Origin of the sequence: Kitasatospora cheerisanensis KCTC 2395 (assembly GCF_000696185.1) — a bacterium.
Lineage (GTDB): Bacteria > Actinomycetota > Actinomycetes > Streptomycetales > Streptomycetaceae > Kitasatospora > Kitasatospora cheerisanensis.
Map to the genome: position 1 here is coordinate 5,342,755 of NZ_KK853997.1, position 56,301 is coordinate 5,399,055.

Annotated in this window: 50 protein-coding genes, 5 tRNA genes and 3 pseudogenes (2 of these 58 cut by a window edge); 43 read left to right on the top strand and 15 right to left on the bottom strand. The window is 73.0% G+C overall.

Translation table 11 applies throughout. The annotated features are described in order from the left end of the window. From KCH_RS24330 to KCH_RS24350, 6 genes are all read right to left on the bottom strand, one after another. Positions 1-284: the start of a nitrate- and nitrite sensing domain-containing protein gene (locus KCH_RS24330; RefSeq protein WP_051653408.1), read on the bottom strand. 3,211 nt of this gene lie to the left of the window's left edge; 284 of the gene's 3,495 nt are visible here — the first part of the coding sequence; the start codon lies at positions 282-284; the stop codon falls past the left edge of the window. 321 nt (positions 285-605) lie between these two features. After that, a complete protein-coding gene (locus KCH_RS24335) occupies positions 606-1,190 on the bottom strand; it encodes a GTP-binding protein (protein ID WP_035866431.1) in 585 nt (194 codons plus the stop codon). Beyond that, entirely contained in the window at positions 1,171-1,617 is a 447-nt protein-coding gene (locus tag KCH_RS24340) for a DUF742 domain-containing protein (RefSeq protein WP_035866434.1), read from the bottom strand. The genes KCH_RS24335 and KCH_RS24340 overlap by 20 nt, the downstream gene beginning before the upstream one ends. A 170-nt stretch (positions 1,618-1,787) precedes the next feature. After that, entirely contained in the window at positions 1,788-2,201 is a 414-nt protein-coding gene (locus KCH_RS24345; protein WP_035873530.1) for a roadblock/LC7 domain-containing protein, read from the bottom strand. Between the two features lie 13 nt (positions 2,202-2,214). Continuing rightward, a complete protein-coding gene (locus tag KCH_RS46155) occupies positions 2,215-2,982 on the bottom strand; it encodes a hypothetical protein (RefSeq protein WP_279635903.1) in 768 nt (255 codons plus the stop codon). Then, a complete protein-coding gene (locus KCH_RS24350) occupies positions 2,930-5,860 on the bottom strand; it encodes a nitrate- and nitrite sensing domain-containing protein (RefSeq protein ID WP_279635904.1) in 2,931 nt (976 codons plus the stop codon). Before KCH_RS24350 ends, KCH_RS46155 begins: the two co-directional genes overlap by 53 nt. Before the next feature lie 719 nt (positions 5,861-6,579). On the opposite strand from KCH_RS24350, the gene KCH_RS24355 reads away from it, so the two are divergent. From KCH_RS24355 to KCH_RS24390, 8 genes are all read left to right on the top strand, one after another. Beyond that, complete coding sequence (locus KCH_RS24355) at positions 6,580-6,780, top strand: hypothetical protein (RefSeq protein ID WP_035866436.1); 201 nt, start codon at positions 6,580-6,582, stop codon at positions 6,778-6,780. A 103-nt stretch (positions 6,781-6,883) separates the two neighbouring features. After that, positions 6,884-7,681 carry a fumarylacetoacetate hydrolase family protein gene (locus KCH_RS24360; RefSeq protein WP_035866440.1) on the top strand — a complete coding sequence of 266 codons (798 nt, stop codon included), beginning with the start codon at positions 6,884-6,886 and terminating at the stop codon, positions 7,679-7,681. Further along, complete coding sequence (gene gltX, locus KCH_RS24365) at positions 7,678-9,195, top strand: glutamate--tRNA ligase (protein ID WP_035866443.1); 1,518 nt, start codon at positions 7,678-7,680, stop codon at positions 9,193-9,195. The genes KCH_RS24360 and gltX overlap by 4 nt, the downstream gene beginning before the upstream one ends. A gap of 197 nt (positions 9,196-9,392) precedes the next feature. Further along, positions 9,393-9,464: transfer RNA gene (locus tag KCH_RS24370), tRNA-Gln, on the top strand. Between the two features lie 22 nt (positions 9,465-9,486). Beyond that, positions 9,487-9,559, top strand: a tRNA-Glu gene (locus KCH_RS24375). Positions 9,560-9,594: 35 nt separating this feature from the next. Further along, positions 9,595-9,667 (top strand) — tRNA-Glu (locus KCH_RS24380). Between the two features lie 15 nt (positions 9,668-9,682). Beyond that, positions 9,683-9,755 (top strand) — tRNA-Glu (locus KCH_RS24385). Between the two features lie 4 nt (positions 9,756-9,759). After that, positions 9,760-9,834, top strand: a tRNA-Gln gene (locus tag KCH_RS24390). Between the two features lie 168 nt (positions 9,835-10,002). Here KCH_RS24390 and KCH_RS24395 read toward each other — a convergent pair. Next, positions 10,003-10,716, bottom strand: a complete 714-nt coding sequence (locus KCH_RS24395) for an IclR family transcriptional regulator (RefSeq protein WP_035866446.1) — start codon at positions 10,714-10,716, stop codon at positions 10,003-10,005. Positions 10,717-10,949: 233 nt separating this feature from the next. Between KCH_RS24395 and leuC the strand changes: the two genes are divergently transcribed. The 4 genes from leuC (at position 10,950) to KCH_RS24415 (ending at position 14,174) form a co-directional block, all read left to right on the top strand. After that, a complete protein-coding gene (leuC, locus tag KCH_RS24400) occupies positions 10,950-12,374 on the top strand; it encodes a 3-isopropylmalate dehydratase large subunit (protein WP_035866449.1) in 1,425 nt (474 codons plus the stop codon). A gap of 3 nt (positions 12,375-12,377) precedes the next feature. Further along, entirely contained in the window at positions 12,378-12,974 is a 597-nt protein-coding gene (leuD, locus tag KCH_RS24405; RefSeq protein WP_035866453.1) for a 3-isopropylmalate dehydratase small subunit, read from the top strand. A 134-nt stretch (positions 12,975-13,108) separates the two neighbouring features. Continuing rightward, entirely contained in the window at positions 13,109-13,399 is a 291-nt protein-coding gene (locus KCH_RS24410) for an SCO5555 family protein (protein WP_425268812.1), read from the top strand. A 133-nt stretch (positions 13,400-13,532) separates the two neighbouring features. Further along, positions 13,533-14,174, top strand: coding sequence for an HU family DNA-binding protein (locus KCH_RS24415; protein ID WP_035866456.1), 642 nt, complete (start codon positions 13,533-13,535; stop codon positions 14,172-14,174). 262 nt (positions 14,175-14,436) lie between these two features. Here KCH_RS24415 and KCH_RS24420 read toward each other — a convergent pair whose 3' ends face one another. Next, on the bottom strand, positions 14,437-15,177 hold the full coding sequence (locus KCH_RS24420; protein WP_035866459.1) for a GntR family transcriptional regulator: 741 nt from the start codon (positions 15,175-15,177) through the stop codon (positions 14,437-14,439). Positions 15,178-15,317: 140 nt separating this feature from the next. On the opposite strand from KCH_RS24420, the gene KCH_RS24425 reads away from it, so the two are divergent. Both KCH_RS24425 and KCH_RS24430 read left to right on the top strand, forming a co-directional pair. After that, positions 15,318-15,563, top strand: coding sequence for a hypothetical protein (locus tag KCH_RS24425; RefSeq protein ID WP_035866463.1), 246 nt, complete (start codon positions 15,318-15,320; stop codon positions 15,561-15,563). Further along, positions 15,560-15,946, top strand: coding sequence for a hypothetical protein (locus KCH_RS24430; RefSeq protein ID WP_035866466.1), 387 nt, complete (start codon positions 15,560-15,562; stop codon positions 15,944-15,946). Before KCH_RS24425 ends, KCH_RS24430 begins: the two co-directional genes overlap by 4 nt. 362 nt (positions 15,947-16,308) lie before the next feature. On the opposite strand, the pseudogene cofC reads toward KCH_RS24430, so the two are convergent. After that, a pseudogene (gene cofC, locus KCH_RS38700) lies at positions 16,309-16,899 on the bottom strand (2-phospho-L-lactate guanylyltransferase); the annotation flags it as partial. Positions 16,900-17,304: 405 nt separating this feature from the next. Here cofC and KCH_RS24440 point away from each other — a divergent pair. From KCH_RS24440 to KCH_RS24450, 3 genes are read left to right on the top strand one after another with little or no spacing between them, the layout of a single operon-like run. Next, on the top strand, positions 17,305-18,042 hold the full coding sequence (locus tag KCH_RS24440) for a lysophospholipid acyltransferase family protein (RefSeq protein WP_051654031.1): 738 nt from the start codon (positions 17,305-17,307) through the stop codon (positions 18,040-18,042). Then, positions 18,039-19,040, top strand: coding sequence for an NAD(P)H-dependent glycerol-3-phosphate dehydrogenase (locus KCH_RS24445; RefSeq protein WP_035866469.1), 1,002 nt, complete (start codon positions 18,039-18,041; stop codon positions 19,038-19,040). The genes KCH_RS24440 and KCH_RS24445 overlap by 4 nt, the downstream gene beginning before the upstream one ends. A 30-nt stretch (positions 19,041-19,070) precedes the next feature. Then, positions 19,071-20,213 carry a D-alanine--D-alanine ligase family protein gene (locus KCH_RS24450; RefSeq protein WP_035866471.1) on the top strand — a complete coding sequence of 381 codons (1,143 nt, stop codon included), beginning with the start codon at positions 19,071-19,073 and terminating at the stop codon, positions 20,211-20,213. Positions 20,214-20,232: 19 nt separating this feature from the next. On the opposite strand, the gene KCH_RS24455 is transcribed toward KCH_RS24450, so the two are convergent. Together KCH_RS24455 and KCH_RS24460 are read right to left on the bottom strand one after the other, a co-directional pair. Further along, entirely contained in the window at positions 20,233-20,769 is a 537-nt protein-coding gene (locus KCH_RS24455) for a DUF3515 domain-containing protein (RefSeq protein WP_051653410.1), read from the bottom strand. A gap of 19 nt (positions 20,770-20,788) precedes the next feature. Further along, entirely contained in the window at positions 20,789-21,022 is a 234-nt protein-coding gene (locus KCH_RS24460) for an Lrp/AsnC family transcriptional regulator (protein ID WP_035866474.1), read from the bottom strand. A 169-nt stretch (positions 21,023-21,191) separates the two neighbouring features. Between KCH_RS24460 and KCH_RS24465 the strand changes: the two genes are divergently transcribed. The 3 genes from KCH_RS24465 to thiD all read left to right on the top strand — a co-directional run bounded on the left by KCH_RS24465 (position 21,192) and on the right by thiD (position 24,162). Then, the gene (locus KCH_RS24465) at positions 21,192-22,160 is read left to right on the top strand and encodes a thiamine-phosphate kinase (RefSeq protein ID WP_035866477.1); all 969 of its coding nucleotides are present in this window, start codon (positions 21,192-21,194) and stop codon (positions 22,158-22,160) included. 144 nt (positions 22,161-22,304) lie between these two features. Beyond that, a complete protein-coding gene (locus KCH_RS24470; protein ID WP_035866479.1) occupies positions 22,305-23,330 on the top strand; it encodes a 6-phosphofructokinase in 1,026 nt (341 codons plus the stop codon). Positions 23,331-23,361: 31 nt separating this feature from the next. Beyond that, a complete protein-coding gene (thiD, locus tag KCH_RS24475; protein ID WP_035866481.1) occupies positions 23,362-24,162 on the top strand; it encodes a bifunctional hydroxymethylpyrimidine kinase/phosphomethylpyrimidine kinase in 801 nt (266 codons plus the stop codon). Positions 24,163-24,423: 261 nt separating this feature from the next. On the opposite strand, the gene rpmB is transcribed toward thiD, so the two are convergent. Further along, positions 24,424-24,609 carry a 50S ribosomal protein L28 gene (rpmB, locus tag KCH_RS39980; protein ID WP_073813963.1) on the bottom strand — a complete coding sequence of 62 codons (186 nt, stop codon included), beginning with the start codon at positions 24,607-24,609 and terminating at the stop codon, positions 24,424-24,426. 241 nt (positions 24,610-24,850) lie between these two features. Here rpmB and KCH_RS24480 point away from each other — a divergent pair, with 241 nt between their 5' ends. From KCH_RS24480 to mutM, 10 genes are all read left to right on the top strand, one after another. Beyond that, a complete protein-coding gene (locus KCH_RS24480; RefSeq protein WP_157032179.1) occupies positions 24,851-26,458 on the top strand; it encodes a DAK2 domain-containing protein in 1,608 nt (535 codons plus the stop codon). Between the two features lie 37 nt (positions 26,459-26,495). Continuing rightward, positions 26,496-28,700: an ATP-dependent DNA helicase RecG gene (gene recG, locus KCH_RS24485; RefSeq protein ID WP_035866484.1), complete on the top strand. Its 2,205-nt coding sequence runs from the start codon at positions 26,496-26,498 to the stop codon at positions 28,698-28,700. A gap of 106 nt (positions 28,701-28,806) precedes the next feature. Then, a complete protein-coding gene (locus KCH_RS24490) occupies positions 28,807-29,316 on the top strand; it encodes a hypothetical protein (protein WP_035866487.1) in 510 nt (169 codons plus the stop codon). 126 nt (positions 29,317-29,442) lie between these two features. Further along, positions 29,443-30,027, top strand: a complete 585-nt coding sequence (gene rsmD / locus KCH_RS24495) for a 16S rRNA (guanine(966)-N(2))-methyltransferase RsmD (protein WP_035866489.1) — start codon at positions 29,443-29,445, stop codon at positions 30,025-30,027. A 32-nt stretch (positions 30,028-30,059) separates the two neighbouring features. Then, positions 30,060-30,545, top strand: coding sequence for a pantetheine-phosphate adenylyltransferase (gene coaD / locus KCH_RS24500; RefSeq protein ID WP_035866490.1), 486 nt, complete (start codon positions 30,060-30,062; stop codon positions 30,543-30,545). Positions 30,546-30,674: 129 nt separating this feature from the next. Then, a complete protein-coding gene (locus KCH_RS24505; RefSeq protein WP_035866494.1) occupies positions 30,675-31,823 on the top strand; it encodes an ATP synthase F0 subunit B in 1,149 nt (382 codons plus the stop codon). Positions 31,824-31,979: 156 nt separating this feature from the next. Next, positions 31,980-32,573, top strand: coding sequence for a YceD family protein (locus KCH_RS24510; protein WP_035866497.1), 594 nt, complete (start codon positions 31,980-31,982; stop codon positions 32,571-32,573). A gap of 49 nt (positions 32,574-32,622) precedes the next feature. After that, complete coding sequence (rpmF, locus tag KCH_RS24515) at positions 32,623-32,796, top strand: 50S ribosomal protein L32 (protein WP_035866499.1); 174 nt, start codon at positions 32,623-32,625, stop codon at positions 32,794-32,796. A gap of 20 nt (positions 32,797-32,816) precedes the next feature. Further along, positions 32,817-33,608: a ribonuclease III gene (rnc, locus tag KCH_RS24520; RefSeq protein ID WP_051653411.1), complete on the top strand. Its 792-nt coding sequence runs from the start codon at positions 32,817-32,819 to the stop codon at positions 33,606-33,608. A 5-nt stretch (positions 33,609-33,613) separates the two neighbouring features. Next, positions 33,614-34,468 carry a bifunctional DNA-formamidopyrimidine glycosylase/DNA-(apurinic or apyrimidinic site) lyase gene (mutM, locus tag KCH_RS24525; RefSeq protein ID WP_035866502.1) on the top strand — a complete coding sequence of 285 codons (855 nt, stop codon included), beginning with the start codon at positions 33,614-33,616 and terminating at the stop codon, positions 34,466-34,468. 21 nt (positions 34,469-34,489) lie between these two features. On the opposite strand, the gene KCH_RS24530 is transcribed toward mutM, so the two are convergent. Then, positions 34,490-35,398, bottom strand: a complete 909-nt coding sequence (locus tag KCH_RS24530) for a DMT family protein (protein WP_035866505.1) — start codon at positions 35,396-35,398, stop codon at positions 34,490-34,492. Between the two features lie 200 nt (positions 35,399-35,598). Here KCH_RS24530 and KCH_RS24535 point away from each other — a divergent pair. Then, positions 35,599-36,962 (top strand): annotated as a pseudogene (locus KCH_RS24535) (hypothetical protein). 54 nt (positions 36,963-37,016) lie between these two features. Here KCH_RS24535 and KCH_RS24540 read toward each other — a convergent pair. Beyond that, positions 37,017-38,276 carry an MFS transporter gene (locus tag KCH_RS24540; RefSeq protein ID WP_051653412.1) on the bottom strand — a complete coding sequence of 420 codons (1,260 nt, stop codon included), beginning with the start codon at positions 38,274-38,276 and terminating at the stop codon, positions 37,017-37,019. Between the two features lie 169 nt (positions 38,277-38,445). Between KCH_RS24540 and KCH_RS24545 the strand changes: the two genes are divergently transcribed. The 5 genes and pseudogenes from KCH_RS24545 (at position 38,446) to ftsY (ending at position 45,382) form a co-directional block, all read left to right on the top strand. After that, positions 38,446-39,243 carry a site-specific integrase gene (locus KCH_RS24545; protein WP_035866508.1) on the top strand — a complete coding sequence of 266 codons (798 nt, stop codon included), beginning with the start codon at positions 38,446-38,448 and terminating at the stop codon, positions 39,241-39,243. A 143-nt stretch (positions 39,244-39,386) separates the two neighbouring features. Next, positions 39,387-39,680: an acylphosphatase gene (locus tag KCH_RS24550; protein WP_035866511.1), complete on the top strand. Its 294-nt coding sequence runs from the start codon at positions 39,387-39,389 to the stop codon at positions 39,678-39,680. 380 nt (positions 39,681-40,060) lie between these two features. Further along, positions 40,061-40,264, top strand: coding sequence for a hypothetical protein (locus KCH_RS24555; RefSeq protein WP_035866513.1), 204 nt, complete (start codon positions 40,061-40,063; stop codon positions 40,262-40,264). A gap of 280 nt (positions 40,265-40,544) precedes the next feature. Then, entirely contained in the window at positions 40,545-44,126 is a 3,582-nt protein-coding gene (smc, locus tag KCH_RS24560; protein WP_035866516.1) for a chromosome segregation protein SMC, read from the top strand. A 24-nt stretch (positions 44,127-44,150) separates the two neighbouring features. Further along, positions 44,151-45,382: pseudogene (gene ftsY, locus KCH_RS24565) on the top strand (signal recognition particle-docking protein FtsY). An 84-nt stretch (positions 45,383-45,466) separates the two neighbouring features. On the opposite strand, the gene KCH_RS47315 reads toward ftsY, so the two are convergent. Next, the gene (locus KCH_RS47315; protein ID WP_208866070.1) at positions 45,467-46,045 is read right to left on the bottom strand and encodes a bifunctional DNA primase/polymerase; all 579 of its coding nucleotides are present in this window, start codon (positions 46,043-46,045) and stop codon (positions 45,467-45,469) included. 529 nt (positions 46,046-46,574) lie between these two features. Between KCH_RS47315 and nsdA the strand changes: the two genes are divergently transcribed. The 7 genes from nsdA to ftsH all read left to right on the top strand — a co-directional run. Beyond that, entirely contained in the window at positions 46,575-48,029 is a 1,455-nt protein-coding gene (gene nsdA / locus KCH_RS24575; RefSeq protein ID WP_035866520.1) for a transcriptional repressor NsdA, read from the top strand. A gap of 242 nt (positions 48,030-48,271) precedes the next feature. Next, the gene (locus tag KCH_RS24580; RefSeq protein WP_035866523.1) at positions 48,272-49,603 is read left to right on the top strand and encodes an ammonium transporter; all 1,332 of its coding nucleotides are present in this window, start codon (positions 48,272-48,274) and stop codon (positions 49,601-49,603) included. Continuing rightward, complete coding sequence (locus tag KCH_RS24585; RefSeq protein ID WP_035866525.1) at positions 49,600-49,938, top strand: P-II family nitrogen regulator; 339 nt, start codon at positions 49,600-49,602, stop codon at positions 49,936-49,938. The genes KCH_RS24580 and KCH_RS24585 overlap by 4 nt, the downstream gene beginning before the upstream one ends. Positions 49,939-50,081: 143 nt before the next feature. Further along, the gene (locus tag KCH_RS24590) at positions 50,082-52,487 is read left to right on the top strand and encodes a [protein-PII] uridylyltransferase (RefSeq protein WP_035866529.1); all 2,406 of its coding nucleotides are present in this window, start codon (positions 50,082-50,084) and stop codon (positions 52,485-52,487) included. A gap of 103 nt (positions 52,488-52,590) precedes the next feature. Next, positions 52,591-54,144: a signal recognition particle protein gene (ffh, locus tag KCH_RS24595; protein WP_035866532.1), complete on the top strand. Its 1,554-nt coding sequence runs from the start codon at positions 52,591-52,593 to the stop codon at positions 54,142-54,144. 197 nt (positions 54,145-54,341) lie between these two features. Next, positions 54,342-54,866, top strand: coding sequence for a GNAT family N-acetyltransferase (locus tag KCH_RS24600; protein WP_244305415.1), 525 nt, complete (start codon positions 54,342-54,344; stop codon positions 54,864-54,866). Between the two features lie 56 nt (positions 54,867-54,922). After that, a protein-coding gene (gene ftsH / locus KCH_RS24605) for an ATP-dependent zinc metalloprotease FtsH (protein ID WP_035866535.1) crosses the window boundary here: on the top strand, positions 54,923-56,301 show its 5' portion. It continues 526 nt past the right edge of the window; 1,379 of the gene's 1,905 nt are visible here — the first part of the coding sequence; its start codon is at positions 54,923-54,925; its stop codon lies off the right edge, out of view.

Consider the following 56,301-nt stretch of genomic DNA (forward strand, 5'->3'; position numbering starts at 1 on the left):
AGCGCGATCACCACGGGGATCACCAGGATGGCGACCAGACGGGTCGGCACCCGCCAGTTCAGCGGGGACAGGAAATCGGCCCGGCCGGTGGTGCCGCGCTGCGGGGCCTCCTTGGCGCCGCCGGGCCGCTCGGCCGACTCCACGGCCGGGGCGGGGCGCTGCGGCTCGCCGCGGTCCTCGGCCGCGGTGAACGCGGAGAACTGACCGGTGGTCTGGCCGCTTCCCGGTTCCTGCTGGCGGGGCTCTGAGCGCCGCTGCTGGGTGACTGGCTGCTTACGCCTCACTCGACAACAACCTCTCGACCGACTGGCGGCCATGGATCTATCCGGCGGCTACCCCCCGACGGGCCGCGACCCGCTCGGGTGCACGGGGTAGCTGGAATTTCAACACGAGCCGGAGTGGCGGACAAACGGCTCCCCCGCCCCGCACGCCCGGGGTGGAAAGCGGACATTTACGGCTGAACTCCCGCAAAGTTCAAGGTCATTGGCGCGGACCGGGATTGAACGGCTACGCACTGTCAGTCGGGCCCGGCAAATGCCTACCGAACTGTTACCGGGGGACGCGAACCATCTGTGGTACGCGCCCCCGGGCCGCGCTTCCGCCACTCACCGCAGGCGGGCGAGGAGGGCGTGTTCGACGAGGGTGATGAGTGCGCTCTTGGCGCTGTCCCGGCGTCGGGCGTCGAGGGTGATGATGGGGATGTCGGCGTTGAGTTGGAGTGCTTCGCGGACTTCGTCGGCGGTGTGGGGCTGGTGTCCGTCGAAGCCGTTGAGGGCGACGACGAAGGGGAGTCCGCTGTTCTCGAAGTAGTCGAGGGCGGGGAAGCAGTCGGCGAGGCGGCGGGTGTCGACGAGGACGACGGCGCCGATGGCGCCGCGGACGAGGTCGTCCCACATGAACCAGAAGCGGTCCTGTCCGGGGGTGCCGAACAGGTAGAGGATGAGGTCTTCGTCGAGGGTGATGCGGCCGAAGTCCATGGCGACGGTGGTGGTGGTCTTGCCGGAGACGTGGCTGAGGTCGTCGATGCCGGCGGAGGCCGAGGTCATGACGGCTTCGGTGCGCAGGGGGTTGATCTCGGAGACCGCGCCGACGAGCGTCGTCTTGCCCACGCCGAATCCGCCCGCGACGACGATCTTGGCGGAGGTGGTGGCGCGGCTGGGGGCGGCCGCGTTAGAGCTTGCGAAGTCCACTGAGGACCCTTTCGAGCAGCGTGACGTCAGGCGTACCGCCCGACTCGCCCGCGGCGGCGGGCTGGTGGATGGCGACCAGACCGGCTTCCGCCAGGTCTGCGACGAGGATGCGGGCGACCCCGAGCGGGACTCCCGCCAACGCGGAGATCTCGGCGACCGACTTGACCTCGCGGCACAGCGACACGATCCGGGCGTGCTCGGGCAGCAGGGCGCCCGGCGGGTTGGTGCCCGTGGTCGAGATCAGCGCCTCGATGGCCAGCTGGTACCGCGGCCGGGTCCGTCCACCGGTCATGGCGTACGGGCGGACCAGCGGCTGCTGCTCGTAGCTGTCCGACTGCTGGCCGCCGTACCCGCCGGCCTGCTGGCCGCCGTAGCCGTTTCCGTACCCGTTGCCGTACGCGCCGGCGGGTGTCGGGGGCGGGGTCATGCGTCCTCCTTGTGCTGCAGTCGATCGCGGACGGAGCCCGGGGCCGGCCGGCTGACCGGATGTCAGCCACCGCGCCGCGAAGACTTGGGGGTTGGTGTGCCGGACCCCGGTTCGGGTGGGTCCGGCACGGTGAGGGTCGTGCAGAGGAGTCGAACGGACGGACCGGGCCGTCAGTGCAGCAGGCTGCCCTGGAGTTCGGCCCGCAGGGCCGGCGTGAGCACCGCACCGGCCCGGTCGACCAGCAGCGCCATCTCGTAGCCGACGAGACCGATGTCGGAGTCCGGCGAGGCGAGCACCGCCAGCGCCGAACCGTCGCTGATCGCCATCAGGAAGAGGAACCCGCGCTCCATCTCCACGACGGTCTGGTTGACGTCGCCGCCCTCGAAGATGCGGCTCGCGCCGGAGGTCAGCGAGGTCAACCCGGAGGCGACGGCGGCGAGCTGGTCGGCACGGTCCCGCGGGAAGCCCTCCGACATGCACAGCAGCAGACCGTCGGCGGAGACCACCACCGTGTGGGACACCCCGGGGGTGTTGTCCACGAAGTTGGTGATCAGCCAGTTCAGGTTCTGGGCGGCCTGGCTCATCATCTGACTCAACTCAACGCTCCTGGTGCTCGGGGCCGAAGCCGTTGTTGCCATCGGCGTCGAACTGGGCCCCCCGGTGGCCCTCGGACGTCCCGCCGAAGTCGAAGCCCGGCCGCTGCTGCGGCGCGGGACGGGCGGCGCCCGGCTGCTGCGCACCGGCCTGGCGGCCCTGCTGGATGCCGCGGCGCAGGTTGGTCAGCCGGCCGCGCACCTCCTCCGGGCTGCGCGAGACCTGAGGACCCGTCAGCGGGCTGGCCTCGGCACTGCCGGAGACCAGGTTGGCCTGCGGGGTGCGACGCGGCAGACCCGAGGTGGTCAGGCCGTTGGTCTGCGGCTCGCGCATCTGCTCGGCCCGCCGCCAGCGCTCGTCGTTCGCGGACGGGCGCCACGGCGCGTCCGGACCGGGACCGGCCGGCTGCTGCTGCGGGGCCTGCTGGCCCTGCGGCTGCTGCTGGGGCTGGGGCTGGGGCTGCTGCGGCGGCTGGGGCCGGCGCTCCGCCGTCGGACGCTGCGGCATGCCCTGCGGACGCTGCTGCTGCTCGGCCTGCTGGAACGGATCGCCCTGCTGGAACGGATCGGCCTGCGGCTGCGGCCGGGTGGCCTGTGCCTGCTGAGCCGGGGCCTGCTGAGCCTGCGCCTGCGGGGCCGGACGGGACTGCGGCTGGCCGCCGAAGCCGGGCGCGGAGGTCCCGGGACGCTGCGGCTGGTAGCCGCGCGAGCGGAGCTGCTCACGGGCCGGCGCCGGGGCGTCCTGCGACTCGCCGGCGGTCGGCAGCGCCATCGGCTGCGGCCGCTCCGCGAACTGCTGCGGGGCCGGACGCTCCTGCGGAACCATCGGCGGCATGCCCTGACCCACCGGGTCCGGCAGCACCGGCTCCACCAGGCCGAGGCCCAGCGGGTCGCGCGGGTCGATGTCGGCGGCCTCGAAGCGCGGCCGGGCGAACCCGCCCGACTGCTCGACCGGCGCGGCCTCGATCGGCGCGGCCGGCTGCTGCGGCGGCAGCGGACGGCGCTGCGGCTGCTCGGCCCGGCCGTGCTGGGTCGGCTCGCCGCCCGGACGGCCCTCCATCGGACGCGTCCGCTCCGGACCCTGCGGGCCCTGCGGACGACGCGGACCGCCCTGCGGCCCCTGCGGAGCCTGCTGGCCGGGCTGCGGACGGCGCGGCGGCAGGCCGCCCTGCCCGCTCGGGCCGCCCTGGCCGCCCTGCAGGCCCGGCGCACCGGACGCACCCGGCACCCGCCGCGGCGGCAGACCGCCGCCGGCCGGCGCACCGGCACCGGCGCCCGCGCCCGCACCGGCCGGGCCGAGGGCCCGTCGCACCCGGCGCGGGGTTCTCGCGCAGCGACTGGCCGACCGCACGGGTCGGCAGACCACCGGTGCGGCCGCCCTGGGCCGGGCCGGTGCCGAACGCGCCGCCGGGGCCGAAGCCGCCCTGCGCGGGCGCCTCGCCCGGACCGCGCCGGCCACCCGTGCCCGCCGGGCCCGCGGGCGCGGCCGGAGCGGACGGGCCGGACGACCCGCCCGGGGTGAACAGGTCGGGGCTGCCGCCCATCGCGCCCTGGCCGAGCTGCGGACGTCCGCCGCCCTGGCCGCCGGCCGCCGGGCCCTGGCCGAGCGCGGTGCGCGCACCGGGCAGGTCGCCCGCCGGACGGCCCTGCTGACGCGGCGTCGGCGCGACGCCGCGCTGCTGGCGGCCGCCCTGGCCGGCCCCGGCGCCCGCACCGGGCCGGTTGCCGCGCCGCTCGGCGGAGTTGGTGACGTCCACCGGCAGCATGACGAGCGCGGTGGTGCCGCCCGAGTCGGACGGGCGGAGCTGGATCCGGATGCCGTGTCGCAGGGACAGGCGGCCGACCACGAACAGACCCATGCGGCGGGAGACCGAGACGTCCACCACCGGCGGGTTCGCCAAGCGCTCGTTGATGTCGGCGAGGTCGTCGGGGGAGAGGCCGATGCCGGTGTCGTGGATCTCGATCAGCACCCGGCCGTCCGGCAGGGCGTGGCCGGTGACCCGGACGCGGGTCTGCGGGGAGGAGAACGAGGTGGCGTTCTCCAGCAGCTCGGCGAGCAGGTGGACGAGGTCGTTGACGACGCGGCCGGCGACCTCGGCGGTCGGCACCGAGGCGAGCTCGATGCGCTCGTACTGCTCCACCTCGGAGGCGGCGGCGCGGAGCACGTCGACCAGCGGGACGGGGCGGGTCCACCGGCGGCCCGGGTCCTCGCCCGCGAGGACGAGGAGGTTCTCGCCGTTGCGGCGCATGCGGGTGGCGAGGTGGTCGAGCTTGAACAGCGAGGCCAGCTGGTCCGGGTCGGCCTCGCGGCTCTCCAGCTCGGAGATCAGCGACAGCTGACGCTGGATCAGGCCCTGGCTGCGGCGCGAGAGGTTGGTGAACATCGCGTTGATGTTGCCTCGCAGCAGCGCCTGCTCGGCGGCCAGTCGGACGGCCTCGCGGTGCACCATGTCGAAGGCGTGCGCCACGTGGCCGATCTCGTCGGCGGAGTCGACGCCGACCGGCTCGACGGTGACGTCGACGTCGTGCGGGTCGCTCTCGGAGAGGGTCTTGACCAGCTCCGGCAGGCGGCGCTCGGCGACGTCCTCGGCGGAGGTCTGCAGGCGGGTCAGCGAGCGCACCATCGAGCGGGCCACCAGGGCCGCGCCGGCGATGGCGACGATGAGCACCAGGGCGACCAGGGCGGCGTTGATGACGGACTCGGTGTCGACGTCCGACTGCAGCGACTGGGCCTTGCCGTCGAGGACGTCGAGCAGGCTGTTCTCGATGGACTTCTCGGCGTTGACCTTGGCGGTCGACTTGTCGAACCAGTCCTTGTAGGAGGTGTTCTCGGCGGACCGGATGCCGTTGGTGTTCAGCACCGCCTTGGAGAACCGGTCGGCCTCGGCGACCACCTGGTTGTAGCTCATCGCGGCGCGCAGCCCGCGGGCCTCGCTCTCGCCGTAGATGGCGGTGAAGTTGGCGAGCGCGTTGTCCTCGGAGCTCATCAGACGGACGCCGAAGGTCTCGTCCGAGGCCGACATGTACGGCTCGGTGGGGTTCGCGAGCGCGGCGCTGATCAGCGCGCGCTGCATCGAGGTGTACTCCTTGGCCGAGGAGAACTGGTACAGCGCACGGGTGGTCTTGATCAGCTCGGTGGAGTTCGAGGTGATCGCGATGTCCTGGGTGGCGCCGATCAGGTCCTTGATGATCACGTCGTAGTTGGTGATCGTGGCCTGGATGTTGTCGGGGCTCTTGAACGCGCCGGTGCGGGCCCGGGACAGCGTGTTGAGGTCCTTGCGGACCTGCAGCAGCAGGGTCTTGGAGCCGGCCAGGTCGAGGTTGTCGAACTTGTCCGCGCTGGCGTTGAAGGTCTTCGACAGCGTGTTGGTCTGCTTGTACGCGTCGGCGATCTCGGGGTCGCTGTCGGCGCTGCCGCCGGCGGCCAGCGGGCCGGCCGAGATGTCGCGCTCGTACTGCAGGGCGTTGGCCAGTGCGGTGGCGTTGCGGGCGAGCTCGGCCAGGTCGCTCATCTGGGACAGCTGGCGGGAGTTCTCCATCGAGGTCTGCACGCGCAGACCGCCCAGCACCAGCGCGACCACCACGGGGAGGAACAGCAGCGCGATCAGGCGGGTGCGGATCCGCCAGTTGCGCATGGCGAAGCGGCTCATGCCGGTGGCACGGCGGCGGTTGAGCGTGCCGCGCAGTCTGGCGCGACGGCTCTGCTTGTCGGCCGACGTGCCGTCCTCCTGCTGGGGCGCACCGGCCCCCGGGGCACTGCTGTCGGCGGCGGCCTCGGCGGGAGCGCCGAACGGCCGCTCGCCTTGGCCGGTCGTCGCCGGTGCCGCCTGGTGGGCGCCGGCTACGGGCTCCCGCGACTCCGGGTCACCCGCGGCGCCGCTGCCCCTCTTGAAACGTCCCTGCACTGGCGTCGCAACCTCTGGACCGGGCGCCCGTCCCCGCCGGGCGGAGAGTAGGGCGGTGTCGAGTTTTTCCGTGGCATTCCAGCACAGCGGGGGAAGTCCAACAAGGCCCGTTACGACACGGTGTCCTGGGCTACCCACCGCGCGCGGCGACTCACGTTCCGTGTCGCTTCCGGCCCGGAATACGGCTCTTTTCGGACACTCGTCCTAGTCATGTCAACAAAGAGGAAGATCAGTTTGTGCGGCGAATGTCCGGGATATCCGTAATGACAGATTTTGCCATTGGTCCGGAATCGCCACTTCCGCGCCGTTTGGGACCGGAATTGTGAGCAAACTCACAGCTCAATGTGTAGCTTTGGTCACGGCCGCTGTGGAATGGGCTCCCTAACCTGGCAGGGTTGACCGGAGCCTGCCCAGCGGCGGGCCCGCGCAAAAGTCCGTTCGAGCGAAACAAGGTGCTGACGCAAATGTCCGAGACGACCAAGGCCACCCGTTCCACGGCCAACCCGCGCCGCACCACGCTGGCCTCCGTCGCGGACTTCGCCGAGCTGCCCGGCTTCGGCGACCGCACCCCCCGCGCCTATGCCGCCGAGCTGCCCGCCGCCACCGCCAACCCGCGCCGCACCGTCCTGATGACGGCCCCGGCGACCCGCCTGCCGCAGGACTGAACCCCGCGCCGATAACCTGGTGGCACAGCCGGGCCCGGTACTGCGGGCTCGGCAACCGCCCGGGAGCGTCCGGGCGGCCGACGAACCGAGAGGTTGCAGGGCTGTGCGTATCGCCAGGTTCTCCGTACGTGAAGGGAGCCCCGCGGCGGGCTCGGTCTCCTTCGGAATCATCGAGGGGGACGCCGCACAACCCGAATCGCTGGTGGTGCACACCCTCGCCGGACACCCCTTCGGCACCCCCCAGCCGACCGGTGAGACCCACCGCCTGCAGGACGTCCGCCTGCTGGCCCCGATGCTGCCCAGCAAGATCGTGGCGGTCGGCCGCAACTACGCCGCGCACGCCGCCGAGCTCGGCAACGACGTCCCGGCCGTGCCGCTGACGTTCTTCAAGCCCTCCACCGCCGTCATCGGCCCCACCGAGTCCATCGCGTACCCGCCGTTCTCCGAGGACGTCCAGTACGAGGCCGAACTCGCCGTGGTGATCGGCCGGATGTGCCGCGAGGTGCCGCTCGACCGCGTCCCCGAAGTGATCTTCGGCTACACCTGCGCCAACGACGTGACCGCCCGCGACGTGCAGCAGCGCGAGGGCCAGTGGGCCCGCGCCAAGGGCTTCGACACCTCCTGCCCGCTCGGCCCGTGGATCGAGACCGACCTCGACCCCGCCGACCTGGCCGTCACCTGCACCGTCAACGGCGAGACCCGGCAGTCCGGCCGCACCTCCCAGATGGTCCGCTCGGTCGCCGAACTGGTCGCGCACATCTCCGAGGCGATGACCCTGCTCCCGGGCGACGTCATCCTCACCGGCACCCCCGCGGGTGTCGGCCCCCTGAACATCGGCGACGAGGTCGCCGTCTCCGTCGAAGGCATCGGCACCCTCGCCAACAAGGTCGTCAAGCGATGAAGGATGCAGTAACCGTGGCTGACAAGAACCCCGACGTCCGGGTCCGCTTCTGCCCCTCCCCGACCGGGAACCCGCACGTCGGCCTGGTCCGCACGGCCCTCTTCAACTGGGCCTACGCCCGCCACAACGGCGGCACCCTGGTGTTCCGGATCGAGGACACCGACGCCGCCCGCGACTCCGAGGAGTCGTACAACCAGCTGCTCGACGCGATGCGCTGGCTCGGCTTCGACTGGGACGAGGGCCCCGAGGTCGGCGGCCCGCACGCCCCCTACCGCCAGTCGCAGCGGATGGACATCTACGCGGACGTCGCCAAGCGCCTGCAGGAGGCCGGCCACGCCTACCCCTGCTACTGCACCACCGAGGAGCTCGACGCCCGCCGCGAGGCCGCCCGCGCCGCCGGCAAGCCCTCCGGCTATGACGGCCACTGCCGCGAACTGACGGCCGACCAGGTCGCCGTGTACGAGCAGGAGGGCCGCAAGCCGATCCTGCGCTTCCGGATGCCCGACACCACGCTCGCCTTCGACGACCTGGTCCGCGGCCCGATCTCCTTCGACCCGAAGGACGTCCCCGACTACGGCATCGTCCGGGCCAACGGCGCCCCGCTGTACACCCTGGTCAACCCGGTCGACGACGCCCTGATGGAGATCACCCACGTGCTCCGCGGCGAGGACCTGCTGTCCTCGACGCCCCGTCAGATCGCCCTCTACGCCGCCCTCGCGGACATCGGCGTCGGCAACGGCACCACCCCGCGCTTCGGCCACCTCCCGTACGTCATGGGCGAGGGCAACAAGAAGCTCTCCAAGCGCGACCCGCAGGCCTCGCTCAACCTGTACCGCGAGCGCGGCTTCCTGCCCGAGGGCCTGCTCAACTACCTGGCCCTGCTGGGCTGGTCGCTCGCCGACGACCGCGACATCTTCGACATCGACGAGATGGTCGCCGCCTTCGACATCGACGACGTCAACGGCAACCCGGCCCGCTTCGACCTGAAGAAGGCCGAGCACCTGAACGCCGAGCACGTCCGCCGCCTCGCCCCCGAGGAGTTCGTCAAGCGCCTGGTGCCGTACCTGCAGGCCGCCGAGCTGCTCCCGGCCGAGCCGACCGAGGGGCAGCTCGACCTGCTCGCCAAGGTCGCCCCGCTCACCCAGGAGCGGATGGTCGTCCTCTCCGAGATCGTCACCATGGCCGGCTTCCTGTTCGTCGCCCCCGCCGACTTCGCCGTCGACCCGGAGGACGCCGCCAAGGTGCTCACCGCGGACGCCCGCCCGGTGATCGAAGCCTCCGTCAAGGCGCTCACCGAGCTGGCGGACTTCACCCCCGAGCCGATCCAGGCCGCGCTCCGCGAGGCCCTGGTCGAGGGCCTGGGCATCAAGCCCAAGTTCGCGTTCACCCCGCTCCGCGTCGCGGTGACCGGCCGCCGGGTCTCGCCGCCGCTGTTCGAGTCCATGGAGCTGCTGGGCCGCGAGGAGACGCTGCGCCGCCTGCTCGCCGCCCTGGAGCTGCTCCCGGCCTCCTGAGCCCCCCGCGGCCCGTCGGGGCCGCGTCCGACCCCCTCGCGGGCCAGGTCCCTGACCTGGCCCGCAGGTGTCCGGGGCACTGCCTGCGGTTATCGATTTTGGAGCCGGGCGGGGCGTCGGGTAATGTTCTTTCTGCGCCGCCCGGGCAGGGAGGCGCAAGACACCGAGGAAGACCCCCAAGGGGGGTTGAACTCTGGTGGGGTATGGTGTAATTGGCAGCACGACTGATTCTGGTTCAGTTAGTCTAGGTTCGAGTCCTGGTACCCCAGCGCAGCACGCAAGTGATGCAAAGCCCCCGTTGTGTAGCGGCCTAGCACGCCGCCCTCTCAAGGCGGTAGCGCCGGTTCGAATCCGGTCGGGGGTACGCAATTCTTGACAATTGCAGAATGAATGAGACAAGCCCCCGTTGTGTAGCGGCCTAGCACGCCGCCCTCTCAAGGCGGTAGCGCCGGTTCGAATCCGGTCGGGGGTACTCATTCAAGCTAGGGCCCCCGTTGTGTAGCGGCCTAGCACGCCGCCCTCTCAAGGCGGTAGCGCCGGTTCGAATCCGGTCGGGGGTACTTATGGGGTATGGTGTAATTGGCAGCACGAGTGATTCTGGTTCATTTAGTCTAGGTTCGAGTCCTGGTACCCCAGCCAAAACGCTCAGAGAAACGAGCTCCGGGAAACCGGGGCTCTTTTTGCTTTTCCGGCCCGGTGTCCGCCGCTGCTCAACCGCCCTGCGCACCACGGCACTTGGGTCCGCCCCCGGACGCGCGTGCGCCCCGGCCGGGCGGCCGGGGGCGGGTGCTGGACGTGCGGGGGGAGTCAGCTGCGGCGCAGGGCCTCGGTGAGGCGGTTCGCGGCCTCGATGATGGCCTGCGCGTGCAGGCGGCCCGGGTGCCGGGTGAGGCGCTCGATCGGGCCGGAGACGGAGACGGCGGCGACGACGCGGTTGGACGGGCCGCGGACCGGGGCGGAGACCGAGGCCACGCCGGGCTCGCGCTCGCCGATGGACTGGGCCCAGCCGCGGCGGCGCACGCCGCTGAGCGCGGTGGCGGTGAACCGGGCGCCCTGGAGGCCGCGGTGCAGGCGCTCCGGCTCCTCCCAGGCGAGCAGGACCTGCGCGGCCGAGCCGGCCTTCATCGGCAGCGTGGAGCCGACCGGCACGGTGTCCCGCAGGCCGGAGAGGCGCTCGGCGGCGGCCACGCAGATCCGCATCTCGCCCTGGCGGCGGTACAGCTGGGCGCTCTCGCCCGTCACGTCGCGCAGGTGCGTGAGCACCGGCCCGGCGGCGGCGAGCAGCCGGTCCTCGCCCGCGGCGGCGGAGAGTTCGGCGAGCCGGGGGCCGAGGATGAACCGGCCCTGCATGTCCCTGGTGACCAGGCGGTGGTGTTCGAGTGCGACGGCGAGTCGGTGGGCGGTGGGCCGGGCCAGACCGGTGGCGGCGACCAGCCCCGCCAGCGTGGCGGGGCCCGACTCCAGTGCGCTCAGCACCAGAGCGGCCTTGTCGAGAACGCCGACGCCGCTAGTGTTGTCCATGTCTCGATACTGCAGTCTCAATCAGCGAGACGCAAGTTCAATCTTCCGAGAAAAGCGCCACTCTTGGTGTCAGCAGCCCGGGAGAACACCAGGGCGGAGCCCCACCACGGTGTCCGCATGCTGGACAGTCCGGCGGGCAGGTCGCGATGCCGAGCGAGCCTCACAGGGCGGCACGGGACAAGACCTCGACGATCACGAGAAGGCCGGCAGAGCGGCCGGCTGGAGGGAATCCGATGGGACGGACACTCGCAGAGAAGGTCTGGGACGACCACGTCGTCCGGCGCGCCGAGGGCGAGCCCGACCTGCTCTACATCGACCTGCACCTGCTGCACGAGGTGACCAGCCCGCAGGCCTTCGACGGTCTCCGGCTCTCCGGCCGGAAGGTGCGCCGCACCGACCTGACGATCGCCACCGAGGACCACAACACCCCCACCCTCGACATCGACAAGCCGATCGCCGACCCGGTCTCCCGGGTCCAGCTGGAGACGCTGCGCAAGAACGCCGAGGAGTTCGGCGTGCGCATCCACTCGCTGGGCGACGTCGAGCAGGGCGTCGTGCACGTGGTCGGCCCGCAGCTGGGCCTGACCCAGCCGGGCATGACCGTGGTGTGCGGCGACTCCCACACCTCCACCCACGGCGCCTTCGGCGCACTGGCGTTCGGCATCGGCACCAGCCAGGTCGAGCACGTGCTGGCCACCCAGACGCTGCCGCTGGCCCCGTTCCGGACGATGGCGATCACCGTCGAGGGCGAACTGCCCGAGGGCGTCACCGCCAAGGACCTGATCCTGGCCGTGATCACGAAGATCGGCACCGGCGGCGGCCAGGGCTACGTCCTGGAGTACCGCGGCTCGGCGATCCGCAGCCTCTCCATGGAGGCCCGGATGACGATCTGCAACATGTCCATCGAGGCGGGCGCCCGGGCCGGCATGATCGCCCCGGACCGCACCACCTTCGACTACCTGCAGGGCCGCCCGCACGCCCCGCAGGGCGAGGACTGGGACGCCGCGGTCGCCTACTGGGAGACCCTGGCCACCGACGAGGACGCGGTGTTCGACGCCGAGGTCTTCATCGACGCCGCCGAGCTGACCCCGTTCGTCACCTGGGGCACCAACCCCGGTCAGGGCGCGCCGCTGGGCGCCAACGTGCCGGACCCGGCCGACTTCGAGGACCCGCAGGAGCGGGTCGCCGCCGAGAACGCCCTGAAGTACATGGGCCTGGAGGCCGGCACCCCGCTGCGCGAGGTCCAGGTCGACGCGGTCTTCGTGGGCTCCTGCACCAACGGCCGGATCGAGGACCTGCGCGCCGCCGCTGCCGTCCTGGAGGGTCGTCAGATCGCGGACAGTGTAAGGATGCTGGTCGTCCCGGGCTCGGTCCGGGTCGCCCTGCAGGCCGTCGAGGAGGGCCTCGACAAGGTGTTCACCGCCGCGGGCGCCGAGTGGCGGCACGCCGGCTGCTCGATGTGCCTGGGCATGAACCCCGACCAGCTGGCCCCGGGCGAGCGCTGCGCGTCCACCTCGAACCGCAACTTCGAGGGCCGGCAGGGCAAGGGCGGCCGCACCCACCTGGTGTCCCCCCAGGTCGCCGCCGCCACCGCGCTGCTGGGCCGCCTGGCCGCGCCGTCCGACCTGTCCGACCGCGTCGTTCCCGTGGAGGCCTGAGCCATGGAGAAGTTCACCACCCACACCGGCCGCGCCGTCCCGCTGCGCCGCTCCAACGTGGACACCGACCAGATCATCCCGGCGCACTGGCTGAAGAAGGTCACCCGGTCCGGCTTCGAGGACGGCCTGTTCGAGGCCTGGCGCAAGGACGAGGCGTTCGTCCTCAACCGCCCCGAGCGGAAGGGCGCCACCGTCCTGGTGGCCGGCCCCGAGTTCGGCACCGGCTCGTCCCGCGAGCACGCCGTCTGGGCGCTGCAGAACTACGGCTTCCAGGCCGTCATCTCCTCCCGGTTCGCCGACATCTTCCGCGGGAACTCGCTGAAGAACGGCCTGCTGACGGTGGTTCTGCCGCAGGAGACCGTGGACCGGCTCTGGGAGTTGACGGAGGCCGACCCGACCGCGGAGATCACCGTCGACCTGGAGGCCCGCGAGGTCCGTGCCGAGGGCGTCACCGCGCCGTTCGAGCTGGACGACAACGTGCGCTGGCGGCTGCTCAACGGTCTGGACGACATCAGCATCACGCTGCAGAACGAGGCGGATGTCGCGGCGTTCGAGGCGAAGCGCCCGTCCTTCAAGCCGCGTACCCTCCCGGCCGCCTGACTCTCCGCTTTCTGACGGACCGACAACAAGACCCGCCCCCCTCCGGGGCGGGTCTTCGTTGTTCGCAGGGGAGTTCGTCACCCGTGAATAGACCCTGGTGCAGCGCAACTGCGTACAGATGGCACAATCGTTGCATGCACCACAGCCCCGAACCGCCGTACCCGGGTGGCGAACCCGCGTCTGCGGAGGGTCGAGGCGGTGCTGCCGACTCGGAAGTCACCCTGCTCTACGCACTGGTGGCCGAGCGGTTGAAGCAAGCCCACGCCCGCGTTCACGCGCTGAACGTGTCGACGGACGCAAAGACCGCTCTCACCCGACAACTGCTGATCGTCACGGAGACCGCCAAGCGTGATCTCCCGGAGGCGGCACGGCGGTTGAGTCGCTTTGTGCAGGACCTCGACGAGGGGCGGATGCCTCCCCGGTGAGGACCTCCATGCGCAAATCCATTGCGACACTAGGGTGATTCACGCGTTTGGTAATTGAAAGTCCGCAGATACATACCTAACGTGCGAAAAGAACGGATGGAATCATCCGGCGCCCGTTTCCGAAGGGGAAGACGTGAACAAGGCTCAGCTTGTCGAAGCGGTGGCCGAGCAGCTGGGCGGTCGCAAGGCTGCCGCAGAGGCCGTCGACGCAGTGCTCGACACCATGGTGCGTGCCGTCGTGGCGGGTGACCGGGTGTCGGTCACCGGCTTCGGCACCTTCGAGAAGGTGGAGCGCTCGGCGCGCTTCGCCCGCAACCCGCAGACCGGCGAGCGGGTCAAGGTCAAGAAGACCGCCGTGCCGCGGTTCCGCCCCGGCCAGGGCTTCAAGGACCTCGTCTCCGGCAGCAAGAAGCTCCCGAAGGACGGCCCGTCCGTCAAGAAGGCGCCGAAGGGCTCGCTGACCCCGGGCAAGTCCGGTGTGGCCGCCACCCCGGCCGCCAAGCGTGCCGCGACCAAGCGCGCCGCCGCTGCCGCCGCCCCGGCGACCAAGAAGACCGCCGCCAAGAAGACCGCGACCACCGCGGCCAAGAAGGCCACCGCGGTCAAGAAGACGGCCACCGCCGCCACCAAGAAGGCCACCACCGCCAAGACCACCGCGGCGAAGAAGACCACCACCGCGGCCGCCGCCAAGAAGGCCGCCGCCGCCAAGAAGACCGCTCCGGCGAAGAAGACCACTGCGCGCAAGACCACCGCGCGCAAGTCCACCGCCAAGTAGTCTCACCGAGCCCGGTGCCGGACAGCCGGCGCCGGGGCGGCCAGGCCGCGACGGCCCCACGCCAGGGAACCCGGAACCCCCGGAGGCCCGCCACCGGGGCCGTCGCGGCCTTTTCGCGCCCGGTCGGCCTGCCCTCCCGGCCGAACGCCGGGCCGGTCGGACGCCGGGCCGGGCGGTGCCAGGGGCGCCGTGGGAGCCCGCGGGGCGCCGGCCGAGGGGCCGCCGGCGGGCCGCGGGCGGGAATTGTGCGGGGCGGACGGAATTACTCCGGCTGTTCCACCGGCAGCTCGTAGATGATCTCCCAGCGGGAATCCGGAATCACCAGATCGGCGGTCTCCACCGCCCGGCCGGTGTCGTCCAGATACGTCCGCTCGACCAGCAGCACCGGATCGCCGGTGGTGATGCCCAGCAGGTTCGCCTGCTCCGCCGTCGCCCGGCCGGGACGCGGCCGCTCCTCGGCGCGCACCACCCGGACCCCGATCGAGGCCATCCGGGCCACCACGCCGCGACCGCGCAGCGGCCCCAACTCCGGTAGCAGCACGGCGGTTCCGTCGGTGACCGCCATCGGCTCCCAGGACTCGGCGAGTTGGACCGGCTGGTTGTCCAGCATGAACTCGTAGCGGGTGTGCACCGTCAACTCGCCCGGCTCGATGCCCAGTCGGCGCGCCACCCCGGCCGGCGCGGCCACCCGCGCCGCGGTGTGGGACTCCCAACTCCCGTCCGGCACCGCGGAGACGGGGAACGAGCCGACCGAACGGGACCGGCGCATCGGGCGGCGCTCCACCGGCTCGCGCAGGTAGGTGCCGGAACCGGCCCGGCCCTCCAACAGGCCTTCCCTGATGAGGACTTCCTGCGCCCGCTGGAGCACGTTCGCCCCCACGCCGTAGCTCGCGGCCAACTGCGCACGGGACGGCAGCCGCTCACCGATCGCCCACTCACCGTCCGCCACCCGGCGGCGCAGATGGTCCGCGATGCGGAGGTACGGCGGGTCCTGTGAGGGCATCTGGCATCTCCCGGCGGAAGGCGAGACCTGCCGATTGCGGCAGGACGGGTGATTCAGCTTGACAATCTAATGCATCAGGTGGAATCTAATGGCTTAGATTCACTTTAAGTGATCGGCTGACTGCGGCGGAGAGGCGTGGCGTGCGAACCACCAGGGTGTTCGACCTTGCAGCCAGGCTCGCCGCCGCCACCGGAGCCGAAGCCCGCATCCGCCGCCTCCCCGGCGGCGGCTACCGGGTGGAGGCGACCCTCCCCGGAGATCCGGACGCCAGGGACCACCTCGTGCTCCTCGACGTCCTCTCCGAAGCCGATCGCTACGGACACCGCCAGACCGCCCGGTCCCACACCATCTGGGCCGAACTCGACCCACCACAGGAGCCGCCGTGAAGGGCAGCCAGTCCGGATACGCCGTCAGCATCGAAGGCATCACGGAGACAACCTCGTTCGCCTCACTCGCCGACGCGATCGCCTCGCTCTGGGCCACCCTCCGGACGCTCCCGCTCGGCTGGACGCAGTACGAGGCCTACCGCTACTTCTTCGGCCCCGGCGCCACCGAGCGCACCGAGGCGTTCCTCGCCCGCGACGGCCAACTGCTCCTGAGCTTCATCCTGCTCGGCCACACCCGCGTCATCCAGGTCCGCCCCACCGCCACCGGCCCCCTCCAACCCACCCCGAAGCGCCTGGAGTTGCTGCACACCCCGGCCGTCGCCGCGCTCTGCCTCCACGAGCCCGCCGGCGAGGACCCGTTCCTGGGCCGCCTCAGCGCATGACGGCGTGAGCCGCGTGGGCAGTGATCACCAGCGCAGAGTCCTGTAGCCATCGGCCCCGCGGCCGGTGGTCCACACGCGTTCCCGCGCCCGGAGCGCGCCCGAGGGCTGACGGGACGTCAGTTGCCTTCGGGGTCCGGGAAGGTGGGGAGGGTGAGGAAGGTGACGCGGCGGGCGGGGCCCTCGCCGGTGGTGCGGATGCGCAGTCGCTGGCCGGGGCGGAGCAGGCGGAGGCCGCCGGCGTCGAAGGCGGGGGCGTCGAAGGGGAGGGGCGTCCCGTCGTCGAGCAGGACCGAGCCGGAGCGGGTCGTGGGATCGAAGGTGAACGCGGTGGCCTGCATGGGAAGCAGCATAGAGCTTTCGAGCAGGGCGCCGGTGGCCGGGCCGAGGCCGAGCGCGTGGGCGGCGGCCAGGTCCGCGGGGGTGTCGACGTCGCGGCGGACGGACGGCACGTCGGGGAGCCGGAGTTCGGTGGCGCCGCCGGCCGCGTGGCGGTCCCGGGAGCCGGGCCCGAAGGCGGGCCGGAGCGGGGTGCGGGGCGGTCCGGCCAGCAGGACGGTGCCGGTGCCGGGCGCGTCGGCGAGGAAGGCCCGCCCGTCGGGGGGCACCGCGGCCAGGACGCGGGCGAGTTCGGCGGGCCGCAGCGCCGGCAGGTCCGCGGAGAGGGTGGCGACGGGGGAGTGCGGGTGCAGCCGGTGCGCGGTGCTACTGCCGTGCGAGAGCGCGGGGTTGAGGCCGTCGCCGGGTTCGTCGTCGAGGACGGTCGCCCCCAGCGCGCGCAGCGCACTCGCGGCGCGCGCGTCCCGTCCGACCACCAGGACCCGTCCGACCGCGGGGCAGGCGAGCGCGGCGGCGACGGTGTCGAGCGCGAAGGCGAGGGCGAGCCGGGGCCGCAGCGGCCCGAGCGCCGCCAGCCGGCTCTTCGCCTCGGCGAGCGGCTTGATGGGGACGACCAGGGTCCAGCGGGCCCGGGCCGCCGCGCCGCCGGCCCGCCGGTCCGACCCGCGGTCCGGGCCCGCCCCGGGGCGGACGGGCGGACGGTGGCGGGGCGTACGGTGTCCTCTGTCATCGGCGTCATTGTGACGTCGGCCGGGGATGCCTGGCCAGCGGTTCCGGGGGTCCGGGGCGGCCGGCGGGGCCCTGGCCGGCCGGTGGCGGTGGTGGCTGCTCGACACGGACTCGGCTCGCGGGTGAGACTGGTCGGCGCCTCGGAGCCGCTGCCCGGCCCCTGGCGTGGGAGAGAGACCAGCGGCACCGCCCCGGGCGGGACGCCGCGCGAATGAGGAGGAGCTGGGGTGGCCCGCCGCTCTAACGCCAGGTTCGGAAACGCCGACTACGGGATCTGGTACCGCCTGGCGGCGATGCTCGTGAAGCCGGTGACCAACGCCCTGGCGACGACGGACTGGCGGGGCTGGGAGCATCTGCCCGAGAAGGGCGGCTTCATCGCCGCGGTCAACCACAACTCGGTGATCGACCCGGTGTTCTACGGGCACTGGCAGTACAACTCGGGCCGCCCGCCGCGGATACTCGGCAAGTCCTCGCTGTTCTCGGTGCCGTTCATCGGCTTCATGCTGCGCAAGACCGGCCAGATCCCGGTGTTCCGGGACTCCACCGACGCCGCGGACGCGTTCCGCGCGGCGATCGACGCCGTCAACGCCGGCCAGTGCGTGCAGTTCTACCCGGAGGGCACGCTCACCCGTGACCCGGACATGTGGCCGATGACCGGCAAGAGCGGCGCCGCCCGGGTCGCGCTGATGACGGGCGCGCCGGTGATCCCGGTCGCGCACTGGGGCGCGCAGGAGATCATCCCCCCGTACGGCAACGGCGGTAAGGGCAAGTACCACCTGTTCCCGCGGCACCGGGTGACGGTCGCGGCCGGCCCGGCGGTCGACCTGAGCAAGTACCAGGGCCAGGAGATCACCGCCCAGGTGCTGCGCGACGCCACCGACGACATCATGGCGGCGATCACCGCCGTGCTGGAGGAGATCCGCGGCGAGAAGGCGCCCGCCGAGCGCTACGACATGCGCAAGGCCGCCAGGGAGCGGGCCACCGCCGCCGAGGCCAAGCGCGAGCGCGCCGCCAAGGAGGGCGACCGATGACCCGCTGCGCGGTGATGGGGACGGGCTCCTGGGGCACCGCTTTCGCAATGATCCTGGCCGACGCCGGCTGCGAGGTGACCCTGTGGGGCCGCCGGCAGGACCTCGCCGACGCCATCAACGAGGAGCACGTCAACCGGGACTACCTGCCCGGCCTGACGCTGCCCCGGTCGATCCGGGCGACCACCGACCCGGCCGCCGCGCTGGCCGGTGCGGACTTCGCGGTGCTCTCGGTGCCCTCCCAGACGCTGCGCGACAACCTCGCGCACTGGGCGCCGCTGCTGGCCCCGGACACGGTGCTGGTCAGCCTGATGAAGGGCATCGAACTCGGCACCGCGAAGCGGATGAGCGAGGTGATCGAGGAGGTTGCGCAGGTCGGCCCGGAGCGCGTCGTGGTGGTGTCCGGCCCCAACCTGGCCGGCGAGATCGCCAACCGGCAGCCCGCCGCCACGGTCGTCGCCTGCACCGACGAGGAGGTCGCCAAGCGCTTCCAGAAGGCCTGTCACACCCCGTACTTCCGCCCGTACACCAACACCGACGTGGTGGGCTGCGAGCTCGGCGGCGCGGTGAAGAACGTGATCGGCCTGGCGGTCGGCATGGCCAACGGCATGGGCCTGGGCGACAACACCAAGGCGACGCTGATCACCCGCGGCCTGGCCGAGACCACCCGCCTCGGCCTGCGGCTGGGCGCCGACGCGCACACCTTCGCGGGCTTGGCCGGCATGGGCGACCTGGTGGCGACCTGCTCCTCGCCGCTGTCCCGGAACAACACCTTCGGCACCAACCTGGGCCGCGGCATGACGCTCGCCGAGACCATCGCTGCGACCAGCCAGACCGCGGAGGGCGTGAAGTCCTGCGAGTCGGTGCTCGACCTGGCGCGGCGCAACGGGGTGGACATGCCGATCGTCGAGGCCGTGGTCGACGTGGTCCACAAGGGCCGGCCGACGCAGGAAGTGCTCGAAGGACTCATGGCGCGCTCGGCCAAGCCTGAACGCCGGTGACCGGAATCGGACGGTAGTCTCAAGGCCGATATGAGCATCGAACAGACCTCCCCGAACCAGCCGGCCAAGCCGCGCGTCGCGATCGTCTTCGGCGGTCGCAGCTCCGAGCACGGCGTCTCCGTGGTCACCGCCGCCAGCGTCCTGCGCTCGATCGACCGCAGCAAGTACGAGGTGCTGCCGATCGGCATCACCCACGAGGGCCGCTGGGCCCTGGTCGGCGACGAACCCGCCCGGATGGCGATCACCGACGGCCGGATGCCGGACGTCGACCAGGTCGCCGAGTCGCCCGAGGGCCAGGTGTCGCTGCCCGTCGCGCCCGGCAACCGCGAGGTGGTCTGGAGCGAGCCCGGCGCCGCGCCCAAGGTGCTCGGCGAGGTCGACGTGGTGCTGCCGCTGCTGCACGGCCCGTGGGGCGAGGACGGCACCCTGCAGGGCCTGCTGGAGCTCTCCGGGGTGCCGTACGTCGGCTCCGGCGTGCTGGCCAGCTCGGTCGGCATGGACAAGGAGTTCACCAAGCGGATCATCGAGTCGCTCGGCCTGTACGCGGGCGAGTACACGGTGGTCAAGCCGCGCGAGTGGCAGACCGAGGAGGGCCGGGCCGCCGCCCGCGGGCGGATCGCCGCGCTCGGCCTGCCGCTGTTCGTCAAGCCCTGCCGGGCCGGCTCCTCGATCGGCATCACCAAGGTCAAGGACCTCGCCGACCTGGACGCCGCGATCGACGAGGCCCGCCGCCACGACCCGAAGGTGATCGTGGAGAAGGGCGTCGAGGGCCGCGAGATCGAGTGCGGCGTGCTGGAGTTCGAGGACGGCCCGCGCGCCTCGGTGCCCGCCGAGGTGCTGGTCGACGGGGACTTCGAGTTCTACGACTTCGAGGCCAAGTACATCGACTCCTCCGAGGTGCAGATCCCGGCGCGGCTCGGCGACGCGGAGCGCACCGAGCTCCAGCGGCAGGCCGTCGAGGTGTTCGAGGGCCTCGGCTGCGAGGGCCTGGCCCGGGTCGACTTCTTCCTGCTGAACGACGGCCGGTGGATGGTCAACGAGGTCAACACGATGCCCGGCTTCACCCCGATCTCGGCCTACCCCAAGATGTGGGAGGCCACCGGCGTGCCCTACGCCGAGCTGATCGACCGCCTGCTCGCCGCCGCCCTGCGCCGCTCCACCGGCCTGCGCTAGGACGGGCCGCGGCGGGCGGTCAGGCCCCGTTGCCGAAGCAGTCCGAGTCGGCCTTGTCGTTGATCAGCGGGACGGTCGACCGGATGGCTTCGGTGTAGGAGCTCAGCGGGTCCGCGTAGTTGGCGTACGCGCCCGCCGGGACGTGCACCTCGACGTAGGCGCGGCGCAGGCCGGTGGCGAACCAGTAGCCGCCCTCGCCGTCCTCGTCGAGCCCCCAGCTGACCTCGTCGATGCAGGGGCCCTTCCGGGGGGAGTCCATGTACTCCGGGCGGTCCCCGCCGCAGGTCAGCACGGTGCGCGGCGAGGACGCCCAGGCCGCGGTGTACGGCGAGGCCGGGGACGGGTCCTTGCGCGGGTGTCCGAGCACCTCGGCCGGCAGCTTCGCGTCCAGCGCCTGGCAGTACCGGGCGGCGTCGGCGCTCGGCGTCGGCGGCGTGACGTCCGGATCGCCGCTCCAGAAGGCGACCAGCCCCGCCGTCAGGCCCAGCAGGGCGGCGGGCGGCGCCAGCCAGCGGACCGGCGCGGGCAGGCGGTTCAGGACGTCACGAAGAGGCACCCGTCGATGGTAAGCGCCCCTACAGGCGGACCACCGGACAGGTCAGGGTGCGGGTGATGCCCTCCACCTGCTGCACCTTGGCCACCACCAGGCGGCCCAGCTCGTCGATCGACTCCGCCTCGGCGCGGACGATCACGTCGTAGGGGCCGGTCACGTCCTCGGCCGTGATCACCCCGGCGATCCTGGCGATGGACTCGGCGACCGCGGTGGCCTTGCCCACCTCGGTCTGGATGAGGATGTACGCCTGCACCACGGTGGACCTCCAGGCGGCTGGGTGGGGGGAGTTGCTGACCGGCAGTCTGATCACCACGCTACCGCGCGACAGCCGGACAGGGGAGCCCCCGACACCCGCCGAGGGCGTACGCTGCCGCGCGGGGGCGCACCCCAGACGGATCACGTGAAGGACGCGGGAGGACGGGCTGATGCAGGGGACCGTGGGCGAGCTCGGCGAGTTCGGGCTCATCCGGGAGCTGACCGCGCGGCTGCCGATGACCCCGGCGGTGGAACTCGGGCCCGGCGACGACGCGGCGGTGGTCAAGGCCCCCGACGGCCGGGTGGTCGCCACCACCGACGTGCTCATCGAGGGCCGGCACTTCCGCCGCGACTGGTCCACCGCGTACGACGTGGGCCGCAAGTGCGCCGCGCAGAACCTCGCCGACATCGCCGCGATGGGCGCCGTGCCCACCGCGCTGCTGCTCGGCCTGGTCACCCCCGCCGACCTGCCCACCACCTGGGCCACCGAACTGATGGACGGCCTGCGCGACGAGTGCCAGGTCGCCGGCGCCACCGTGGTCGGCGGCGACGTGGTCCGCGGCGACACCATCACCCTCGCCATCACCGCGCTCGGCGACCTCCAGGGCCGCCGCCCCGTGGTCCGCTCCGGCGCCCAGGTCGGCGACGTGGTCGCCGTCACCGGCTGGCTCGGCTGGTCCGCCGCCGGCCTGACGGTCCTTCAGCGCGGCTTCCGCTCCCCGCGCGCCTTCGTCGAGGCGCACCGCCGCCCCGAACCGCCGTACCACGCCGGCCCCGCCGCCAGCGACCTCGGCGCCACCGCCATGGTCGACGTCTCGGACGGACTGGTTGCCGACCTCGGCCACGTCGCCCGGGCCAGCAACGCGGACATCGACCTGCGGGCCGCCGAGTTCGACATCCCCGCGCAGATGGCCGACATCGGCCAGGCCGTCGGCGTCGACCCGCTGGTGTGGGTGCTGTCCGGCGGCGAGGACCACGCGATCGTCGCGACCTTCCCCAAGAGCACCCAACTCCCGGCCCGCTGGCGGGTGATCGGCGAAGTGGTGCGCCCCGCCCGGCCCGGCCGCGGGGGAGTGGTCACCGTCGACGGCGCCCCCTGGGACCGCACCGCCGGCTGGGACCACTTCGCCGAGCAGTAGGCCCCGGCCCGTCCCGCCCGTGGCTACCGGGCGGTACGGGTTCCACCGCGTAGGGTGGCGACTGTTCGGCGGACCGGCAGCGTCGACGGTCCGGTCCACCTACGCGGGGGCCCGCGCCCCCGGGACCAGGAGAGCGAAGCCCCCATGCGCATCGGCGTTCTCACCAGCGGCGGCGACTGCCCCGGACTCAACGCGGTGATCCGCTCCGTCGTGCACCGCGGCACCGACGTCCACGGCGACGAGATCATCGGCATCGAGGACGGCTTCCTCGGCCTGATCGAAGGCCGCGCCCGGCCCATCTCGCACGACGACGTCACCGGCCTGCTCACCCTCGGCGGCACCATCCTCGGCTCCGCCCGGGTGCAGCGCGAACGGATCCGCTGGGCGGTCGAGAACTCCGCCGAACTCGCCGCGAACCTCGGCATCGACGCGCTCATCGCGATCGGCGGCGAAGGCACCCTGACCGCCGCCAAACTCTTCAGCGACGCCGGACTCCCCGTCGTCGGCGTCCCCAAGACCATCGACAACGACATCGACGCCACCGACGTCACCTTCGGCTTCGACACCGCCGTGCACGTCGCCACCGAGGCCATCGACCGGCTCAAGACCACCGCCGAGTCCCACCAGCGGGTGATGGTCGTCGAACTGATGGGACGTCACACCGGCTGGATCACCCTCACCGCCGGCATGGCCGGCGGCGCCCACGGCATCCTCATCCCCGAGAAGCCCTTCGACATCGAAGCCGTCGCCCGCATGATCGAGGACCGCTTCCGGCGCGGCAAGAAGTTCGCCATCATCGCCGTCGCCGAAGGCGCCCAACCCCTGCCCGGCACCCTGCGCTTCGAACACGGCGAGGTCGACCGGTTCGGCCACCAGACCTTCGGCGGCATCGGCACCCGGCTCGCCCTCGAACTGGAGAACCTGCTCGGCAAGGAGGCCCGGCCCGTCATCCTCGGCCACACCCAGCGCGGCGGCACCCCCACCGCGCTCGACCGCGTCCTCGCCACCCGCTTCGGCTGGCACGCCGTCGAAGCCGTCCACAAGGGCGCCTTCGGACACTTCACCGCGCTGCGCCGCACCGAGATCCAACTCGTCCCGATCGCCGACGCTGTCGTCCAGCTCAAGACCGTCCCGCCGGACCGCTGGACCGAATCCGAGGCCGTCCTCTGAGCGCTCCTCCCCGATGGGTAGGTTGGGGCGCATGACCACCAACACCGCCCCGCCCCGGGTGCTCACCGTCGCCGGCTCCGACAGCGGCGGCGGTGCCGGCATCCAGGCCGACCTCAAGGCGATGCTCGCCCTCGGCGTCCACGGCATGAGCGTCATCACCGCCGTCACCGCGCAGAACTCGCTCGGCGTCCAGGGCTACTGGGAACTGCCCGCCGACGCCGTCCGCGCCCAGTACCGCAGCGTCGTCGACGACATCGGCGTCCAGGCGATCAAGACCGGCATGCTCGCCTCGATCGAACTCGTCGAAACCGTCTCCGGACTCCTCGCCGACGCCCCCGCCCCCGTCGTCGTCGACCCGGTCGGCGTCTCCAAGCACGGCGACGCGCTGCTCGCCGCGGAAGCCGTCGCCACCGTCCGCGAGCGGCTGCTGCCGGTCGCCACGCTGGTCACCCCCAACCTGCACGAGGTGACCCAACTCACCGGCCGCACCGTCACCGACGAGAGCGGGATGCTCGACGCGGCGAAGGCCCTCCACGAGCTCGGACCCCGCTGGGTCCTCGTCAAGGGCGGCCACCTCGAAGGCGAAGCCGCGGACCTTCTCCTCGGCCCCGCCGGCGAGACCCACTGGTACCGGGCGCCCCGCCACGACAACCGCCACACCCACGGCACGGGGTGCACCCTCGCCAGCGCCATCGCCGCGCAGCTCGCCAAGGGCCAGGACATGCCGGAAGCCGTGTCGAACGCCAAGGCGTATGTGACTGGCGCCATCGCGCACGGCTTCGCACTGGGGTCCGGCATCGGGCCGGTGGACCACTTCTGGCGACAGAGGTAGCTCGGAGAGCACCACCAGGGGCTCGGGGAACGGCGAGGCCGGCTCTGCGGATGATCAACGGGGCGCCGAGCGGTCCGCCGTTTTCGGTCTCCGGCCTTCGACCCGAAGCAGTCCCGACCACCCGAGGCCCGCCGTTTCCCGAGCCCCGGGCGGGCCCCTTCTACTCAGGGCAAGCAGAAAAAGCGGAAGCCGACCATGGTCCCCGAAGGGCATGGTCGGCTTCCGCCAAGCAAGAAGGTGACCGGCGGGCCGGTCGACGCGTCAGCGCGAGACCTTGCCGGCCTTGATGCACGAGGTGCAAACGTTCAGGCGCTTCGGCGTGCGCCCAACCACAGCGCGCACCGTCTGGATGTTGGGGTTCCAACGACGGGGGGTGCGGCGGTGCGAGTGGGAGATGCTGTTGCCGAAGCCCGGGCCCTTGCCGCAGACGTCGCAGTTGGCAGCCACAGGAGTCACTCCAAGACTTCAGATCAGGAACTTGAACAGCCCGGGGTGTTCCAGGCAACCGGGAGAGCATACAACGGTGACTCCCGCTCAACGAAACTACCACGGCCGGGGGGGTGATCGTTCCCCCGACCAGGGCCGGAGGGTGCCGCAGGTGGCGCCCGGTGGGCCGATAACCTGCCAGCATCGCCCCTCGCCACCGCGTCCCGTCGCGTTCCCGTGGCGTTCACCCGGAGGAGACCTGGTGCTGGACACCCTCGACGCCCCGGCCGTCCGGACCTGGTGCCGGCTCGCGCTGGCGGCCCTCGGCCAGGCCCGCGAGGAGATCGACGCGCTGAACGTCTACCCGGTTCCGGACGGCGACACCGGCACCAACCTGTACCTGACCGTGGAGTCCGCCGCCGAGGCGCTGGACACGCTGTTCGCGGACGAGGAGCAGCCGGGCCTGGCCACCGCCGCGACCGCGGCGGCCCGCGGCGCGCTGGTCGGGGCGCGCGGGAACTCGGGCGTGATCCTCGCGCAGTGGCTGCGCGGCCTCGCCGCGTCGCTGGCCAACGGCGGCGAGCTGAAGGACGCGCTGGGCAACGGCGCGCGGTCCGCGTACCTGGCCGTCGCGGAGCCGGTCGAGGGCACCCTGCTGACCGTCGCCGCCGCGGCCGCCGACGCCGCGAAGGCCGGGGACGGGCTGACCGGCCAGGCGCAGGAGGCGTACCGGGCGGCCCGGCAGGCGCTGCTGCTCACCCCCGACCAGCTGACCGCGCTCGCCGAGGCGGGCGTGGTGGACGCGGGCGGGCGCGGCCTGGTCGCCGTGCTGGGCGCGCTGGTGGACGCGGTGTCCGGGCAGCAGCCGATGGGGCCGGTGGCGCTGCGGCGCGAGGTCGACCCGGTGGTGGTGGCGGGCTGCGAGGGCCACGAGCGTCCGCCGGGCCCGGGCCACCCCGCGTTCGAGGTGATCTACCTGCTGGAGGCCGAGGACGAGCAGTTGCCGCGGCTGCGCGAGCGGCTGGCCCGGCTCGGCGACTCGCTGGTGATCGGCGGCGGGGACGGCCTGTGGAACGTGCACGTGCACGTGGACGACGCGGGCGCGGCCGTGGAGGCCGGCGTCGAGGCGGGCCGGCCGTACCGGATCCGGATCACGCACTTCGCGGAGGCGGCGGCCCGCGCGGGCGAGCGCGAGGAGACCGTCTCGCACGGCCGCGCGGTGCTCAGCGTGGTGACCGGCAGCGGGCTGGCCCAGCTGTGCGAGCAGGCCGGCTCGGTGGTGCTCGCCGCGGACCCGGACCGGGCGCCCGCCAGCGCCGAACTGGTCGCCGCCGTGCACCGCTGCGCGGCCCGCGAGGTGGTCCTGCTGCTCAACGACCCCGAGCTGCGGGCCGCCGCCGGCGCCGCCGCCGACCAGCTGCGCGAGGAGGGCGTGCGGATCGCCGTGCTGCCCACCCGCTCCCCGGTGCAGGGCCTGGCCGCGCTCGCCGTGCACGACGCCGGCCGCCGCTTCGACGAGGACGTGGTCGCCATGACCTCCGCCGCCGGCGCCACCCGGTACGCCGAACTCGCCGTCGCCGAGGGCGAGTCCTGGACGATGGCCGGCGTCTGCCAGGCCGGCGACGTGCTCGGCCTGATCGACGGCGACGTGGTGGTGATCGGCCGCGACCTCACCGAGACCGCGCTCGCCGTGCTGGACCGGATGATCGCCGCGTCCGGCGAACTCGTCACCCTGGTGCTCGGCGAGGACGCCCCCGCCGAGCTCGCCGACCGGCTGATCGCGCACGCCAGGCGCACCCGTCCCGAGGTCGACACCGTCGCCTACCAGGGCGGCCAGGAGGCCGCGCCGCTGCTGATCGGGGTCGAGTGAGCCGGAACGTCCGTCCCGTGGTGTGAAATGGGATCCGATGGGCGCTCTCGATGAACCACTGAAGGACCTGGTCGGCGACCGCACCGCGAAGGTGCTGGCCGACTCCCTCAAGCTGCGCACGGTCGGCGACCTGCTGCACCACTACCCGCGCCGGTACGTGGAGCGCGGCCAGCTCACCAGCCTGGACGAGCTGGAGGTGGACGAGCACGTCACCGTGCTGGCCCGGATCGAGAAGGTCACGCTGATCCCGTTCCGCGGCCGCAAGGGCGACCGGCTGGAAGTGGTGGTCACCGACGGCCGCTCCCGGCTCTCCCTGGTGTTCTTCAACCAGGGCTGGCGGCAGAAGGAGCTCAAGCCCGGCCAGCAGGGCCTGTTCGCGGGCAAGGTCGGCCTGTTCAACCGCACCCGGCAACTCGCCTCGCCCGACTACCAGTTGATCGACGAGGAGGAGGGCTCCTCGGCGGCGAAGCAGTTCGCCGGCCGGCTCATCCCGGTGTACCCGGCCAGCGCCCAACTGCCCAGCTGGAAGCTCTCGCTCTGCGTCGAGCTGGCCCTCACCAAGCACCTGGGCGAGGTCGGCGAGCCGCTGCCCGCCGAGCTGCGCGCCGAGCACGACCTGATCCCGCTGCCCGAGGCGCTGGAGCTGATCCACCGCCCGCGCAACCAGGAGGAGAAGGAGCGCGCCCAGAACCGGCTGCGCTGGGACGAGGCGTTCGTCCTCCAGGTCGCCCTCGCCCAGCGCCGGGCCGCCGACTCCGCGCTGCCCGCCGTCCCGCGCCGCGCCGTCCCCGGCGGCGTGCTGGACGCCTTCGACGCCCGGCTGCCCTTCACCCTGACGGACGGTCAGCAGAAGGTCTGCGCCGAGATCTTCGCCGACCTGGCCACCGAGCACCCGATGCACCGGCTGCTGCAGGGCGAGGTCGGCTCCGGCAAGACGCTGGTCGCGCTGCGCGCCATGCTCGCCGTCGTCGACTCCGGCGGCCAGGCCGTGCTGCTCGCGCCGACCGAGGTGCTCGCCCAGCAGCACCACCGCTCCATCGTCGAGATGATGGGCGACCTCGCGGAGGCCGGCATGATCGGCGGCTCCGAGATCGGCACCCGGGTCGCCCTGCTCACCGGCTCGATGGGCGCCGCCGCCCGCCGCGGCGCGATGCTCGACATGGCCTCCGGCAAGGCCGGCATCACCATCGGCACGCACGCCCTGATCGAGGACAAGGTGCAGTTCGCCGACCTCGGCCTGGTCGTCGTCGACGAGCAGCACCGGTTCGGCGTCGAGCAGCGCGATGCGCTGCGCGCCAAGGGCGAACAGCCCCCGCACCTGCTGGTGATGACCGCCACCCCGATCCCGCGCACCGTCGCGATGACCGTCTTCGGAGACCTGGAGACCTCCGTCCTCGACCAGCTGCCGTCCGGCCGGTCCCCGATCTCCACCCACGTCGTGCCCGCCCTGGAGAAGCCCAACTTCCTCACCCGCGCCTGGGAACGCGTCCGCGAGGAGGTCGGCAAGGGCCACCAGGCGTACGTGGTCTGCCCGCGGATCGGCGACGAGGACGAGCAGCCGAAGGGGAAGAAGAAGCGCAAGGACGACCCAGAGGAGGTCGACGGGGGAGCGGACAGCGAGGAGCGCCGGCCGCCGCTGGCCGTGGTCGAGACGGCGGAGAAGCTCGCCAAGGGCCCGCTCACCGGCCTCCGGGTGGAGATCCTGCACGGCCGGCTCGCCCCCGACGCCAAGGACGACGTGATGCGCCGCTTCGCCGCCGGCGAGGTGGACGTGCTGGTCGCCACCACCGTCATCGAGGTCGGCGTGAACGTCCCCAACTCCACCGTCATGGTGATCATGGACGCGGACCGGTTCGGCGTCTCCCAGCTCCACCAGCTGCGCGGCCGGGTCGGCCGCGGCTCCGCCGCCGGCCTCTGCCTGCTGGTCAGCGACATGCCCGCGGCCAGCGCCGCCCGCGCCCGGCTCGACGCGGTGGCCGGCACCCTGGACGGCTTCGCGCTCTCCCGGATCGACCTCGAACAGCGCCGCGAGGGCGACGTCCTCGGCCAGGCCCAGTCCGGCGTCAAGTCCTCGCTCAAGGTGCTGTCCGTCCTCGACGACGAGGACGTCATCGCCACCGCCCGCGCCGAGGCCACCCGGCTGGTCGCCGCCGACCCCGAACTGGCCGCCCACCCCGAGCTGCGCACCGCCCTGGAGAGCCTGCTCGACGCGGACCGCGCGGAGTACCTGGAGAAGGGCTGAGAAGGGCCGTTCGAGCAGGACCGATTGTCAGTGCCCCGGGAGAGAATGTAGTTGTTCGGGGCGCACTCCAAGTCGCGTCCCCGGCACGAGATTTGGGGGTCATTGCATGGCATTCCGTCACCTCAACGAGCTCCCGCTCGGCGACAAGGTCTTCCGGATCGAGGTCGCCAGCGAAGACGACCGCGAAGTCACCCTCACCCTGACCGGCTGGCGCGAGGGCAACTCCGCCAACCCGGTCGCCTCCGGCAAGCTCCGCCTCCCGGTGGAGGACGTCGCCTCGCTGCGCATCGCGCTCAACCGCGCCCTGCGCGCGCTGGCGATCGTCGCCGACGTCTCCGAGCCCATCCCCGACCGGGACGTGCTGCGCGAGCTCTACCCCGGCCACGGCTCCCCCTGGGTGCCGCAGCACGAGGAGGAGCTGGTCCGCCGCTTCCACGACGGCGACACCATCGCCCGGATCGCCGCCCGCTACGGCCGCACGCCCGACTCCGTCCGCACCAAGCTGCGCGAACTCGGCCACGACCCGCGCCGCCCGGAGTACTGCCCGCCGGACGGCTGCCTGTCCTGGTCCCGCTACGCGTCGCCGACCCTGCTGGGGGCGGCGTCCAATGAGTGACCGCCTGCGCTGAGACACCGGGGCGCGAGGGCTGCCCCCGATCTGCCGTGCACTATTTGTCGGCTATGGTCGGGCGCGCAGTTCCTCGCGCCCCCGTCCGTCGCCCACCGCCTTAAGGACAGCCTCATGCCCCGCGTCATCGCCGGCCGTGCCGGAGGCCGCCGTCTCGCCGTGCCGCCCGGCCGGAACACCCGTCCGACGTCCGACAAGGCGCGGGAGGCGATGTTCTCCACCGTGGAGGCGCTGTTCGGGCCGATCGCCGGGGCGCGGATGCTGGACCTGTTCGCCGGCAGCGGCGCGGTCGGCCTGGAGGCGCTGTCCCGGGGCGCGGCGCACGCGCTGCTGGTGGAGGCGGACGCGAGCGCCGTGCGGACGGTGCGGGAGAACGTCCGGACGCTGGCGCTGCCGGGCGCCGAGGTGCGCGCGGACAAAGCGGAGAAGGTGGTCGCGGGCCCGCCGCCGGCCGAGCCGTACGACCTGGTGTTCCTGGATCCGCCGTACGCGGTGGAGGACGCCGTGCTGCGCGAGATGCTGGTCACACTCCGCTCGGGGGGCTGGCTGTCCGAGCATGTTCTCGTCACCGTGGAACGCAGCACCCGAGGGGGCGAGTTCGGCTGGCCGGACGGCTTCGAGGGGCTGCGCTCGCGCCGGTACGGCGAGGGCACGCTCTGGTACGGTCGCGCCGCTACCGGGGCTGACCAAGACTCGTAGCAGAACATCCCGCCCCACAAGGGAGCCCACCCATGCACCGCGCCGTCTGTCCGGGGTCGTTCGACCCCATCACCAACGGACACCTCGACATCATCGAGCGGGCCTCGAAGCTGTGCGACGTGGTGCACGTGGTGGTGGCGGTGAACCGCAACAAGCAGGGGATGTTCTCGATCGAGGAACGGATCGCGCTGATCGAGGAGACCACCGCCCACCTGGGCAACATCAAGGTGGAGCCGCACAGCGGGCTGCTGGTCGACTACTGCAAGGAACGCGGCATCCCGGCGATCATCAAGGGCCTGCGCGCGGTCAGCGACTTCGACTACGAGCTGCAGATGGCGCAGATGAACCACGGCCTGACCGGCGTCGAGACGCTGTTCGTGCCGACCTCGCCGACGTACAGCTTCCTCTCCTCCACCCTGGTCAAGGAGGTCGCCTCGCTCGGGGGCGACGTCTCCCACCTGCTGCCCGAGACGGTGCACGCGCGACTGGTCGAGCGGATCGCCGAACGCCGCAAGTGACAGAGGCGTTGTGAGCGGCGGGGTGGGTGGCCGTACAGTCTGTACTCCCGGCCCCGGGGCCGCGTTCCGCGGACTCGTGGCACTGCCTCCGCCGCACCTCGGCGGCACACGGAAAGACTGAAGACGCCCGTGGACGTGCAGCAGAAACTCGACGAGATCATCTCCATGGTCGAGAAGGCCAAGGCGATGCCGATGTCGGCCTCCTGCGTGGTCAACCGTGCCGAACTGACCGGCATGCTCCGTGAGCTGCGCGACGCGATGCCCGCCGAACTCGCCCAGGCGCAGTCGGTGGTGGCGGACCATCAGCAGATGGTCGCCGACGCCCAGGCGCAGGCCGACCAGATCATCCGCGGCGCGCACGACGAGCGCGGCTCGCTGATCTCCGACACCGAGGTGGTGCGGCAGGCCCAGGCCGAGGCGGACCGGATCCTCGCCGAGGCCCGCACCGAGGAGCGCACCAAGCGCGCCGAGGCCGACGACTACGTCGACTCCAAGCTCGCCAACTTCGAGGTGGTGCTCACCAAGACGCTCGGCGCGGTCGGCCGCGGCCGGCAGAAGCTGCGCGGCGAGTCCGGGGTGTACCAGCCGGAGGGCGAGGGCGTCGAGGACGGCGAGGAGTTCCAGCCGCAGCGGATCAGCCCCAGCCCGGAGGCCGACGAGTACGTCGACGTGAAGCTCGCCACCCTGGAGGCGGTGCTGTCCGCCACCCTGGAGGCGGTCGGCAAGGGCCGCGACAAGCTGCTCGGCAAGGCCCCGATCGACGAGCTGGGCGCCTACCTGGCCGCCGCCGACGAGGCCCAGCAGCTCAAGGACCGCGCCGAGGCGGTCGCGGCCGGCTTCGCCGCCGACGGCGAGCAGTCCTGGTACGCGGACGTCCCGCAGCAGCAGAGCTGGCCCGAGCAGACCCCGGCGGCGGCCGGCTGGCAGAACCCCGCCGAGGACCCGTACGGCCAGCCGCAGGCCCCGCAGTACGCCGAGGTGTACGGCGGCGGCTACGACCCGGCCGCGGCCCCGCAGACCGACCCGTACGGGCAGCCCTACGGCTACCAGCAGCCCGTCGACCCGGCCTACTACCAGCAGCAGGCCTACCAGCAGCCCGGCTACGACCAGTGGGGCAACCCGCTGCCGGCCGACCCGAACGGCTACCCGCAGCAGCCCCAGCAGCAGCCCCAGCAGCAGCCGCACCTGCCGCAGCAGCAGGCCGGGCTGGACGAGACCAGCTTCTTCGACACCAGCATGATCGACATGACCCGGCTGCGGGAGCTCGGCGGCCGGTGAACGGGCGAGTTGGGATCGGCCCGGACTCTCGGGTAGTCTGACCACTCCGGCCTGCTCGTGCCGGGTTCGCCGCGTGCCCGCGTCCGGGCCGCGCACCGCAGGAACCACATCCGCGCCACGCAGGGATGCGTGCCGCCGCCAGGAAGTCAGGAAACCTTGGACCGCCTCGACCACCGCGACCCGCTCGTGTTCGACACGCACGAGCTCGGCCGTCGCCCCGGTTCGCTGCGCAAGGTGTCCCGGACCCTGGAGGCCCCGGCGGAGCTGGGCATCGCGGATGTGATCGGCGTCCCGGAGAAGAGCGAGATCAAGCTGGAGCTCCGCCTGGAGTCCGTGGTCGAGGGCGTGCTGGTCACCGGCACCGCCGAGGCCCACGTCGTCGGCGAGTGCTCCCGCTGCCTGGAGCCGGTGGAGGACGACCTGGAGGTCGACTTCCAGGAGCTGTACTACTACCCGGAGTCCGAGGAGCGTCACCGCGCGATCGCAGGGGACGACTTCGACGAGGAGTCCGAGGACGAGACTTACCGCCTGGAGGGCGACCTGTTCGACCTCCAGCCGGTGCTGCGTGACGCGGTGGTGCTCGCACTGCCGCTGCAGCCGGTGTGCCAGGACGACTGCCTGGGTCTGTGCTCCGAGTGCGGGGCCCGCCTGAGCGACGACCCGTCGCACCACCACGACGCCGCCGACCCCCGGTGGGCGGCCTTGCAGGGACTCTCCGCCGCCCCCGGCGACGAGGGTGACGAGGAATAAGACACAGCGGTACCCGTGAGGGTCCCGCCGTAGAACCAGGAGATTTACCGTGGCTGTTCCGAAGCGGAAGATGTCGCGCAGCAACACGCGTCACCGCCGTTCCAACTGGAAGGCCGTCGTGCCCGCGCTCGTCGCGTGCGACCGCTGCCACGAGCCGAAGCTGGCGCACATCGCGTGCCCGAGCTGCGGCACGTACAACCGTCGCCAGGTCCTCTCGGTCTGATCGGCGGGGTGTACGGATCGATGTCGGACAGTGGCAGTTCTTCCCGCAAGCCGAACCCCGGGACCAACGGGGGCAAGGGCGGTGGGCCGGCTTCGACCGAATACGACGTCCTGGAAGGGCGCCTCGGGTACCCACTTGAGCGCGCCCTTCTGGTACGTGCCCTGACCCACCGCTCGTACGCGTACGAGAACGGCGGGCTGCCCACCAACGAGCGCCTGGAGTTCCTCGGCGACTCGGTGCTGGGCCTCGTGGTGACCGACACCCTCTACCGCCTCCACCCGGAGGTCGCCGAGGGGACGCTCGCCAAACTCCGCGCCGCGGTGGTCAATTCCCGCGCGCTCGCCGAGGTCGGCCGCGGCCTGGACCTCGGAGCCTTCATCCGGCTCGGCAAGGGTGAGGAAGGAACCGGCGGCCGCGACAAGTCGTCGATCCTCGCCGACACCGTCGAAGCCGTGATCGGCGCCATCTACCTCGACCAGGGCCTCGACTCCGCCACGGACTTCGTCCACCGGCTGTTCGACCCGCTGATCGCGGAGTCCGCGCTGCTCGGCGCCGGCCTCGACTGGAAGACCAGCCTCCAGGAACTCACCGCCGCCGTCGGCATCGGTGTTCCCGAGTACGTGGTCACCGAGTCCGGGCCGGACCACGAGAAGACCTTCACCGCCGCCGCCCGGGTGGCCGGCCAGGACTACGGCTCCGGGAGCGGACGCTCCAAGAAGGAAGCCGAGCAGAAGGCCGCCGAATCCGCCTGGCGCGCCATCAAGGCCAAGCAGGACGCCGCCGCCGGCGACCAGCCGACCGCGGCCGCCTGACCCCGGTGCCCGAACTCCCCGAAGTCGAAGTCGTCCGCCGCGGCCTGGCCCGCTGGGCCGCCGGACGGACCGTCAGCGACATCGAGGTCCTGCACCCGCGCGCCGTCCGCCGGCAGACCGGCGGCGCCGACGAGTTCACCGCCCTGCTGCGCGGTCGCACCTTCGGTGAGCCGCAGCGCCGCGGCAAGTACCTGTGGGTGCCGCTCGACGACGGGCTGTCGATGATCGGGCACCTCGGCATGAGCGGCCAACTGCTCGTCCAGGAAGCCGCCATGGCCGACTCGGTGCACCTGCGGGTCCGGCTCCGGTTCGCCGACGGCGGCACCGAACTGCGCTTCGTCGACCAGCGGACCTTCGGCGGCCTCGCCGTCGAGGAGGCCGAGCCCGGCGACCCCGAGTCCACCCCGCTCTCGCTGGCCCACATCGCCCGCGACCCGCTCGACGCGCGCTTCGACGACGCCGCGTTCGCCACCGCCCTCAGGGCCAAGCGGACCACCGTCAAGCGGGCCCTGCTCGACCAGACCCTGATCAGCGGCGTCGGCAACATCTACGCCGACGAGGCGCTGTGGCGCAGCCGCCTGCACTACGACCGGCCCACCGCCACCCTCACCCGCCCCGCCGCGCTCGGACTGCTCCAGCACGCCCGCGACGTGATGACCGCGGCCCTCGCCGCCGGCGGCACGAGCTTCGACTCGCTCTACGTCAACGTCAACGGCGAGAGCGGCTACTTCTCCCGCACCCTCGACGCCTACGGCCGCGAGGGCGAGCCCTGCCACCGCTGCGCCACCCCGATGTGCCGCGACGCCTGGATGAACCGCTCCAGCTACTACTGCCCGAAGTGCCAGCGCCGCCCGCGCTGAGCGGCGCCCGCTGACCCGCCGTCAGTGCGCGGCCTTCGCCTTCTCCTCCTCGGCCGCCGCCTGGATCGCTCCGCCGTCCTCGCCGAAGTAGGCGACGCCGACGGCACTGGCCACGGCGAGGACGAAACCGAGGACGGCGAGCCAGGCCAGGCCCGGGCGGGAGGAGTCGCCGAGCCACAGGACGCCGACCGCGCCGGGGACGACGGTCTCGCCGACCACCAGGGCGGCGGTCGCGCCGTTGACCGAGCCGACCTGGAGGGCGACGGTGTGCAGGTACATGCCGCCGATGCCGCCGATCAGGATGGCGTACAGCGCCGGGTCGGCGAGCAGGGCGCCGACCGAGAACGGCTCGATGCCGTCCAGGATGCGCACGCCGATGCCGAGCGCGCCGAAACCGAGACCGGACAGCAGGCCGGCCACGATCGCGCCGCTGGAGCCGAGCCGGCGGACGATCAGCGAACCGCCCGCGATCAGCACCGCGGACCCGATCAGCAGCGCCCAGTGGAACGAGCGCGCGGCGGTGTGGCCGCCCTCCGGCCCGGCGGCGACGGCGAGCAGCACCAGGGCGCTGCACAGGATGCCGATGGACAGCCACTCCAGTTGACGGAGCCTCAGGCCGAGCAGCTTGATCGACAGCACCGCGGTGATCACCAGGTTGGCGCTGATGATGGTCTGCGACAGGAACAGCGGCAGCAGCCGCGCGGCCAGCGCACCCAGCCCGAAGCCGACGAAGTCCAGCACCGTGCCGAGGATGAACTCCCAGGTGACGGCGGCCTTCGCGGTGGAGGAGAGGCTCGGCCCGCCGTGCTCGGTGACGGTCCCGTCGGCCGCCTCCTGCCGGGCCGAACGCCGGGCGCCGACGGCTTGCAGGACCGACCCGGTGCCGTAGCAGACGGACGCGGCGACGGCGGTGACGAGGCCGAGGATCACGCTGGGGGCTCCTGTCGGGGGAGGGAAGATCGTGACCACTATGCCTGCTCGCCGGCCCGCCGCGGCGGGCCGGGGCCCAACTCCGGCCGGTCGGCGGGGGTCCGGACGGCCCGGCTCGTCCCCGGGTAGGGGGCGACATCAGGGTCGGACCGTCCCGCAGTAGGGCGTGGATCCCGGATCCCGCCCGGTACGGTCTTGGTATGAGAACTGTGCTTCGCCGCTCCCGAGCCACCGGGCCGGCCGCCGTGCTGGCGGCTCTGCTCGGCCTGTTGATGGTCCTCGGACTGTCCGCGCCCGCGCAGGCGGCCGGGCTGAACGACGCGGCCGACTCGCTGAAGAACACCCAGGTGTACGTCGACCCGGCGATGACCGGCCGGTTCTCCAAGGACCAGGCCGACGCCCTGGCGAAGAAGCTGAAGAAGGCCGACAAGCCGGTCTTCGTCGCGGTGCTGCCGGACAGCGAGGCGTACGCGCCCAAGACGCTGCTGAACGACCTGCGCACCAAGGTCGGCATCGTCGGCGTCTACGGCGTGTGGCGCGGCGACAAGTTCGACGTCGGCGCCGACGCCAAGGCGCTGCCGGTCGCCCAGGCCAGGAACATCGCCGGCGCGTCGGCCCGTTCGCACCCCGGCGACATCGACGGCACCGTCAACGACTTCGTCGACCAGGCCGTCAAGCAGACCAAGGGCGAGGGCCCGCAGCACAGCGCCTCCGCCGCCTGGATCGTCGTTCCGGTGGCGCTGGTGGCGCTGGCGGGCACCGGTGTGTTCCTGCTGTTCCGCCGTGCCAAGAAGCGCAAGGAGGCCCAGGCCCGCGCCGAACTCGCCCAGCTGCGCACCGTGGTGGACGAGGACATCACCGCCTTCGGCGAGGAACTCGACCGCCTCGACTTCAACCCCGGCGCCCCCGGCGCGGACGACACCCAGCGCGCCGACTACACCCGGGCGCTGGACTCCTACGACCGCGCCAAGCGCACCATGGACGAGGCCGCCAAGCCCGAGGACGTCCGCCCGGTGACCGAGGCGCTGGAGGAGGGCCGGTTCGCGCTGGCCACCCTCGCCGCCCGCCGCGAGGGCCGCCCGCTGCCCGAGCGCCGCGTCCCGTGCTTCTTCGACCCGCGGCACGGCCCCTCCACCACCGACGTCCAGTGGGCGCCCCCGGCGGCGCGCCGCGCACCGTCCCGGCCTGCGCCGACGACGCGTCCCGGCTGGCCACCGGCCAGGACCCGTACATCCGCACCGTGGAGACCGAGCACGGCCACCAGCCGTACTGGAACGCCGGCCCGGCCTACAGCCCCTGGGCGGGCGGCTACTTCGGCGGCGGGATGCTGCCCGGCCTGCTGGTCGGCACCATGCTCGGCTCGATGATCTCCACCCCGAGCTACGCCTACGCGGGCGGCCACTACGACAACGGCGGCGGCGTCGACTACACCGACGGCGCGGACGCCGGCGAGTTCTCGGGCGGGGCGTTCAACTCCTCCGACTTCTCCGGCGACTTCGGCGGCGGGGACTTCGGTGGCGGCGATTTCGGTGGCGGCGACTTCGGCGGGGGCTTCGGCGACTGACGCCCGATCACCTGTGCTCCGGCCCCGGCTCCGCCCTGCGGACCGGGGCCGCTGTCATGCCCGGGCGGCTGCCGGCGCCGGCGCCCCGGCGGCGGCCGGTTCGACGGGCTCGCGGCGGCCCAGGACGAGCAGGGCCAGCAGGCAGGACGCCAGCTGCCAGAGCGCGCCGAAGCCCAGCACCGACCCCGCGCCGACCCGGTCCGCGACCGGCCCGGCCAGCGCCAGCCCGACCGGCCCGAACGCGAACGCGCCGAGCGTCCCGTACGCGCTCACCCGGCCCAGCGCCTCCGCCGGGACGTGACGCTGCGTCAGCGTCACGAACAGCGAGCCGCAGACGATCGACGTCACCCCCGCGCCGGCCGCCGCGACCGCGACCAGCGGCAGCGGCCAGCCCAGCGCCAGCGCACCCGAGGGCAGCGCCCAGCCCGCCGTCACCGCCACGGCCGTCCGCAGCGGCCGGTCCGGACGGCGGCCGAGCAGCAGCAGCCCGCCGAGCACCGCGCCCGCCCCGTACGCGCCCATCACCAGGCCCCAGCCGCCCGCCCCGCCGAGGCGCTCGGCCGCCAGCACCGGGCCGAGGATCAGGAACGGTGCCCACACCAGCAGGTTGAACAGGCAGGCCTGCAGCGAACTCACCCACAGCCACCGGCGGGAGGCGAACTCGCCCCAGCCGTCCCGCAGTTCGGTGATCAGCGAGGCCTCGCCCGCAGCGCTCCGGGGCGGGTCGGGCAGCCGGAGCAGGGCCAGTGCCGCCCCGCCCGCCGCGTAGGAGAGAGCGTCCACCAGCAGCACCCAGCCGGGGCCCGCGACGGCCGTCAGCAGGCCCGCGAGGGCCGGGCCGGCCACCGCCACGCCGTTCCGGGCGATCCCCAACAGGGCGTTGGCGTCGGAGAGTTCGCCGGCCGGGACGAGCCGCGGCAGCAGCGCGTCCAGGGCCGGCATGAAGACCGCCTCGGCCAGGCCCCAGAGCACCATCAGCGCGGCCAGCGCCCACACCCGGCCGTGCCCGGCGAACAGCAGCACCGCCATCGCGGCCTGGGTCGCGCAGCGCAGACCGTCCGAGCCGAGCATCACCCGCCGCGCGCCCAGCCGGTCCGCGGCGGCGCCGCCGAGCACCAGCAGCAGCACGATCGGCAGGATCCGGGCGGCCATCACCACGCCCAGCCCGGAGCCGCCGCCCCCGCCGTCCAGCACCGCGAAGGCGACCGCCACCGAGGCCATCGAGGACCCGAACAGGGAGACGGCGTAGCCCGTGAAGAAGAGGCGGAAGTCCCGTCCGCGCAGGACGGCGAGCCGCCGTGAAGTCAGCACCATGACCGGCAGCGTGCCCCGCGGCGGCGGTGTCCGACAAGGGCTTCCGGCGAAAAACCTGAGCGGATCCGTATCAATTTTCTGCGAGCCCGCCAGTGCCACAGTAAATCGGCTGTTTACCGCAGTACGGAGCGGTGTTGACGGTGTGTCGGAAGCGCGATTTACTGCGGATATGACACCTGTGGAGTTCGCCGTCGCGGCCGAGCACTACCTGACCGGGGCCCGGCTCGCGGAGGGCTCCCGGCGGGTCTACCGGATCGCCCTGCACACCTGGGCCTGGCTGCTGGTCGGCCGCACCCCGCCCGCCGGCGCCGAACGCCGCCGGGCCGCACCGCCGGTGCTGCCGCTCGCCCTGCTGGACGGGCCGGACGCGCCCCGGCGGGTGGCCGAGGCGTTCGCCACCCGGGCCGGAGCGGTCGGCGCGCGCACCGCCAACCGCGAACTCTCCGCGCTGCGCGCCGCCCTGCGCTGGTGGTGCGAGCAGGGCTGGCTGGCGGCCGACCCGGCCGACGGCCTGCGCCCGCTGCCCGCCGCCCGGCCCGAACCCGCGCTGACCGACGCCCAGGTGCGCGCCGTGCTCGCGCTGCGGGTGCCGCTGCGCGAGAAGGTGCTGTGGCACCTGGTGCGGGAGACGGGCGCGCCGATCGAACGGCTGCTGGCGCTGGACGTCGACCGGCTCGACCCGGCCGACCGGCAGGCCCGGCCCGGCGCGGGGGAGCGCCCGCTGCGCTGGCGCGGCGGCACCGCCCGGCTGCTGCCGCTGCTGATCGCCGGGCGCAGCGCGGGCCCGCTGTTCCTCACCGACCGGCGGGCCCCGGCCGGCACGCCGGACGGCGACCGCTGCCCGCTCACCGGCCGGGCCCGGCTCTCCTACCGCCGGGCCGCCGAACTGTTCACCGCCGCCACCGCCCCGCTGGACCCGGCCGGCCGCGGCTGGACCCTGCACCGGCTGGCCGAGCCGCACCGCTGAGACCCGGCCCGTCCGGGCCGGCGGCCGGGGCCCGACCGCTCCGTACCGACGGCGTGAATGCGGATCGGCCGGTGGGGAGGGACGGTGGAAGGGGCGTGAAGTCCGTTCCGTGCGCCCCTGAAGTGCCCGACTATGGTCGACGCATGCAAGGTCACGACAGTCACCGTTCCGTCCGCGCCACCATCTGGGTGCGAGGGCGCGTCCAGCAGGTGGGCTTCCGCTGGTGGACCAGGGCGAGGGCCCTGGAGATCGGGCTGACGGGCTACACGAGCAACCTCGGCGACGGCCGCGTCCAGGTGGTCGCCGAGGGGCCGCGCGCGGACTGCGAGCGGCTGCTCGCCGCGCTGCGCGGGCCCGGAACGCCAGGTCAGGTCAGTGGGGTCACCGAGATCTGGAGCTCCGTGGGCGACGGATACGACGGCTTCGCGATCCGATGAGCACACCGCGGTTGCCGGCCGGAGGAGAGCCGCCGGCAACTGCCGGTGTCATCCGGTTGCCATCGGGGCAGACTCGTGGTTGACTCCGCAAGCGTAGTGATCCACTACCCCGGCCGATGGCGTGACGACCCCGCCATGCAGGTGACAGGGGCGCGGTAGCGTGCGGTGATCGTGTTGACCCGTACCGTCTTTGGTGAGACGCTGGAAGCCCGCGCACAGGTCTGAGTTTCCGGCGAGTCTCCGCCGTGTGAGCATGCCACTCACCAGCGGCTGTCTCGTGTGCCCAGCCAGCACGTCCGGCGCGCAGGCGCGTGCGTATCCCTTCCCCCAAGACCCACACCGTACACGGTTCGGTCACTCAGCGTGGAGGACCACACATCATGGCAAAGGCGCTTCTCGGGTACGTCGGCGGCCCCGACCCGCGAATGCTCTCCGAGATGCGACGGCTGCAGCAGCGCGTCCTGGACCTGGAGAACGAGCTCATGAAGCTCCAGGCCGAGAACGATGCCCTGACTGCCGTCGCCGACGAGCACTCGCTGCTGAACAGCATCGATCTGGACCAGCGGGAGCCGGCCCTGACCTGATCGACGTGATGGCCTGATCGCTCGTGGTCCTCACGATCGACGCTGTGACGCACTGAGCTTCCCCCACAAGGGGATGGCAGCCTGCAAGGGACGTCCGAGACGGACGTCCCTTCGTCGTGTCCGCGAAGTTCTTTTGCCGTAACGTGCCCGGCCCGCGGCGTGGCCAAACCGCCACCTGAGGGCCGGTCGGCGGCCCGGCCGGATACAGTCGCCAGCGGTGCCGTCCGCGCGGGACGGCCGACGGACGAGCGGACCACGGCGGGGCGAGGAGGACGGGCGGGTGCACCTGAAGAGCCTCACCCTGCGCGGGTTCAAGTCCTTCGCCTCCGCGACCACCCTGCGCTTCGAGCCCGGCATCACCTGCGTGGTCGGCCCCAACGGCTCCGGCAAGTCCAACGTCGTCGACGCGCTGTCCTGGGTGATGGGCGAACAGGGCGCCAAGTCGCTGCGCGGCGGCAAGATGGAGGACGTCATCTTCGCCGGCACCAGCGGGCGGCCCCCGCTCGGCCGCGCCGAGGTCAGCCTCACCATCGACAACACCGACGGCGCGCTGCCGATCGACTACACCGAAGTCACCATCACCCGGACCATGTTCCGCAACGGCGGCAGCGAGTACGCGCTCAACGGCACCGTCTGCCGGCTGCTCGACATCCAGGAACTCCTCTCCGACTCCGGCATCGGCCGCGAGATGCACGTCATCGTCGGCCAGGGCCAGCTGGACTCCGTGCTGCACGCCGACCCGATGGGGCGGCGCGCCTTCATCGAGGAGGCCGCCGGCGTCCTCAAGCACCGCAAGCGCAAGGAGAAGGCGCTCCGGAAGATCGACGCGATGCAGGCCAACCTGAACCGCGTCCAGGACCTGGTCGCCGAACTGCGCCGCCAGCTCGGCCCGTTGGGACGGCAGGCGAAGATCGCCCGGCGGGCCGCCGGCATCCAGGCCGAACTGCGCGACGCCCGGCTGCGGCTGCTCGCCGACGACCTGCTCGCGCTGCGGAAGGCCGTCGAGGCCGAGGTCGCCGACGAGCTGGCGCTGAAACTGCGCCGCACCACCGTCGAACAGCAGCTCGCCGCCGCCATCCAGCGCGAAGCCGTCCTGGACGCCCAGGTCGAACAGCTCGGGCCGGCCCTCGAAGCCGCCCGGCAGACCTGGTACCGGCTCTCCGCGCTCGCCGAACGCACCCGCGGCACCATCGGACTCGCCGAAGCCCGGGTCCGGTCCGCCGCCGGCGCGGGCCAGTCGGAGGAACGCCGCGGCCGCGACCCCGAGGACCTCGAACAGGAAGCCGCCCGGGTGCGCGAGGAGGAAGCCGCCCTCGAAGAAGCCCTCGAACAGGCCCGGTACGCGCTCGCCGAAGCCGTCGAGGAACGCGCCGAACTCGAACGTGCCCTCGCCGCCGAAGAGTTGCGGATCAAGGCGGCCGCCCGGGCGATCGCCGACCGGCGCGAAGGACTCGCCCGGCTCCAGGGTCGGGCGGCCGCCGCCCGCTCCCGCGCCGAGACCGCCGAGGCCGAGACCGAACGCCTCGCCACCGCCCGCGACGAAGCCCTGCTCCGCGCCGAGGCCGCCCAGGCCGAGTACGAGCAACTCCTGGACGACAGCGGGCAGACCGAGGCCGCCGACCAGGAGACCGAACACCGGCACGAGCAGGCCCGCGCCGCCCTCGCCGAGGCCGAACGGACCGCCACCGCCGCCCGCGAGGCCCTCGCCCGCGCCGAACAGGACCGCGCCGCGCTCACCGCCCGGCACGACGCCCTCGCCCTCGGCCTGCGCCGCAAGGACGGCAGCGCCACCCTGCTCGGCCGCCCCGGCGTCCTCGGCCCCGCCGCCGAACTGCTGCACGTCGAACCGGGATTCGAGCTCGCCGTCGCCGCCGCCCTGGGCGCCGCCGCGGACGCCGTCGCCGTCGCCGACCCGGACACCGCCGCAGCCGCACTCGCCCGGCTGCGCGCCGAGGACGCCGGCCGGGCCGCCCTGCTGATCGCCGCCGACGCGACGGCAGTCGGCGACGACCTCCCCGAACGGGCCCGCTGGGCGGGGGAGTTGGTCGACGGCCCGATGGCGGACACCGCCCGGCAACTGCTCCGCCGCACCGCCGTGGTCGAAGACCTCGGTGCCGCCCGCGAGTTGATCGGCCGCCACCCGCGGTGGACGGCCGTCACCCCGGGCGGCGACCTGCTCTCCCGGACCTTCGCGCAGGGCGGCTCGGCCGGCGCCCCCAGCCCGCTGGAGACCGCCGCCGCCGTTGCCGAAGCCGCCCGCGGCATCGAAGAACTCGACACCCGCTGCGCCGAGTCGGCCGCGGAACTGACCCGGGCCCAGCAGGCCCGGGCCGAACTCGCCGCCGAGGTCGAACAGTTGGCCGTGCTGCGTCGGCAGGCCGAGCGGCAGCGCGCCGAACTCGCCGGAGCCCTCGGCCGGTCCGGCGGTGCCGCCCGCGCCGCCGCCGGCGAGGCCGAACGCACCGCCACCGCCGCCGCCAAGGCCGAGAGCGGCCTGGCCGAAGCCCGCGCCGCCGCCGCGGAACTCGCCGAACGCCTCGCCGTCGCCGAGGAGTCGGCCGACAGCGGCGAGGACGAGCCGGACAGCGCCGAACGCGACCGGCTCGCCGCCGCCGGATCCGCCGCCCGGCAGACCGAGATGGAAGCCCGGCTCGCCGTCCGCACCCACGAGGAACGCGTCCGCGGACTCGCCGGCCGCGCCGACCAGTTGGACCGCGCCGCCCGCGCCGAACGCGAGGCCCGCGCCCGCGCCGCCGAACGCCGCGCCCGCGCCCGCCGGGAAGCCGCCGTCGCCGGAGCCGTCGCCACCGCCGCCCGCCGACTGCTCGCCCGGATCGAGGAGACCCTCGCCGCCGCCGAGACCGAACGCGCCGCCGTCGAAGCCGCCCGGGCCGCCCGGGAGACCGAACTCCGCCAGTTCCGCGAACACGGCCGCGAACTCAAGGCCGAACTCGACCGGCTGGTCGACGCCGGCCACCGGGACGAGGTGCTGCGCGCGGAGAAGCGGCTGCGGATCGAGCAGTTGGAGGCGAAGGCGCTGGAGGAGTTCGGCATCGAGGGCGCCGAACTGCTCGCCGGCTACGGCCCCGACCGGCCCGTCCCCGCCCCGCCGGCCGAGGACGGCGCCGAGCCCGGCGAGCCGCGCCCGTACGTCCGCGCCGAGGTCGAGAAGCGGCTCAAGGCCGCCGAACGCGCCTACCAGCAGCTCGGCAAGGTCAACCCGCTGGCGCTGGAGGAGTTCGCCGCGCTGGAGGCCCGGCACCAGTTCCTCGGCGAACAGCTCGACGACCTGCGCAAGAGCCGCCGCGACCTGCTCGACATCGTCCGCGACGTCGACGCCCGGGTCGAGCAGCTGTTCACCGCCGCGTACCACGACACCGCCGCCCAGTTCGAAGGCGTCTTCGGCCGGCTGTTCCCCGGCGGCGAGGGGCGGCTCGTCCTCACCGACCCCGACAACATGCTCACCACCGGCGTCGAGGTCGAGGCCCGCCCGCCCGGCAAGAAGGTCAAGCGGCTCTCGCTGCTCTCCGGCGGCGAACGCTCGCTGACCGCCGTCGCCCTGCTGGTGTCGATCTTCAAGGCCCGGCCCAGCCCGTTCTACGTCATGGACGAGGTCGAGGCCGCGCTGGACGAGACCAATCTGCGCCGGCTGATCGCGATCATGGAAGAACTCCGGGAGAGTTCCCAGCTGATCGTCATCACCCACCAGAAGCTCACCATGGAATCCGCCGACGCCCTGTACGGCGTGACCATGAAGGGCGACGGCATCTCCCAGGTGATCAGCCAGCGCCTGCGGACGCCGGAACGACCACGGAAACACAGCACGGAAAGGCTGGAGCCCGCGCAACCCGGGCCGGCATAGGCGCTAAGTGATACTGGACGGGTTATGGAATACGTGATCCTTGCCGTTGTCATCGCGGTGGTCGCCATCGGCGCGATCACCGGACTCGTCGTTTCCGGCAGACGACGCAAAGAGCTGGACAGGCCGAGCCAGACCCCGACGATCACCGCCCCGCCGAAGGCGGACGGCGCGAGCGCGCCGGCCAAGCCGGCCGAGGGGCCGCCGAGCCCACCGCACCGCCGGCCACCGAGGCCCCCGCCGCGCCGGCGCCCGCCGCCGAGCAGCCGGCCGTCGAGCAGCCCGCCGAGGAGGTGCTGGTCGAGGAGGCGGAGACCGCCCCCGCGATCGAGGTCCCCGAGCCCACCGCCGGACGGCTGGTGCGGCTGCGCTCGCGGCTCTCCCGCTCGCAGTCCACGCTCGGCAAGGGCCTGCTCACCCTGCTCTCCCGCGACCGCCTCGACGAGGACACCTGGGAGGAGATCGAGGAGACCCTCCTCACCGCGGACGTCGGCGTCGGCGCCACCCAGGAGCTCGTCGACAACCTGCGCACCCGGGTCAAGGTGCTCGGCACCCGCACCCCCGACGAGCTGCGCGGCCTGCTCCGCGAGGAGCTGGTCAAGCTGATCGGCCCCGAGATGGACCGCACCGTCCACTCCGTCGAGGCCGACGGCGGCCCCGCCGTGGTGCTCGTGGTCGGCGTCAACGGCGTCGGCAAGACCACCACCACCGGCAAGCTCGCCCGCGTCCTGGTCGCCGACGGCCGCAAGGTCGTCCTCGGCGCCGCCGACACCTTCCGCGCCGCCGCCGCCGACCAGCTCCAGACCTGGGGCGAGCGCGTCGGCGCGCACACCGTCCGCGGCCCCGAGGGCGGCGACCCCGCGTCCGTCGCCTTCGACGCCGTCAAGCAGGGCATCGCCGACGGCGTCGACACCGTCCTGGTGGACACCGCCGGCCGGCTGCACACCAAGACCGGCCTGATGGACGAGCTCGGCAAGGTCAAGCGGGTCGTCGAGAAGCACGGCCCGGTCGACGAGGTGCTGCTCGTCCTCGACGCCACCACCGGCCAGAACGGCCTGGTCCAGGCCCGGGTCTTCGCCGAGGTCGTGGACATCACCGGCATCGTCCTCACCAAGCTGGACGGCACCGCCAAGGGCGGCATCGTGATCTCGGTGCAGCGCGAACTCGGCGTCCCGGTCAAGCTCATCGGGCTCGGCGAAGGCGCGGACGACCTCGCGCCGTTCGAGCCGGGGGCGTTCGTGGACGCGCTCCTGGGCTGATCCCGGAGGGCCCGCCGGCAAGGTCCGTTCCAGGAGGGCAGCGCTCTCCCGGGGCGGACCTTGCCGCATCTCCGGAGCGGGGGATCACCCCGCGAGCGAGGCCTCCCGGTCCCGGGTGCGGTGGCAGGCGTACGCGAGGGTGCCGAGCAGGAGGCGGGCCTCCGGCGGGCGGTTCTCGGCGGTGGGGCGGCGCAGCCACCGCATCGGGCCGAGGGCGCCGAGGGCGACCGGCGGGGCGGCCAGGTAGGAGCCGAGGCCGTGGCAGGCCAGGTCGAGGGAGGCGTCGTCCCAGCCCATGCGGTACAGCAGGTCGGGCAGGCGCTCGGCGGTGCGGGGGGCGACGAAGAACAGCAGCCGGCCGGCGGGGGAGGCGAGCACGGGGCCGACCTGGGTGCCCATCCGCTCCAGCCGGACCAGGGCCTGCAGGCCCGGCTGGGCCGGGACGTCCAGGACGTCGAACTGGTGGCCGGTGGGGAGCAGCAGCGGCGCGTCCGCCGGACAGCGCTCGGCGAGCTCGGCGGCACCGGTGCCGGGGGAGAGGAGCGGGCCGACCCGGTGGTGCAGGTTGGGCGCGGCGCAGAGCGGGACGGCGCACTCGCAGCGGTCCGCGCCGGGCGCGGCCGGGCCGGGGGCGGGCTGCCGGCGGCGAGCGTCCAGCCCCAGCGCCCCGAGTACTCGGTGGCGGCCTGGAGCGCGGTGGGCCGGGTGCGGCGGCGGGCGCCGAGGGGCGCGAGTCGCAGAGTGCCGAACAGCTTGTCCATGCCTCCCCCAACAGGTTCCGGTAGCCGGTGGTTACGGGACGGTGACGGTGCGTCGCTCGGCGGGCGTGTGGTGCGTGGTGCGCCGGAGGCGCGCGTGAACCGGCGCACACCGATTCCGGTGGCACGGACGAGCAGGAACCTTGCACCCGCGCTTCGGATGCCGGATCGTCGTTGCCGCACCTGTGCCTCCGCCGGTCTCTCGGGCATGTGCCGGGGTCATGCCGAGCTGACACACAGTGAAGCGCGGCTCTGCGCCCGGTAGTTCACCCGTGGGGGTGGCGAAAGGTGGCGTTTCTCCAACGTTGCTCCCCCGGATGGCCGAGGAGCACTACGTTCTGGATACGGAATGCAGCGGACCGGTCACGCGGTCGGCGAAATGACGAGTCAAGGCGAACGGGAGCCCCGAGCCGGGGCGGGATGGGGACGGTCCCATGGGTGAGAAGCAGCCGAACGAGAAGCTGGGCTCCTGGTTCGCGCGCAGTGGCTGGTCGAAGGGAGAGCTGGCGCGCCAGGTGAACCGGAGAGCACGGCAGATCGGCGCGCACCACGTCTCCACCGACACCTCACGGGTCCGCCGATGGCTCGACGGCGAGCAGCCGCGCGAGCCCATTCCGAAGATCATGTCGGAGCTGTTCTCGGAGCGCTTCGGCTCGGTGGTGTCGATCGAGGACCTCGGCCTGCGCGCCGCCGTCCCGGTCACCACCGTCGGCGGCGGCGTCGACCTGCCGTGGAGCCCGCAGCAGACAGTGCAGGCGATCAGCGAGTACTCGCGCAGCGACCTGATGCTCAACCGCCGCGGCTTCCTGGGCACTTCGCTGGCGCTGACCGCCGGTGCGGCGCTCATCGAGCCGATGCAGCGCTGGCTGACCCCCGGCCCGAACGGCGAGCCCACCCCGATCCTGGCCGCCGCCAACGGCGGCGAGCAGTTCACCGGGCGACTGTCCGAGCCGGAGATGCAGCTGCTGGAGCAGACCACCGAGATGTTCCGGAAGTGGGACGCCCAGAACGGCGGCGGCCTGCGCCGCAAGGCCGTGGTGGGCCAGCTCCACGAGGTCACCGACCTGCTGCAGGAGACCTACCCCGAGGCCACTACCAAGCGGCTGTTCCGGCTCACCGCCGGCCTCGCCCACCTGGCCGGCTTCATGTCCTACGACGTCGGCATGCACCCCAGCGCGCAGAAGTACTACGTGCTCGCGCTGCACGCCGCCAAGGAGGCCGGGGACCGGCCGTTCGGCGCGCACGTGCTGACCGACATGTGCCGGCAGATGATCCACCTCAACCGCGGCGAGGACGCGCTGGAGCTGATCCACCTCGCGCAGTACGGCAGCCGGGACACCGCCTCCGCCCGCCAGCAGTCGCTGCTGTACGCGATGGAGGCGCGGGCGTACGCCACCATCGGCGAGGTGAACCGCTGCGCCCGCGCGGTCCGGCTCTCCGAGGACACCTTCACCGACATCAACTCCGGTGAGGAGACGCCGAACTGGCTGAAGTTCTTCTCGGCGGCCGAGCTGGCCGCGGAGAACGGGCACTCCTTCCGCGACCTGGCGTACACCTCGGACCGGGGCGCCGCGATGGCCGCCTCCGCCGAGCCGATGATCACCAAGGCGGTCGACCTGTTCCGGAAGGACCCGGACCACGTCCGCACCTACGCGTTCAACCTGGTCGGCATGGCCTCGGTGCGGCTGCTGCAGCGCGAGCCGGAGGAGGCGGCGACCTACTGCGAGGAGGCGGTGGACATCGCCCGCAAGGTCCGCTCGGAGCGGCTGAACACCCGGGTCCGGAAGACCTCGGAGGCGGCCACCCGGGACTTCCGCGGGGTCGCCGGGGTGGACCGGCTCGCCGAGCGCGTGGTGCAGGACATCCCGGAGTTCGTCCAGGTGGTCTGACGCCCCGTCGGCTCCCCGGCGGCGCCTCGCCGGCACTCCCTCGGCGCCCCGCCCCGGCTCCCCCCGGTACACGCTGGTTCACGCGCCCGTAACGGGCGCGTCGACCACGTCACTGCGGTGAAACACCCGACCGCATCGGCGGAAACCCGCCTTCGGCACTCTCCTCCCATCGCCGACATGCCGGGACGGGCACGGGACGGGAGTCCCGGCATGGAGCGGCTTCCACCTCGGAGGAGACGCCGATGCCGGACGGCTTCAGCGCGGGCGACACCGCCTTCGTGTTCATCAGTGCGGCCCTGGTCATGGTGATGACCCCGGGCCTGGCCTTCTTCTACGGAGGCATGGTCAGGGTCAAGAGCACCCTCAACATGCTCGCGATGAGCTTCATCTCGCTGGCGATCGTCAGCGTGCTCTGGGTGCTCTACGGGTACTCGCTCGCCTTCGGGCCGGACGCCGGCGCCGGCCTGATCGGCAACCTCGACTTCCTCGGCATGCGCGGCATCGACCTGAACGCGCTCACCGGCTCCATCCCGGTCACCGCGTTCGCCGCGTTCCAGCTGATGTTCGCGATCATCACCCCGGCGCTGATCAGCGGCGCCATCGCCGACCGGGCCAGGTTCGCGTCCTGGAGCCTGTTCGTGGCGCTCTGGGCGTCCGTCGTCTACTTCCCGGTCGCGCACTGGGTGTTCTTCTTCGACGGCGGCCAGGGCGGCTGGCTCGGCGACCGCAACGGCGTGATCGACTTCGCCGGCGGCACCGCCGTGCACATCAACGCCGGCGCGGCCGGGCTGGCCCTCGCCCTGGTGCTCGGCAGACGGGTCGGCTTCCGCAAGGACCCGATGCGCCCGCACAGCCTGCCGCTGGTGATGCTCGGCTCCGGCCTGCTCTGGTTCGGCTGGTTCGGCTTCAACGCGGGCTCGGCGCTGGCCGCCAACGGCGTCGCCGGCATGGCCTTCGTCAACACCCAGGTCGCCACCGCCGCCGCGATGCTCGGCTGGCTGGCGTACGAGCGGCTGCGGCACGGCGCGTTCACCACCCTCGGCGCGGCCTCCGGCGCGGTGGCCGGACTGGTCGCGATCACCCCGGCCTGCGGCTCGGTGTCGCCGCTCGGCGCGATCGCCGTCGGCCTGATCGCCGGCGTGGCGTGCGCCGCCGCGATCGGCCTGAAGTACCGCCTCGGGCTGGACGACTCGCTGGACGTGGTGGGCGTCCACCTGGTCGGCGGCGTGATCGGCTCGCTGCTGGTCGGCCTGTTCGCCACCGGCCACGTCGGCCAGAGCGCGGCCGGCCTGTTCTACGGCGGCGGCTTCGGACAGCTCGGCCGACAGGTGCTCGGCGTGGCCGCCGTGCTGGCGTACTCGTTCGTGCTCTCCTGGCTGCTGGGCACGGCGATCCAGAAGACGATCGGGTTCCGGGTCGCCGAGGACGTCGAGGTGTCCGGCATCGACCAGGCCGAACACGCCGAGTCCGCCTACGACTTCAGCGCCCTCGGGGCCGGCCTGGCCCGCACCGCCCCCGCCCCGGCCGCCGTTGCCGCCGCCACCGCCGAGAAGACCGAGGTCGACGCCCGATGAAGCTCATCACCGCCGTCATCAAGCCGCACCGCCTGGACGAGGTCAAGGACGCCCTGCAGGCGTTCGGGGTGCACGGACTGACCGTCACCGAGGCCAGCGGGTACGGCCGGCAGCGCGGCCACACCGAGGTCTACCGGGGCGCCGAGTACACCGTCGACCTGGTGCCCAAGCTGCGGGTCGAGATACTCGTCGAGGACGAGGACGCCGAGCAGCTGATCGAGGTGGTGGTCAAGGCCGCCCGCACCGGGAAGATCGGCGACGGCAAGGTCTGGTCCGTCCCGGTGGAGACCGCGGTGCGCGTCCGCACCGGCGAACGCGGCCCCGACGCGCTCTGACCCGGGCCCGGCGGCCCCACCCGCCGGGCCCGCCGACCCCCACCTTCCGAGCCCCCTCTGACCCCCCGCCCGACCCCCGGCGGACCTGCCCGCGCGGCAGGTCCGCCTCCGGCGTACCGGCACCGCACGCCCCGGGAGCAGACATGACCACCGACGAAGGCCACCTCGCCGAACGGGCCCGCCTGCTGGCCGACCCCGCCCGCACCGGCCGCGAACGGCGCACCGCCCTCGCCCGGCTCACCGACGACTGGCTGACCGGCCTCTACCGGACGGCCGGCGCACCCGCCGGCACCGCCCTGGTCGCCGTCGGCGGCTACGGCCGCGGCGAACTCTCCCCGCGCAGCGACCTGGACGTGCTGCTGCTGCACGACGGCCCGCTCGCCCCCGAACTCGCCGAACGGATCTGGTACCCCGTCTGGGACAGCGGCATCGCCCTCGACCACGCCGTCCGCACCCCCGCCGAGGCCCGGAAGGTCGCCGCCGAGGACCTCAAGGCCGGACTCGGCCTGCTCGACGCCCGCCACCTGGCCGGCGACCCCGGGCTGACCGCCGAGCTGCGCTCGCAGGCACTCGCCGACTGGCGCTCCGCCGCCCCCGCCCGGCTGCCCGAACTGCACGCCCTCGGCCGGGCCCGGGCCGAACGCCACGGCGAACTGTCCTTCCTGCTGGAACCCGACCTCAAGGAGGCCCGCGGCGGCCTGCGCGACCTGGTCGCGCTCGACGCGATCGCCGCCAGCTGGCTCGCCGACGCCCCCCGCGACGGCCTGGACGCCGCCGCCCGCACCCTCGCCGACGTCCGCGACGCCCTGCACCTGACCACCGGCCGGGCCACCGAACGGCTCGCCCTGCAGGACCAGGACCAGGTCGCCGAACAGCTCGGCCTGCTCGACGCCGACATCCTGCTCCGGCAGGTCTACCGGGCCGCCCGCACCGTCGCCTACGCCTCCGACGTCACCTGGCGCGCCGTCGACCGGGTGCTCGCCGCGCGCGCCCGGCGCGGGCGGCGGCCGGCACGGCTCGGCCTGCCGTTCCACGGCGCCCGCCGCGCCGCGCCGCCCGCCGAACGACGGCCGCTGGCCGAGGGCGTGGTCGAACAGGACGGCGAGGCGGTGCTCGCGCAGGCCGCCCGGCCCGCCACCGACCCGGTGCTGCCGCTGCGCGCCGCCGCCGCGGCCGCCCAGGCCGGGCTGACCGTCTCGTACGCGACGGTGCGCCGGCTGGCCGCCGAGACCGCCGCGCTGCCGGTGCCCTGGCCCGACGAGGCCCGCGACCGGCTGGTCACCCTGCTCGGCGCGGGCGAGGCCTGCCTGCCGGTGTGGGAGGCGCTGGACGCCGAAGGGCTGATCACCCGGCTGCTGCCGGACTGGGAGCGGGTCCGCTGCCGCCCGCAGCGCAACGCCGTGCACCGCTGGACCGTCGACCGGCACCTGATCGAGACCGCGGTCCGGGCCGCCGCGCTGACCCGCCGCACCTCCCGCCCCGACCTGCTGCTGGTCGCCGCCCTGCTGCACGACCTCGGCAAGGGCTGGCCCGGCGACCACTCCGAGGCCGGCGAGGTGATCGTCCGCGACCTGGCCGTCCGGATGGGCTTCGACAAGCACGACACCGACACCCTCGCCCTGCTGGTCCGCCACCACCTGACGCTGGTCGACACCGCCACCCGGCGCGACCCCGACGACCCCGCCACCGCCGACCTGATCGCCAAGACCGTCGGCAACCGCACCCACCTGGAACTGCTGCACGCCCTCACCGAGGCCGACGCCACCGCCACCGGCCCCGCCGCCTGGTCGAGTTGGCGGGCCTCGCTGGTCGACCAGCTGGTCGCCCGCACCGCCGCCCGGCTGGCCGGCGTACCCCGGCCGCCCGCCGACGAGCCGACCGCCGACCAGGAACGGCTCGCCGTCGAGGCGGCCCGCACCGGCGGCCCCGCGCTGGCGCTGCGCGCCCACGCCGAGCCCGCCGACGGCACCGGTGCGGAACCCGTCGGCGTCGAACTCACCCTCGCCGTCCCCGACCGGCCCGGCCTGCTCGGCACCGTGGCCGGCGTCCTCGCCGTGCACCGCCTCACCGTCCGCAAGGCCGGTCTGCGCGAGCTCGACCCGGCCGGTGCCGGCCCCGTCCTGCTGCTCACCTGGACGGTGGCCGCCGAGTACGGCGACGTCCCCGAGGCGGCCCGGCTGCGCGCCGACCTGCGCCGCGCCCTGGACGGCTCGCTCGACGTCGCCCGCAAGCTCGCCGAACGCGACGCCGCCGCGCCGCGCCGGCCCGGCATCCGCACCCCGCCGCCGGTGGTCGCGGTCGCCCCCGGCGCGGCGTCCCGCTCCGCGACCGTGCTGGAGGTCCGCGCCCACGACGCTCCCGGGCTGCTGCACCGGATCGGCCGGGCGCTGGACGGCGCCGGCGTCCGGGTCCGCACCGCGCACGTCTCCACCCTGGGCGCGGAGGCGGTGGACGCGTTCTACCTCACCTCGGAGGACGGCCGGCCGCTGGAACCGGACCGCGCGGAGCGGGTGGCGCAGGCCGTCCGGGAGGCGCTGGAAGGCCGCTGAACGGCCGTTCCCGCAGGGGCGCGGTCCGTCCGCCGGACGGGCGGCTACCCTTGGGGACGACGACCGTACCCGTACTCGATGCCGCAAGGGACCCGCGACCGACGTGTTCGACACTCTCTCCGACCGCCTCGCAGCGACGTTCAAGAACCTCCGGGGCAAGGGCCGCCTCAGTGAGGCGGACATCGACGCCACCGCACGCGAGATCCGGATCGCCCTGCTGGAGGCGGATGTCGCGCTCCCCGTGGTCCGGGCCTTCATCAAGCAGGTCAAGGACCGGGCCCTGGGCTCGGAGGTCTCCGGTGCGCTGAACCCGGCCCAGCAGATCATCAAGATCGTCAACGAGGAGCTGATCGGCATCCTCGGTGGCGAGACCCGCCGCCTGAAGTACGCCAAGACCGGCCCGACCGTGATCATGCTGGCCGGCCTCCAGGGCGCCGGCAAGACCACCCTGGCCGGAAAGCTCGGCCACTGGCTGAAGCAGCAGAAGCACACCCCGCTGCTGGTCGCCTGCGACCTCCAGCGCCCCAACGCCGTCACCCAGCTCGGCGTGGTGGCCGAGCGCGCCGGCGTCGCCTTCTACGGCCCGCAGCCCGGCAACGGCGTCGGCGACCCGGTGCAGGTCGCCCGCGACTCCATCGAGTACGCGAAGCAGAAGCAGTACGACGTCGTGATCGTCGACACCGCCGGCCGCCTCGGCATCGACGCCGAACTGATGCAGCAGGCCGCGGACATCCGCGCCGCGGTCGACCCGGACGAGGTCCTGTTCGTCGTCGACGCCATGGTCGGCCAGGACGCGGTCACCACCGCGCAGGCCTTCCTCGAAGGCGTCGACTTCACCGGCGTGGTGCTCTCCAAGCTCGACGGCGACGCCCGCGGCGGCGCCGCGCTCTCCGTCGCGCACGTGACCGGCCGTCAGATCATGTTCGCCTCCAACGGCGAGAAGGTCGACGACTTCGACGCCTTCCACCCCGACCGGATGGCCTCGCGCATCCTCGGCATGGGCGACGTCCTCTCGCTGATCGAGAAGGCCGAGCAGACCTTCTCGCAGGCCGAGGCCGAGAAGATGGCCGCCAAGCTGCAGGGCGGCGGCAAGGAGTTCACGCTCGACGACTTCCTGTCGCAGCTGGAGCAGGTCCAGAAGATGGGCTCGATCTCCAAGCTGCTCGGCATGCTCCCCGGCATGGGCCAGATCCGGGACCAGATCAACAACATCGACGACAAGGACGTCAACCGCGTCGGCGCGATCATCAAGTCGATGACCCCCGCCGAGCGGACCGACCCCAAGCTGATCAACGGCTCGCGCCGGCTGCGCATCGCCAAGGGCGCCGGCGTCCAGGTCGGCGAGGTCTCCAGCCTGGTCGAGCGGTTCTTCGACGCCCGCAAGATGATGTCCGCGATGGCCTCCGGCAAGGGGATCCCCGGCATGCCCGGCATCCCCGGCATGGGTGGCGGCGGCAAGCGCTCCGGCAAGAAGGCGCCGGTCGCCAAGGGCAAGCGCAAGAGCGGCAACCCGCTCAAGCGGGCGCAGGAGGAGGCGGCGGCCGCCGAGCGCAAGGCGCTCGGCGCGGGGCAGGGCGACGGCAACGCGTTCGGCCTCCCGGCGGGCAAGGGGCCGGCGGACTTCGAGCTGCCCAAGGAGTTCAAGGACCTGCTGTAGCAGCACACCGGCTGCACAGACCGGGGCGCGGGGAGCTGCGCGCGGCGACAGGCACCCGACCGGAAGATCGCGATGCAGGACGATGACCTGCATTTGATCGCGACCTTGCGGACGTGACCTGCGCTCGTCGCGCGCAGCTCCCCGCGCCCCTGTTCGTGCGGTCCCGGTCCGCAATCCCTTGCGCGATGATGACTGGCATGCGCGTAACGATCCGAGCCCCCCGCCCCGATGACGTCGTTCCCTACTCCGAGGCGGTGCGGCGGTCCGCCGAGCACATCGGGCGGTGGAACCCGGTGGAGCCGGACGGGCTGCCGGACCTGTTGAGCCGTCAGGGGGTAGGCCTGCGGACGTTCCTGATCCAGGATCGGGAGACGGGCGGCCTGGTCGGCAAGTGCAACGTGGCGAACATCGTGATGGCCCGGTTCTGCAACGGCGTGCTGGGCTACGACTCGTACGTGCCGTTCGTCGGGACGGGCCGGATGACGGAGGGCATGCGGCTGGTGGTCGAGCGGTGCTTCGCGCCGGCCGAGCAGGGCGGGCTGGGGCTGCACCGGCTGGAGATCAACGTGCAGCCGGACAACGAGCGTTCGGTGGCGATGGCGCGCCGGCTGGGGTTCCGGCACGAGGGGTTCACGCCGCGGATGCTGTTCCTGCAGGGCGCGTGGCGCGATCACGAGCGGTTCGCGCTGACGGCGGAGGAGTGGCCGACGCCCGTGCGGTGAGGCCGTCGCGGCGTTGCGCACCGACCGGCGGACGGAATGTCCGTATTGTCCGACAGGTGAGCAATCCCGTGCCGCCGCGCCAGACCCCCGACCAGCCCTGGCGGTCCGAGGGGGCGCCGCCCCCTCCACCGCCGAAGAAGAAGATGCCGGGCGGCTGGACGGGCCTGATCCTCACCGCCCTGGTGGTGTTCCTGCTGTCGGACCTGCTGCTGAGCTTCTTCGGCAACGGCGAGTCCACCACGATCTCGTACACCGAGTTCAACAAGCAGCTGGGCAGCGGCAACGTCACCAAGATCTACTCCAAGGGCGACTCCATCGAGGGCACCCTGAAGAACAAGCAGCCCAAGCCGGACGGCGGCAAGGGCGACTACACCGAATTCACCACCCAGCGCCCGGCGTTCGCCAACGACGACCTCTGGGGGACCCTCCAGTCGCACAACGTCGAGGTGACCGCCCGCCCGGTGGTGCAGCAGCGCAGCTTCCTGGCCAACCTGCTGATCTCGCTCGCCCCGATGCTGCTGCTGATCGGCGTCTGGGTGTTCCTGGCCCGCCGGATGGCCGGCGGGCTGGGCGGCGGGGCGCTCGGCCGGAAGGCCCCGCCCAAGCCGGTGGACACCACCCAGGGCAGGCGCACCACGTTCAAGGACGTGGCGGGCATCGACGAGGTGCAGGCCGAACTCAGCGAGGTCGTCGACTTCCTGAAGAACCCGCAGGCCTACCGCCGGCTCGGCGCGAAGATGCCGCGCGGCGTCCTGCTGTCCGGCCCGCCCGGCACCGGCAAGACGCTGCTGGCCCGCGCCGTCGCGGGGGAGGCGAACGTCCCGTTCTTCTCCGCGTCGGCGTCCGAGTTCATCGAGATGATCGTCGGCGTCGGCGCCAGCCGGGTCCGCGACCTGTTCGCCGAGGCCCGCAAGGTCGCCCCCGCGATCGTCTTCATCGACGAGATCGACACCATCGGCCGGCAGCGCGGCGGCGGTGGCGGCATGGGCGGCCACGACGAGCGGGAGCAGACGCTCAACCAGATCCTCACCGAGATGGACGGGTTCACCGGCTCCGAGGGCGTGATCGTGATCGCCGCCACCAACCGCGCCGAGGTCCTCGACCCCGCCCTGCTCCGGCCGGGCCGCTTCGACCGGCGGATCACCGTCAGCCCGCCCGACCGGGCCGGCCGCGAACAGATCCTGCGGATCCACGCCCGCGAGGTCCCGCTGGCCAAGGGCACCGACCTGGACGCCGTCGCCCGCACCACCCCCGGCATGACCGGCGCCGACCTGGCCAACCTGGTCAACGAGGCCGCGCTGCTGGCGGTCAAGAACCAGCAGGACGCGGTCGACCAGGAGAACCTGTCCGAGGCCCTGGAGAAGGTCCAACTCGGCGCCGTGCGACCACTGGTGATGCCCCAGCAGGAACGCGAACGCACCGCCTACCACGAGTC

What these genes read in the sequence shown, in the direction of transcription:
- KCH_RS24340 (WP_035866434.1), bottom strand. Translation starts at nt 1,617, where the DNA reads ATGACCCCGCCCCCGACACCCGCCGGCGCGTACGGCAACGGGTACGGA.
- KCH_RS24345 (WP_035873530.1), bottom strand. Translation starts at nt 2,201, where the DNA reads ATGAGCCAGGCCGCCCAGAACCTGAACTGGCTGATCACCAACTTCGTG.
- KCH_RS46155 (WP_279635903.1), bottom strand. Translation starts at nt 2,982, where the DNA reads ATGGCGCTGCCGACCGCCGGCGAGTCGCAGGACGCCCCGGCGCCGGCC.
- KCH_RS24350 (WP_279635904.1), bottom strand. Translation starts at nt 5,860, where the DNA reads ATGAGCCGCTTCGCCATGCGCAACTGGCGGATCCGCACCCGCCTGATC.
- KCH_RS24355 (WP_035866436.1), top strand. Translation starts at nt 6,580, where the DNA reads ATGTCCGAGACGACCAAGGCCACCCGTTCCACGGCCAACCCGCGCCGC.
- gltX (WP_035866443.1), top strand. Translation starts at nt 7,678, where the DNA reads ATGAAGGATGCAGTAACCGTGGCTGACAAGAACCCCGACGTCCGGGTC.
- KCH_RS24395 (WP_035866446.1), bottom strand. Translation starts at nt 10,716, where the DNA reads ATGGACAACACTAGCGGCGTCGGCGTTCTCGACAAGGCCGCTCTGGTG.
- leuC (WP_035866449.1), top strand. Translation starts at nt 10,950, where the DNA reads ATGGGACGGACACTCGCAGAGAAGGTCTGGGACGACCACGTCGTCCGG.
- leuD (WP_035866453.1), top strand. Translation starts at nt 12,378, where the DNA reads ATGGAGAAGTTCACCACCCACACCGGCCGCGCCGTCCCGCTGCGCCGC.
- KCH_RS24410 (WP_425268812.1), top strand. Translation starts at nt 13,109, where the DNA reads ATGCACCACAGCCCCGAACCGCCGTACCCGGGTGGCGAACCCGCGTCT.
- KCH_RS24420 (WP_035866459.1), bottom strand. Translation starts at nt 15,177, where the DNA reads ATGCCCTCACAGGACCCGCCGTACCTCCGCATCGCGGACCATCTGCGC.
- KCH_RS24440 (WP_051654031.1), top strand. Translation starts at nt 17,305, where the DNA reads ATGCTCGTGAAGCCGGTGACCAACGCCCTGGCGACGACGGACTGGCGG.
- KCH_RS24445 (WP_035866469.1), top strand. Translation starts at nt 18,039, where the DNA reads ATGACCCGCTGCGCGGTGATGGGGACGGGCTCCTGGGGCACCGCTTTC.
- KCH_RS24450 (WP_035866471.1), top strand. Translation starts at nt 19,071, where the DNA reads ATGAGCATCGAACAGACCTCCCCGAACCAGCCGGCCAAGCCGCGCGTC.
- KCH_RS24465 (WP_035866477.1), top strand. Translation starts at nt 21,192, where the DNA reads ATGCAGGGGACCGTGGGCGAGCTCGGCGAGTTCGGGCTCATCCGGGAG.
- KCH_RS24470 (WP_035866479.1), top strand. Translation starts at nt 22,305, where the DNA reads ATGCGCATCGGCGTTCTCACCAGCGGCGGCGACTGCCCCGGACTCAAC.
- thiD (WP_035866481.1), top strand. Translation starts at nt 23,362, where the DNA reads ATGACCACCAACACCGCCCCGCCCCGGGTGCTCACCGTCGCCGGCTCC.
- recG (WP_035866484.1), top strand. Translation starts at nt 26,496, where the DNA reads ATGGGCGCTCTCGATGAACCACTGAAGGACCTGGTCGGCGACCGCACC.
- KCH_RS24490 (WP_035866487.1), top strand. Translation starts at nt 28,807, where the DNA reads ATGGCATTCCGTCACCTCAACGAGCTCCCGCTCGGCGACAAGGTCTTC.
- rsmD (WP_035866489.1), top strand. Translation starts at nt 29,443, where the DNA reads ATGCCCCGCGTCATCGCCGGCCGTGCCGGAGGCCGCCGTCTCGCCGTG.
- coaD (WP_035866490.1), top strand. Translation starts at nt 30,060, where the DNA reads ATGCACCGCGCCGTCTGTCCGGGGTCGTTCGACCCCATCACCAACGGA.
- rnc (WP_051653411.1), top strand. Translation starts at nt 32,817, where the DNA reads ATGTCGGACAGTGGCAGTTCTTCCCGCAAGCCGAACCCCGGGACCAAC.
- KCH_RS24540 (WP_051653412.1), bottom strand. Translation starts at nt 38,276, where the DNA reads ATGGTGCTGACTTCACGGCGGCTCGCCGTCCTGCGCGGACGGGACTTC.
- KCH_RS24545 (WP_035866508.1), top strand. Translation starts at nt 38,446, where the DNA reads ATGACACCTGTGGAGTTCGCCGTCGCGGCCGAGCACTACCTGACCGGG.
- KCH_RS24550 (WP_035866511.1), top strand. Translation starts at nt 39,387, where the DNA reads ATGCAAGGTCACGACAGTCACCGTTCCGTCCGCGCCACCATCTGGGTG.
- KCH_RS24555 (WP_035866513.1), top strand. Translation starts at nt 40,061, where the DNA reads ATGGCAAAGGCGCTTCTCGGGTACGTCGGCGGCCCCGACCCGCGAATG.
- nsdA (WP_035866520.1), top strand. Translation starts at nt 46,575, where the DNA reads ATGGGTGAGAAGCAGCCGAACGAGAAGCTGGGCTCCTGGTTCGCGCGC.
- KCH_RS24580 (WP_035866523.1), top strand. Translation starts at nt 48,272, where the DNA reads ATGCCGGACGGCTTCAGCGCGGGCGACACCGCCTTCGTGTTCATCAGT.
- KCH_RS24585 (WP_035866525.1), top strand. Translation starts at nt 49,600, where the DNA reads ATGAAGCTCATCACCGCCGTCATCAAGCCGCACCGCCTGGACGAGGTC.
- KCH_RS24590 (WP_035866529.1), top strand. Translation starts at nt 50,082, where the DNA reads ATGACCACCGACGAAGGCCACCTCGCCGAACGGGCCCGCCTGCTGGCC.
- KCH_RS24600 (WP_244305415.1), top strand. Translation starts at nt 54,342, where the DNA reads ATGCGCGTAACGATCCGAGCCCCCCGCCCCGATGACGTCGTTCCCTAC.